Raw genomic sequence first — 46,343 nt, forward strand, 5'->3', positions numbered from 1 at the left:
GGGAGCGCCAGCGGAGCGTGAAACGCCCTGTCCGTCGTCACGGGGGGTTCCAGGGGGTCGTCCCCCTGGGCTATACCGCGCCGAGGGCTTCGGTCGGGGGGAGGCGGGCGGCGCGGATCGCCGGGTAGAGGCCGGCGATGGCGCCGATGAGGAGCGTGGCGAGCACGCCTCCCGCCATCGCCCAGAGCGGGACGACCGTCGGCCAGCCCTGCGCCACCGCGAACACGGCGGTGACCGCGACGCCCAGCGCGACGCCGCCGACCCCGCCGAGCCCCGCGAGCAGCTGCGACTCGGTGAGGAACTGCAGCCGGATCTGGCCGCGGGTCGCGCCGAGCGAGCGGCGCAGCCCGATCTCGGCGCGGCGCTCCAGCACGGAGATCACCATCGTGTTGGCGACGCCGACGCCGCCGACCAGGAGCGCGACGCCGCCGAGGCCGAGCAGCAGCGCGGTGAACGTCGCGTCGGCGGCGTTCTGCGCGGCGAGCGCGTCGGAGGGGCGGCTGACCTCGACCTCGGTCGGCGACTGCGGGTTGGCGGTCGCCGCGAGGAGGCTCTGCGCCTTCTCCACCGCGTCCTTGCGGGCGCGGGCGTAGACGGTGGTGGGGTGGCCGTCGAAGCCGAGGTGCGTCGCGGCGGCGTCCCAGCCGACGAGGGCGGCGCTGTCCAGCTCCGGGGCGAGCTGGTTCGGGTTCAGGATCCCGACGACGGTGAACCACTGCGCGCCGAGCCAGACCTGGACGCCGGGCGTGGACACGCCGAGCGCCTGCGCCGCGTCCGAGCCGATGACGACCGCGGGGTAGCGGGCCGTGCCGGCGTTCAGCCAGGTCCCCGCGGCCATGGTGAGGCCGATGGTGCGGGGCAGGTCCAGCCGGGCGGCGAGCACCGAGATGCCGCCGGTCTGGCCCTGCGGGATGTGGTCGTTGCGGTAGACGTCGGTGTCCTCCAGCTTGCCGGTGGCGGACGCCGACTCGACGTCGGGCATCCGCCCCACCATGCCGGTGGACTCCTCGGGCAGCTCGCTGTTGCCGCCGAACAGGTCCTTGCCGGGCGCCACCGTCAGCAGGTTCGTGCCGAGCCGGTCCAGGGTGGCCTGGAGCTGCGCGCGGCTGGACGTGGAGATGCCGACCACCGCGATCATGGCGGCGATGCCGATCGCGATCCCGAGGGCCGACAGGAACACGCGCAGCGGCCGGGCGCGGAGCCCGGCGGCGCCGACGCGCAGCACGTCGGGCGGGGAGAGGCGGGCCGGGGCGTCGCCGCCCCTGCGGTGCGGTGCGACGGGGGTCATCGGGCGGCCTCCAGTCCGGCGTCGTCGTGGACGATCCGCCCGTCGCGCATCCGCACCTGCCGGGGCAGCGACGCGGCGATGTCGCGGTCGTGGGTGATGACGACGACGGCGGTGCCGCCGCCCGCGAGCTCGCGCAGCAGGCCGAGGACGCCGGCGCCGGACGCCGAGTCCAGCGCGCCGGTCGGCTCGTCGGCGAGCAGGATCGCCGGTTCGCCGACGACGGCGCGGGCGATCGCGACCCGCTGCCGCTCGCCGCCGGACAGCTGGTGCGGCCGGTGGTCGAGGCGGTGCCCGAGGCCGACGCGTTCCAGCGCGAGCCGGGCCCGCCGGCGCCGCTGCGCGAGCGGCACGCCCCCGTACAGCAGGCCGTCGGCGACGTTGTCGAGCGCGGCGACCCCGGCCGCGAGGTGGAAGTGCTGGAAGACGAACCCGATGCGGCCCGCCCGCAGCGCCGACAGGCGGCGGTCGGTCATCGCGGACGCGTCCCGCCCCTCGACGAGCACGGTCCCGCTGCTCGGCCGGTCGAGCGTGCCGAGCAGGTGCAGCATCGTGGACTTCCCGGAGCCGGACGGTCCCGCGATCGCGACGAGCTCGCCCGCCCCCACGGTGACCGACACCCGGTCCAGCGCGGTGACGCCGCCGGGGTAGGTCTTGGTGACCTCGCGCAGTTCGACCACCGGCGTCACGAGGGGACCCCCACCTTCATGCCCTCGGCCAGCCCGGATCCGGAGACCTCGACCTTCCCGCCGGCGAACACGCCGGTCTCGACGGGGACCGTCCGGACCGCGCCGTTCTGGACGACCTGCACCGCGTAGCCGCCGTCGCCCTGCGCGAGGAGCGCGGCGACGGGCACGGCGAGGACGCCGGGGTGCCGGCCGGCGATCAGGTTCACGCTGACGGGCGCCTTGTCGTAGCCGCCGAGCGACTGCCGCCCGGTGACGGCGATGGTGAGGTGGATGGTGGCCGGGTCGTCGCCGTGCCCCTGCTCGGCGACCTTCCCGACGGAGGTGATGGTGCCCTGCGCGGTCCGGTCGTCGGGCAGGACGATCTCGACCTTGGCGCCCGTCTTGGCGAGCCGCTGGTACTGGACGTCGAGGTCGACGCCGACGACGCGGGTCGTGCCGGTGTAGGTGAGGACGGGCCCGCCGAGCTTGTCGCCGACCTGCGCCTTGTGGTCGGCGACGCGGATCCGGCCGGACGCGATCACCACGGACCCCGGGGCGACCTTCCCGGTCTCGTCGACGCCGAGGTCGTCCTGCCAGCGCTTGACGGCGTCCGCGGTGGCGGAGCTGTAGGTCTTGTCGACGGTGAACCCGGTGTAGCCGAGCGCGGCGAGGTTCTGCTCGAACTGCAGGACGTCGGCGCCCTTCGTCCCGTCGGAGAGGGTCCGGTAGAGGGGCAGCTTCCCGTACAGCAGCGGCACGGGCTCGTTGTCGACCTTGTACACCGTCCGCCCGCGCGTGACCACGGCCCCTTCCCCGGCGAGCCAGGTCAGCGTGCCGCGCCCCTGGGCGGACACGGTGCGGGACGAGCCGTAGCCGAGGGTCCCGTCCACCTTCTGGGTCTCCACGAGCGTGGTGCGCTCGACCGCCGCCGTCGCGGGCGGCAGCGCGCCGTGCCGGGCGGACGGGCCGTCGCCGCCGCCCAGCCCGGCGGCGGCCAGCCCGGCGCCGCCGACCACCACGACGCCCGCCGCGCCGAGCGCGGCCGTGCGCCTGCGGCTCATTTCCCGCCCCCGCTGGAGAACCGCGCGCCCTTGCCGCCGCCCGGCTGGTACTTCTTGCACGCGTCGTCGGCGGCCTTGAAGGTCTGGCTCTGCGGGTCGATCCCGGTGCCCGGGCCGGCCTTCAGCTGCATGCCGCCGTCGGGGTTCGGGTCCGGGAACTCGGTGATGCCGTGGTCGCGCATGCACTTGGAGTAGGCGCGCATCTTGGCCAGGTCCGCCGCCGAGGGCTTCTGCGGCTTCCCGCCGTTCGGCATGAGGTGCGCGCACTTCTTCTGCGCCGCCTCGATCTTGGGATCGCCGCGCATCGGCCCGTCCCCGGACGAGGGCCGCGCGCTCGACCTGATCTCGACCCGGCCGTCCTTCGGGTCCTGCATGTCGACGCCGTTGTCGCGCATGCACTGCGCGAACTTGCGCATCTTCGCCTCGTCGCCCGCCTTCGTGGACGCGCCGGTCCCGCCGCCGTTCCCGCCGCCGCAGCCCTGGAGCCCCAGGGCGAGGGCGGGCAGCAGGGCCAGCATCGCGAGCTTGTTCCGTCTCATCGGTCGGTCTCCTCCGGGCCGCCGGGCGGACGCCGGCGGCGACCGCAAGTCCAGCGGCCGGCGGGTAACCCCGCCGTAACCGGAACTCGTTATGCCGGCGTTACGCCCGATGGCGGAGGCTGGGCGCCGGACAGGTCACGGGCTAGGCGGAGGACGGCACGGTGCGCGTATTGGTCGCCGAGGACGAGCGGATGCTCGCCGACTCGATCGCCGAGGGCCTGCGGGCGGAGGCGCTGGCGGTGGACGTGGTGTACGACGGGGACGCGGCGCTGGAGCGGCTCGGCGTCAACGACTACGACGTCCTGGTCCTGGACCGGGACCTGCCGGTGGTGCACGGCGACGACGTGTGCCGCGCGGTGGTGGACTCGGGGGCGCTGGTGCGGGTGCTGATGCTGACGGCCGCCGCGGCGGTCCCGGCGCGCGTCGACGGCCTGCGGATCGGCGCCGACGACTACCTGACGAAGCCGTTCGCGTTCGAGGAGCTCGTCGCGCGGATCCTGGCGCTCGGCCGGCGGGCCCGCCCGGCGGCGCCGCCCGCGCTGGAACGCGCGGGCATCCGGCTGGACCCGTCCCGCCAGGAGGTCGTGCGGGACGGCCGGTACGTGCGGCTGGCGCGCAAGGAGTTCGGCCTGCTCGCCGAGCTGATGCGCGCCGACGGGACGATCGTGTCGGCGGAGCGGCTGCTGGAGAAGGTGTGGGACGAGCACACCGACCCGTTCACCAACACGGTGCGGGTGACGCTGATGAAGCTGCGCCGCAAGCTCGGCGAGCCGCAGGTCATCGAGACCGTGCCGGGAGCGGGGTACCGGATCCCGTGAAGCGTCTCGCCGAACGCGTCCGCCCCACGATCCGGATGCGCCTCACCCTGCTCTACACCGGCCTGTTCCTCGGCGCCGGGATCGTCCTGCTCGGGCTGACGTACCTGCTCGTGCAGAACAACCTGGCGCAGCGGAGCGCCCCGGCGGAGATCAGCGGTACGGGGCCGAGCGGCGCCACCGACCGGGTGTTCACCGAGGGGCCCGCCGGCGCCGCCGGCCCCGACGCGGGCAAGCCGATGACGCCGAACCAGCTCCAGGGGGTGCTGGTGAGGGCGAAGCGCGACTACAAGGACGACACGCTGAACGCGCTGCTGACGCAGGGCGGGATCGCGCTCGGCCTGGTCGGCGCGGCCGGGCTCGGGTTCGGCTGGCTGCTGGCGGACCGGGCGCTGCGGCCCGTCCACCAGATCACCGAGACGGCGGGGCGGGTGGCGCGCAGCCACGACCTGACCGAGCGGATCGGCTACGAGGGCCCCCGCGACGACGTCAAGGAGCTGGCGGACGCGTTCGACACGATGCTCGGCCGCCTCGCCCGCGCGTTCGACGGGCAGCGCCGGTTCGTCGCGAACGCCTCGCACGAGCTGCGCACCCCGCTCGCCATCAACCGGACGCTGGTGGACGTGGCGGTCCGCCGCCCGGACGCCACCGACGACGTCAAGCGGCTCGGCGAGTCGCTCCTGGTCGTCAACACCCGGCACGAACGGCTGATCGACGGGCTGCTCACGCTCGCCGGGACGGAGAACACCGTGGCCGGCACGGACCCGCTGGACCTCGCGGACGTCGCCGGGCACGTGCTGCAGCAGGCGGCGGCCGAGGCCCGCGGGCGCGGCGTCACCGCGGACCGGCGCCTCGGCCCCGCGCCCACGTCCGGCGATCCGGTGCTGGTGGAGCGGCTCGTGCAGAACCTCGTGGAGAACGCGATCCGCCACAACCGGGACGGCGGCGGGCTGTGGGTGTCGACGCGCGGCCGGGACGGCTGGGCGGAGGTGCAGGTCGCCAACACCGGGCCCGCGGTGCCGGGCTACGAGATCGAGACGATCTTCGAGCCGTTCCGCCGGCTGGGCAACGACCGGGTGCGCTCGGACCGCGGGTCGGGGCTCGGGCTGTCGATCGTCCGCGCGATCGCGGGCGCGCACGGCGGGACCGTGACGGCCGAGCCGCGTCCCGGCGGGGGCCTTGTCGTCACCGCGCGGCTGCCGTCGCGCGTCCCGGCGCCGTTGTCCGCGCCCCCCGGCGGCCGGCCGGTCCACGGGGGCGGTCCCGCCCGCGGGGACGAGGCGGTGTCTCACTCGCGGGAGTGAGGCGCGCGGCGGTCCCGGTCCCCGACACTGGCGGCATGCCCGACGCGCGGACCGCCGACCGGGCGGTGGCCGCCGCCGTCACCGCCGCGACCGTGGCGCCGGCGCTGTGGGCGGCGCGGCCGTGGTGGGTGGTGGCGCTGGCGCTGCTGGCGTCCGTCCCGGTGCTGTGGCGGCGCCGTGCCCCGCTGCGCGTCGGCCTGGTCGTGGGCCTCGCGATGACCGCGCTGGTCGTGTGGCAGAAGCCGCTGCTGCTGCCGTGGGGGCCGCTGGTGGCGGTCTACACGATCGCGGCGCTGAGCCGGCCGCTGCTGCGGCTGCTGTCGGTGCCGCTGCTGGCCGCCACCGTGTACGTCTCGATCGTGCTGCCCGGCGAGGACTCCGACGTGTACCCGCTGCTCGGCACCGCCTTCACCGCCGCGTTCGCGCTCGGCATGGCCGAGCAGGCGCGCCGCGCGCAGGCGGCCGAGCACGCCGAGCGGACGCTCCGGCTGGAGCAGGAGCGGGCGGCGGCCGCCGCCGGGGAGCGGGCCCGCATCGCCCGCGACATGCACGACGTCCTCACCCATTCCGTGGGGCTGATGGTGGTGCAGGCCGAGGCGGCGCCGCTCGCCGGCCCGGACCGGGCGGACGAGGCGTTCGGGCGGATCGCCGACACCGGACGCGGCGCGCTCACCCAGCTGCGCGCCATCCTCGACGCGCTGCGCGACGACACCGCGCCCGACGATACGGCGCCCGGCGGCGCGCAGCCGGGCCTCGCGACGCTGCCCGACCTCGTGCGCGGCTGCGGGCTGCCGGCCGCGCTGACCGTGGACGGCGAGCCGCGCCCGGTCGCGCCGGACGCCGCCGTCGCCGCGTACCGGATCGTGCAGGAGGCGCTCACCAACGTCCGCAAGCACGCCGGACCGGTGGCCGCGGTGACCGTGGCGGTGCGCTGGCGGGACGTGCTGGAGATCGAGGTCGCCGACGACGGGCGGGGCGGTGCGCCCGCCGCGTCCGGGCACGGGCTCACCGGGATGCGCGAGCGCGCGGCGGCCTGCGGCGGGACGGTGCGCGCCGGGCCCGGCCCGCGCGGGTTCACGGTCCTGGCGCGGCTTCCGGTTGAATGAGCCCGTGACCGACGACCCGGCCCTGCGCGTCCTCGTCGCCGACGACCAGGACCTCTTCCGCGCCGCGTTCACGATGATCCTGGACGCGCAGCCGGACATGGCGGTCGTCGGGGAGGCGGCGGACGGGGCCGCCGCGGTCCGCGCCGCCGCGGAGCTGCGGCCCGACGTCGTCGTGATGGACGTGCGGATGCCGGTGATGAACGGGATCGAGGCGACGGAGCGGATCTGCGCGACGCTGCCCGCCAAGGTGCTCGTGCTGACGATGTTCGACTCCGACGAGCACGTCTACGACGCGCTGCGGGCGGGCGCGGGCGGGTTCCTGCTGAAGGACATCCGGCGCGACGAGCTGGCGGACGCCGTCCGGGTCGTCGCCGCCGGGGACGCGCTGCTCGCGCCCGCGGTGACGCGGCGGCTGGTCGAGGACCTGGTGCGGCGGCCCGGGCACGGCGTCGTCCCGCGGCTCGCGGCGCGGCTCGCCGGGCTGACCGACCGGGAGGCCGCGACGCTGCGGCAGGTGGCGCGGGGCCGGTCCAACGCGGAGATCGCCGAGGCGATGGTCGTCAGCGAGCACACCGTCAAGACGCACGTCAGCCACGTGCTCGGCAAGCTCGGGCTGCGGGACCGGGTGCAGGCGGTCGTGTTCGCCTACGAGTCCGGGCTGGTCGTCCCGGGCGACCCCGCGGACTGATCCCCGGCGGGAGTGAGGCGCGGTTTCGCTCGTCCCGGCGACGCGGTGGAGGGCCCGCGCGGCCGAGGCTCGGACCCATGACCGTCATCGTCTCGACGCTGCTGTCGTCCGTCCTGCTGCTGCTCGGCACCGGCCTGCATCCCGTGGCCTGGCTCACCTGGCTCGGCCCGCTGCCCGTCCTGTGGCTCGCGCCCAGAGCCGGCGGGCGGGCCGCGTTCGCCGCCGCGTCCCTCGCCTGGCTCGCCGGGCAGAGCCGGATGTGGCCCTACTACCTCGGCACCCTGGAGATGCCGCCGCCCGCGGCGGCCGGGATCATTATCGGCACCGCGCTGGTGTTCGGCCTGCTCGCGCTCGCCTTCCGGCGGCTGCTGCTGCGCGGATTCCCGATGGTCGCGGCGCTGACCGTCCCGGCGGGCTGGGCGGCGCTGGAGTACGCGCTGTCGGTCGCGGCGCCGCACGGCGCTTGGCTGAGCCTGGCCTACACGCAGGCGGACGTCCCGCCGGTCGTGCAGACCGCGTCGCTGACCGGCCCGTGGGGCATCACCTTCCTCGTCATGGGCGTCCCCGCCGCGCTGGCGGCGGCGGCCGCGCCCCGCGCCGCGCGGCGGTGGCGGGTGCTGCTCGCCGGCGCGCTCGTCCTCGCCCTTCCGCTGGCGTACGGCGGCTGGCGGCTCCGGCAGCCCCACGATGCGTCGCGGTCGACCGTCGCGCTGCTCGACACCGACCGTCCGGACGACACGGTCGACGTCGCGACGCCGCAGGGCCGTGACCTGCTGCGCCGCTACGTCGCCGCGATCCGCGCGACGGCGCCCGCCGGCACGCTCGTCCTGCCGGAGAAGACGTTCGCCGCGAACGGGACGACGCTTGCCGCCCTCACCGGGCCGCTGGCGCGGCTGGCCGCCGAACGCCACGAGGACATCGTCGCCGGGCTCGTCCTGACCACCGGCGGGAAGGCGCGCAACGCCGCGCTCGGGATCCGCGCGGACGGCGGCGCGCCCGTCCTCTACTTCAAGCACCACATGATCCCCGGGCTCGAGGACGACCTGACCCCGGGCACCGAGCTCGCGTTCCTCTCCCCCGGCCGCGGCCTCGCCATCTGCAAGGACCTGGACTTCCCGGGCCTCGTCCGCGCCTACCGGGCCCGCGGCGCGACGGTGCTGTACGCGCCCGCCTGGGACTTCACCGGCGACGGCCGGCTGCACGGGCGGATGGCGCTCGTCCGCGGCGTCGAGAGCGGGCTGACGGTCGCGCGGGCGGCCCGCGCGGGGACGCTCGTCGTCAGCGACCCCTACGGCCGGGTGCTCGCCGAACGCGCCACCGGCGGACCCGGGTTCGCGTCCGTCACCGCGGCGCTCCCCGCGCACGGCGTCCGGACCGTCTACTCCCGGTTCGGTGACTGGTTCGCCTGGCTCTGCGTGCTGCTGCTCGTCGCCGGGTCGTCCGGAACGAGCCTCATATATCGCAGGTGCGCGGCGGACGCGGCGACCGCGACCGCCGACCCGATCACGGCGTAACCCGCCAGCACGCCGAGGGCCTGCGCCGTCGCGTGGCCGGAGAAGTAGACGGTGTTGCGCACGGCGGTGGTCCCCGCGCCCGTCGGCAGCCAGTCCCCGATGGCCCGCCAGAACGTCGGCAGCAGGGTCATCGGGTAGGCGCCGCCCGCGCTCGGGTTGCCGAGCACGACGAACACCAGGATCGCCAGCCCGATGCCGATCATTCCGAGCAGGATCTGGAACGCGACGGTCGTCGCGGCGGCGGCCATGACGACCAGCGCGCCGATGCCCCACAGCGCCCAGAAATGCCCGTTCAGGGCGCCGAGGACCGGCCCGGCGATGATCGCGCCGCCGAGCCCGGACACGATCGCGTACAGCGCGAGCGAGCCCAGCCGGATGACGGTGCGGCGCAGGTTCGCCGGGCGCGCGCCACCGGCCACGCCGAGGATCGCCGCCGCCAGGTAGCCGCCCACGATCCAGCCGATGACCAGGTAGAACGACGACAGGCCGCGGCCGTCCCCGGCGGCCGGGGGCCGGATGTCGACGGTCCGGACCTGCCGGTGCCGGGACTGCTCGATCCCGGCCGCGATCTGCTGGGTGGTGCTGGAGACGGCGGGGCCGCTCGCGGACGCCACCAGCAGCGTGTCGGCGCCGCCGGCGTTGACGATGATCGCCGCGTCGACCGTCCGATCGAGGATCAGCTGCCGGGCCCGCTGCTCGCTCGGCGCGGTGCGCGCCTTGAGCGGCGCGTCCTTCAGCGCGTTCAGCTGCGCGGCGACCTGCCCCGCCGCCTGCCCGGGCGCGACGACCGCGACCGGGATGCGGTGCGGGGTCGGCGAGTGGAACGCGCCGATGTAGGACAGAATGAACGCCAGCTGCAGGATCAGCACGCCCGCGACCAGGGTGAAGGAGCGCAGCGTCACCGCGTCGCGCAGTTCCCCGGCGAAGCCGCGGTCGGGCGCGGCTCCACCTCGGCCGGTCGCGGGTGTGCTCATGCCGGAGGGGTACCCGCTGAGCGGGCGCTACTCCCCGGGGAAGCGCGCCACCCAGCGCCGCTGCCAGGGCGTTTCGACCGCTTTGCGGTGATAGTTCTGGCGCGTCCAGGCGACGGCGCGGTCCGCCGGCACCCCGGACAGCACGGCCAGGCAGGCGATCACCGTGCCGGTGCGGCCGACTCCGCCGCCGCAGGCGACCTCGACCCGCTCCCCGGCGGCGGCCCGCGCGTGCAGGTCCCGGATCAGCGCGACGGCGCCCTCCCGGTCGCGGGGCAGCAGGAAGTCCGGCCAGTCGATCCAGGCGTGCGGCCAGGCCAGCGCGGCGTCGTGCCGGGTACGGAGCCGGCCCGAGCCGAGGTACAGGCCGTACTCGGGCGCGGCGCCGCCCGGCGCGGGGCGCCGCAGCCCCCGGCCCCTGACGAGCAGGCCGCCCGGCAGTTCGGTCGCGTCTTCGAGGCGTGTGCTCACCATCGTCCCATCCTGGCGCGTCGACACCGCACCGCGCCCGGCCCTCCGCTTTGAGCGGACGATCTCCGCTTCAAGCGGACGCGCGCGGGGTAGCGTCGGGGAAATGACCAGTGCGGAACTGCTCACCGACGCCTTCGACCGGATCCAGGAGGTCGTCCGGGACGCCGTCGACGGCCTCACCCCGGACCAGCTCGCCCTCCGCCCCGACGCCGAGGCCAACTCCATCGCCTGGCTCGTCTGGCACCTCACCCGCGTCCAGGACGACCACGTCGCCGACGCCGCCGGATCCGAGCAGGTGTGGACCTCCGGCGGCTGGGCGGACCGGTTCGCGCTGCCGCTCGCGACGGCCGAGACCGGCTACGGCCACGACCCCGCGCAGGTCGCGGCCGTCCGCGTCGGCTCCGCGGACCTGCTCACCGGCTACCACGACGCGGTGCACGACCGGACCGTCGAGTACGTCGGCACGCTCACCGACAAGGACCTCGAACGGGTCGTCGACACGGCCTGGGACCCGCCCGTGACGCTCGCGGTGCGGCTGATCAGCGTGATCTCCGACGACCTCCAGCACGCCGGGCAGGCCGCCTACGTCCGCGGCCTGATCGAGCGCGCCTGAGACGCGCGGGCGGCGCCGCCACGAATCCGCCGGCGCCGCCACGATGCGCGGGCGGCACCGAAACGCGCGGGCGGCGCCCCCCTGCCGGGGAGCGCCGCCACGGCGCGTCGTCCGCGGGCCGTCAGCCGGTGGCGACGGTGCGGTCCAGGGCGCTGCCCTTCACCCACTTCTTCCAGGACATCTGGTAGAAGCCCCAGCCGTTGTCCGGCTCCAGCTTGCGGTCGGTGCCGGTGATGATCACCGGGTCGCCGCGGTAGGAGAAGTGGTAGAACCAGCGGGCGGCGGCGGGCGGGGAGTTCACGCAGCCGTGGCTGACGTTCTGGTGGCCCTGCGCCCACACCGTCGAGGCCATCGAGTGGATGTACTCGCCGCTGTTGGAGATCCGCACCGCGAACGGGATGACCTCCTTGTAGCCGCCCGGCTCGTCCGGCTTCACGCCCATCCACTCCGACGTCATGATCGCCGGATTCTCCTTGCCCATGGTCAGGTGGATGCCGCTGGTGGTGGCGTAGGTGTCGACCCCGTTGACCACGCGGCCGCCGCGCCCCGCGCTGATCGGCCAGCTCTTCACCTTCTTGCCGTTCTTGGTGACGGTCAGATGGTGGGTCTTGGTGCTCGCCTTGATGATGTGCGCGTCGCCGATGCTGAACCTGCGGCTGAAGTCGCTCGTCCCGTAGGTCTTCTTGCCCGACTTCACGCCGGCCAGCTTCGCGGTGAAGGTGACCTTCTGGTTCGGCTCCCAGTAGTGGCCGTTCTCCGTGCGGAAGATCACCTGCGTGTCGCCGACCCAGCGCCAGGCGCCGGTGGCGGGCTTGGTGGACTTGACCTCCAGCGCGCGCTCGACGGCCTTCTTGTCGCCGACCGCGCGGTTGAAGGTGACGATGATCGGCATCCCGACGCCGACCTTCTCGCCCTTGGTCGGCGAGACGTCGGAGATGTCCAGCTCGTTGGCCGCCTTCAGCGTCGTGAAGGTGGAGTTGACGGTCGCCGACTTGCCCTTCGGGCTGACGGCGACCGCGGACACCTGGTACTTCGCGCCGGGCACCAGCGTGCGCGACTTCCAGCTCTTCTTGTCGGCCGCCATCGCGCCGTCCACCGGCTTGCCCTTGCGGGTGACGGTGACCTGCTGCAGCGTGCCGCCCGCCGCGGTGACGGTGACGCCGTCCTCGGGCGCGGCCTTCCCGTTGCCGTTGCCCGGGTTGATCGTCACCTGCGGCACGGCGGAGTCGCCCTTCTCCCCGACCGCGACGCCGTGCTCCTTCTCGCCGCCCGAGCAGGCGGTCGTGAGGAGCAGTACGGCCCCCGCCATCCCCGCACCGGCCCGGACACCCGCGGACACCCTCCGCTGCACCTCAAACCTCCAGAACCCCGCCGTCTATCCCAGTGACATTAGCGACAAAATCCGGCGATCACGCCATGACCCGGGGTTTTGGCGGCAGTCCGAGATCAAAGCGTTGCAAGCGGACACGGTCCGTAGCGCGGTCAGCCAAGGGCGCTGCCCTCCTTCCACTTCGCGAACGGCAGCTGCCAGAAGCTCCAGCCGTTGTTCCACTCGACCTCACGGTCGGTGCCCGTGAGGTTCAGCACATCGCCGCGCTGGGCGATGCCGTAGAACCATTGGGCGTCGGACGGGCTGACGTTCAGGCAGCCGTGGCTGACGTTCGCCGACCCCTGCGACCCCACCGACCAGGGCGCCGAGTGGACGTACTCGCCGCTGTCGGAGAAGCGCACCGCGAAGTCGACGACCTGCTGGTAGTAGCCGGGGTCGCCGGGCTGCCGGCCGGGCGAGGTCATCGTGACCGGGTTGCCCTTGTCCATCAGCAGGTGGACGCCGCTGGTGGTGGTGAACTCCCGCGTCTCGCCGTTGCCGGCGCTGAACGGGATCGTCCGCAGCTTCCGGCCGTCCCGCGTCACCGTCATGTGGTGGCCGCCGATGTCGCCGGTGGTGACCTGCGCGGCGCCGATGGTGATCGTCTCGGCGGCGTCGGCGGCCCCGTAGACGCCGCCTCCGGCGTTCACGCCCGCGAGGTCCGCGCGGAACCGGACGGTCTGGTGCGGCTGCCAGTACGTCTTCGTCCGGTAGACGACCTGGTCGGACCCGATCCAGCGCCAGGCGCCCTCGACCGGCTTGTCGGCGCTGACGTGCAGGGCCTTCTCCACCGCGGCCTTGTCGGCGACCGGGCGGTTGAAGTGCAGGATGATCGGCATGCCGACGCCGACCTTCTCCCCGGGCAGGTTCGGCGTGACGTCGCTGATCGACAACGTCTGGGCGGGCGTCAGCACGGTGAACACGCTGGTCACGGTGCGGAGCTTGCCTCCGCTCTTCGCCTGCGCGCTGACGGTGTAGGACGCGCCGGGCGTCATCGTCCGGGTGGAGTGCCAGGTCTTGCGGTTCCCGGCGAGCTCGCCGGTGACGGCCGAGCCCTTGTTCCCCTGCACGGTGACCTTCGCCAGCTTCCCGCCGGACGCCGTCACCTTGATCACCGCGTCCGGCGCGACCCGCTGCGTCCCGCTCGCCGGCGTGATCGTCACCGTGGTGTCGGACTCGCCCGCCGACAGCACCCCCGTGCCGCCGATGCCGCATCCGGCCGCGAGCAGCGCGACCGCGCCCGCTCCCCCGAACGCCGCCACTGCCGGCCGCCCCTTGATCGCCACGAATCTCCCCCAGTCCCAAGACTCACCCGTCTTCGGTGAATGCCTATGCAAAGGGAGATGGCCCGACGGCCGGAAAAGTTCGCGCCTGGATCAGGGAATCGCAGCTCAGAGCATGCCGGAGCGGCCTGGAGCGGGACGGGGCGCCGGTCAGGCCGCGGCGGCGGGCTCGCGGTTCACGTGCCGCAGCAGCCGCTTGAAGCCCAGCACGGAGACGCCGACGCCCAGCGCGCCGAGCCCGGCGACCATGCTGGTGCGCAGCCACAGATACGTGCCGAGCGACTCGTTGAACAGCATCCAGAGGCTGAGCGCGACGTTGACGAACAGCACCATCGACCACAGCAGCGAGATGCGCAGGAAGAACTGGTGCACCTTGTCGTGCCGGAAGAACGCCTCGGGGATCGGCACCATGTCGCGGGCGAGCTTCATCGCCAGCGGCCGCCCGAGCGGGACGGAGGCGAGGAAGGCCATGCTCACCATCAGCGTGCCGAGCGTCGGCTGGAGGAAGTAGACGACGGCGCTGTGCGTGGCCGCCGCGAGGGCCGCCCGCACGGTCACGCCGACCGCGGCCAGCAGCAGCATCCCGGAGACGGGATGCCCGCGCAGGTAGCGGAAGATGATGCCGCCGTACACCCAGGCGACCGCCGCGGCGAGCGCGCCGTTCAGTCCCAGCAGCGCCAGTGCGGCGTAGAACACCGCCACGGGCGCGACCACCCCCTCGGCGAAGCGCGGCAGCGCGTGCAGCAGCAGCGCCCGGATCCGCGGCAGTTCGAAGTGGTGCCCGCCGCCCTCGGCGACCACGGCGACGGCCGTGGCGCCGGAGGGCCCGGCCGCCAGGACGGCCGGCGTTGTCGCTGGTGGTTCCATCGAGTGCTGCGCTCCCCGATCGGTTTGCATGGACTGATGCATGGCCTGGGACGGCGTCACGATTCGCACCACCGTACGTGATGATCCGCGCGCATCTTCCCGTTTTGACGAACCTGAGGGCGTCCGTGTTCCGACCGTCCGCCGGATTGCTGTCTCATCTGCGACTTCCCGCCAGAGCGCGATCTATTGAGCCGTTTTGTCTGTTAGTTCGGATTTATCCGGCTCTTGGTGCGGGCCGTAGACCGAAGCGGCCGGAAGCGGTCACGCCTCCGGGGCGGCGGGCTGGGCCTCGCGGGCGGCCGCGTAGATCGCGCGCAGCGTCACAGCCACCGACGGCCGCCGCACGCTCGCCCGCCGCGTCACCGCGTACACCTCCCTGGCCAGCGTGCACTCGGGGATCCGCCGCACCGCCACGCCCTGGTCGCCGGCGGCCAGCGCGAGCGCGGGCACGGCGGTGATGCCGATCCCCCGCGCCACCAGGCTGAGGATCGTGTGCAGCCCTTCGAACTCCCAGGGGACGGGCCGGGCGCCGCCGACGGTGTCCAGCAGCCGCTCGACCGCCTGCCGGGACGGCTCGCCCGGCGGCGCCGCCATCCACGGCTCCTCCCGCAGCTGCTGCAGGTCCACGGGGCGGTCCGGGTCCGACATCCGGTGCCCGTCCGGGACGACCAGGACGAGCGGGTCGCGGCGCAGGTGGAAGAACTCCAGCACCGCCGGGGACTGGTCGGGGACCTTGCCCGTCCAGTCGTCGATCAGCGCGATGTCGACCTCGCCGTTCTGCACCTGGCGGATGCCGTCGCCCGGGCGGGTCTGCCGCAGCACGAAGGTCAGGCCGGGGTGGGCGCCCAGGCTGTGCGCCAGCGCGGGCGCGAAGGCGACGGCCGCCGTCGGGAAGGCCGTGACGACCACCCGGCCCGTGGGGGTGTCGGCCTGCGCGGACAGCTCCGCCTCCGCGGTCTCCACCAGGCTCAGGATCTCCTCGGCGCGGGCGGCGAGGCGCCGTCCGGCGTCGGTCAGCTCCGCGCTGCGGGCCGTCCGGTCCAGCAGCGGGACGTGCGCCTCCCGTTCGAGCGCGGCCAGCTGCTGCGAGACGGCCGACGGCGTGTAGCCGAGGGCGGCGGCGGTCGCGGCGATGCTGCCGCGGCGGGCGAACTCGGCGAGCAGCCGCAGGCGGCGCACTTCCAGCATCAGTCCAGCTTACGGTCACCATCGCCGAGACTCGCTTGTGATGATGCTGAATGCGGGAAAGCATGAAGCGAGCCCGGCCGGGTCACTCAGGGGGATCCTTCCGCCACCCACCGTTATATCGTCATGCCTTTGGAGCGTCGATGCATGCTCAGAACCCGCCCGCGCACGATCACCCGGCCGGCCGCCCGTCCAGTCCCTCCGATCCCTCCGATCCCTCCGGTCCCTCCTCGGTCGCGTGCGGCCCGGCCCGGCCGGTGTCGTTCGCGCCGCGCGCCGTCCCGCTGTCGCCGACGCTCGCGGTGAACGAGGCGCTCGCCCGCAAGCGCCGCGAGGGCGTGCGGGTCCTGCCGCTCGGCTTCGGCGAGGCCGGGATCCCGATCCATCCCGCGCTGACCCGCGAGCTCGCCGCCGCCGCGGCGCGCGGCGGCTACGGCCCGGTCGCCGGGTCGGCGGCCCTCCGCGCGGCGGCGGCCGGGTACTGGGCGCGGCGGGGGCTGCCCACCGATCCGTCCGGCGTGGTCTGCGGCCCCGGCAGCAAACCGCTGCTGTTCGCGTTGCTGATGGCGATCGGCGGTGACGCGGTGCTGCCCGCGCCGAGCTGGGTGAGCTACGCGGCGCAGGCGCCGCTGGCCGGAGTGCGGCCGATCCGGGTGGCGACCCCGCCGGGCGAGGGCGGGGTGCCGAGCCCGGCGCTGCTCGCCGACGCGGTGGTGCGCGCGCGGGCCGCCGGACGGACCGTCCGGGCCGTGATCGTGACGCTGCCGGACAACCCGACCGGCACGCTCGCCTCCGAGCGGACCGTCCGGCGGCTCTGCGCGGTCGCGCGCGACCTCGACCTCGTGATCGTCTCCGACGAGATCTACCGCGACCTGGTGCACGACCGGGACCGCGCGGTGCCGAGCCCCGCCCGGTTCGCGCCGGAGCGGACCGTCGTGACGACCGCGCTGAGCAAGAGCCTGGCGGCCGGCGGCTGGCGGATCGGGGTGGCACGGCTGCCGGACGGCCCGTTCGGCGCCGCGCTGCGCTCCGCCGTGCTCGGGATCGCCAGCGAGATCTGGTCCAGCGCGTCCGCGCCGGTGCAGCACGCCGCCGCGTTCGCGTTCGCCGAGCCGCCCGAGCTGGTCGAGCACGTCGACCGCAGCCGCCGGCTGCACGCGGCGGTCACCCGGGCGGTCGCGGCCCGGTTCGCCGCCGCGGGCGCGCGGGTGCCGGCCCCGCAGGGCGCCTTCTACGTCTACCCCGACCTCGGCCCGCTCCGGGACGCGCTGCGCTCCGGGCACGGGGTGCGGACGTCCGCGGACCTGTCCGGGCTGCTGCTGGAGCGCTACGGGGTGGGGGTGCTGCCCGGCAGCTCGTTCGGCGAGCCGGACGAGGCGCTGCGCCTGCGGGTCGCGCCGAGCCTGCTGTACGGGGAGACCGACGAGCAGCGGCTCGCCGCGCTCGCCTCCCCCGACCCGGCGTCGCTGCCCTGGATCGCCGCCGGCCTGGACCGCCTCTCCGAGGTGCTCGCCGATCTCCGGGAGAGCGCGCGGGCCGGGCAGGCCGCGCTCGCCTGACACGCTCCGCATCCGCCTCGCGGGAAGGGCGCGGCCGCAAAGGAGAGGGCCGCGCGGGAACACGGCGCGGGAACGCGGCGGCGGGATGGCCAGGCTCGGCCATCCCGCCGCCGCTTTCCCCGTGAATGGCGGAGGGTAAGGGAGTCGAACCCCTTCGAGTTTCACCTCGACGTCAGTTTTCGAAACTGCTGCCTTACCGTTCGGCCAACCCTCCTCGCGCGGGCGGGGGAGCGCCCGGCGGCGGCCGTGCCGCGTGGACCGGCAGGGAGTCGAACCCTGGTCGCTTCCTTGCAAGAGAAGCGTGCTTCCGTTGCACCACAGGCCCATCGAGCGTGCTCAGCAGGGGCGGTAGGAGTCGAACCCACTTTCCGCCGGTTTTGGAGACCGGCCGCCTATCCGGTGGCTCGCCCCTTCGTTTCCGTCCGACATGTTCGATGATGCGCCTTTTCCCATCGGGGCCGCAAAGCATTTATCGGCGAACGGCGGCCGGCGGGCGCGCGCGCACCCGGGCGCGGTAAGTGGCGGCACGGGCACGGAGAGAAACGATCAATATGCGCCCGTACGGCACGTATAAGCGTGGTGTAAGGTCCAACGACGCACGGGGCGAACACCGCGAACCCGCCCGTTGGCACTGGCAGGCACGCCGGACTTCCTGCAGGGCGCACCCGTGGTGAAACCCAGGACAAGCGTGACGTCACGTTATGTGATGAAAGAAGAAGGCGAGGGGGCCCGCCATGAGGCACGCACGGGACGGGGCTGCCGCCGCGATGAGCGCGGCCTCGAGGATTCTCGTCGCCCGGGGGAAGAACGAGCCCCAGGAGATGGAGAACCCCGACGTCGCCTGGGGGCAGCGCGCGCGGGACGGCGTGTGGGTGCCGACCAAGGACGGGCAGCGGATCCACCTCGGCATCGACGTGGCGGCGGCCGACACGGTCGCCCAGGTGCTGCGGCCCAGCCTGCGGGTGTTCGTCGGCGTGGACGTCGACACCGACATCGTGGCGCAGACGACCGACAACGGGGTGCGGCTGCTCACGGTGATCCACGGCCCGGACGCCCCCTCGGAGTTCCGCTTCCCGGTGTCGCTCGCCGACGGCCTGGCCCTGGAGGCGATGCCGTCCGGCGGCTACGACGTCGTCCACCTGCGCTATGGCGCGACCGTGGGGCGGCTCTACAACCCGTGGGCCAGCGACTCGATGTTCCGCCAGGTGAAGGCGGACTACACGCTGGACGGGTCGGCCGTCACCATGCGCGTGCAGCACACGGACGCCTACTACCCCGTCGTGGCGGACCCCCACTACGCCCGCTGATCCAGCCCGGCCCGTGACACCGGTCAGGAGCGGCTGCGGCGGATGACGACGGGGTCCTCGAAGTCGAGCTCGCGGCTGATCTGGCGGAGCGTGCCCGCGCCGATCCTGCCCTTGCGGTAGAGCGCGGTCAGCTTCGCGCGCTGCGCCCGGACCAGCTCGCCGCGCACCTTGCGGCTGTTGGGCGGCGGCGCCTCGGTGCCGGCGTCCTCCTCGTCCAGGAAGTAGCGGACGCGTTCCAGCCGCAGTTCCAGCATCTGCCGGAACGCCTCGGCGGTCTGGTCGTCGACCTGCTCGTCCTCGGTGAGCTCGTCGAGCCGGGCGAGGGCGGCCTGCAGCCCGGCCCGGCGCGCCGTCATCACCTCCAGCCGGCGCTTGTCGGACTCGATCAGCCCGAGGCCGCGCAGCAGCGGCGGCAGCAGCGGCGCCTGCCCGACCAGGGTGATCAGCACCACGAGGGCGGTGAGCAGCACCAGCACGCCCCGGTCGGGGCCGACCGCGGTCGGCAGCGACAGCGCGATCGCGAGCGAGATCGCGCCGCGCATCCCGCCGAGGCCGATCACGAGCCGCTGCCGCCAGCCGAGGCCCTCCTGGCTGCGCCGGCCTCCCGGCACCAGCCCGGCGAGCGGGCCGTTGCCGAGTTCCCAGAGCAGCCGGACGCCGATCACGACGGCCGACACCGCGAGCGTGGTCAGCAGCACGCTGTGCCAGGTGTGCCCGCCCGGCTGCCGGATGATCTCCCGGATCTCCAGGCCGAGCAGCACGAACAGCGTCGACTCGAGCAGGAACGTCAGGATCCGCCAGAAGGTGTCGCCGGCCAGCCGGGACGCGGGCTGCAGCACGCCCTCGCCGTGGGTGCCGATGGAGAAGCCCGCCACGACCGTCGCCAGCACCCCGGACGCGCCGAAGTTCTCCGCCGGGATGAACGCCGCGTACGGGGTGACCAGCGACACGATCACCTGGCTGATGGGGTCCTGGATGCGGCGCCGGATCCGGCGGATCACCACGCCGAGCACCAGCCCGTAGGCGACGCCGCCCAGCACCACCTGGACGAGCCGGACGGCGCCGTGCCCGGGCGCGAACCCGACGCCGATCGCCTCGATGGCGAGCCCGAAGATCGTCAGCGCGACGCCGTCGTTGATCAGGCTCTCGCCCTCCAGGATGGTGACGAGCCGGGCGGGCGCGCCGAGCCGCTGCATCACCGCGGTGGCGGCGACGGCGTCGGTGGGGGCGACCGCGGCGCCGAACGCCAGCGCGGCGGCCCAGCCGAGCCCGGGCAGCAGCGCGTGCACGGTCGCGGCGACGGCCCCGGTCGTGACGGCGGTCAGCCCGAACGCCAGCGTGACGATCGGGACCGCGTCGGCGCGGGCCTCGCGCGGGGCCGTGAAGAACGCGGCGTGGTACACCAGCGGCGGCAGGAAGCCCATCAGCACCAGGTCGGGCGGGGCGACGACGGCGGGCAGCCCCGGCACGAACCCGGCCGCCATCCCGAGCAGCACGAGGAGGATCGCGTCCGGCAGCCGCAGCCGGCCGGCCAGCGCCCGGGCCGCCAGCACCACGACGGCGACGACCAGGAAGACGATGAACAGCCGGTCCCCCTCCACGCCCATGATCCTCTCCGGATCGCGGCGCGGTACGCGCGCGGCGGCGGAGCGCTTCCGCCGCCGGCCCGAATATGGAACGTTCCCGCAGGCAGCGGGGCCGGAACCGGCTGCCCCGTCCCGGCAGGGTCGGCGTGGACGGGGCCGCCGGGCGTCATATGGTGGGGGCCGGGCCGCGTTCCGGCCCCGGCGGCGCTGCCGGGCGCACGACCGTCCTGCCCTCGTCGGGACGGTCGGGGGGTCCGCCCCCCAGGAGCAGTACGACCCCGGTCCCCGAGACTGGAGCCACAGTGATCTTCACCCATGACACCGAGCACGCGCTCGCCGTCGTCGTCGACCTGATCAACACCGGTGCCGCGGCGTCCGGCACCGAGGAGCTCGGCGGGCTGCCCGGGCTGCGCGCGTTCGTCGGGCGCAGCGCGTTCAGCGACGTCGGCGACCTCACCGAGGCCGACCTGGCCCGGGTGCTGGCGCTGCGCGACCGGTTCCACGCGGTGTTCCGGACCGGCGACGTCCCCACCGCGGTCCGGCTGATCAACGAGATCGTCGGCGAGGTCCGCACCACCCCGCACCTCACCGACCACGACGGCTACGACTGGCACGTGCACTTCTTCGCGCCCGGCGCGCCGGTGGGCGAGCACCTCGCCGCCGACTGCGGGATGGCCCTCGCCTACGTGGTGGCGGCCGGCGAACTCGACCGCCTGCGCACCTGCGAGGCCCCCGACTGCTCGCGCGTGCTCGTGGACCTGTCGCGCAACCGCTGCCGCCGCTACTGCGACAGCCGGACCTGCGGCAACCGCATGCACGTCGCCGCCTACCGCGCCCGCCAACGCGAAGCGGCGTTGTAATTCCGCGATCCCGGCCCAAGGGCCTCGCCTGGCGGCTCGGCCCTTGACCGTGCTCGGGCGAGCGCGACCTCGCTTCGCGAGCTTCGCGGTGGGGCTCGCCTTCGGCATCGCCCCACCGCCCAGATAACGCGCTCGCGCGGGGGGCCGGGGGCGTCGCGCTCGCGCCGGGGGCCTGGGCCGTCGCGCTCGCGCGGGGGCCGGGGCGTCGCGCTCGCGCGGGGGCCGGGGGCGTTGCGCTCGTGCCGGGGGCCGGGGCGCTTGTCCTTGCGCGGGGGGCCTTTCGTTCGTTCGGTCGTTTATTCGGGGGCGATGGCGGCGACCGTGTCCAGGGCGCGGCGGGCGGCGGCCACGTCGTGGACGCGGAAGACGCGGGCGCCCAGCAGCGCCGAGACGCCGAGCACGGCCATGGTGCCGACGCCGCGCTTGTCGACCGGCCGGCCGAGGGTCTCCCCGATGAAGTCCTTGTTGGACACCGCGACCAGTACCGGCCAGCCGGTCGCGGTCAGCTCCCCGAGCCGCCGGGTGATCTCCAGCGAGTGCCGGGTGCTCTTGCCGAAGTCGTGCGCGGGGTCGATGAGGATCGCCTCCCGCGCCACCCCGAGCGCGAGCGCCCGCTCGGCCTCCGCGGTGACGTGCCCGACCACGTCCGCGACCACGTCGGCGTACCCGGTCCGGTGCGGCCGGGTACGCGGGTCCAGCCCGCCCGCGTGCGCGCAGACCAGCCCGACACCGTGCGCGGCGGCGACCTCCGCCAGCGCCGGGTCAGGGCCGCCCCAGGTGTCGTTCAGCAGGTCGGCGCCCGCCTCGGCGACGGCCGCGCCGACCTCCGCCCGCCAGGTGTCGACACTGATCACCACGCCGGGGTGCCGGTCCCGGACGGCGGCGACGAGGTCCACCACCCGGCGCAGCTCCTCGGCGACCCCGACGTCCTCGCCGGGGCCGGCCTTCACGCCGCCGATGTCGATGATGTCGGCGCCCTCCGCGACGGCGCGGTCCACCGCGTCCAGGGCGGCGCCGAACCCGTAGGTGGCGCCCTTGTCGAAGAACGAGTCGGGCGTCCGGTTCACCACGGCCATGATCGCGTGGCGGCCGAGAGCGCGCCCGTTCAGCCGCAGCGGCGCGGCGTCCGGAGAGGTCATGATGCCCCACACCGTGGCACATGCGGGGCCCCGGACGCCACGCGGCACGGCGCCCCGCCGGGCCGCCGCGGACGGCCGGCCGGGGCCGCCGCGGCGAACCTGAAGCAAATTCGGTTCAAACGGCGCCCTCCCTCGTCAGCATCCCCGCGGGGTCGCTAACCTCATATTTCACGCTCGCCCGGGTTCGCCCCGCGGTGGGCCCCGCGTCGCACCGACCAGCCCATGGAGGATCCGCTGTCCAGGCGAGCACTCATCACCGGCATCACCGGACAGGACGGCTCGTACCTGGCCGAGCATCTGCTTGAGCTGGGATACGAGGTGTGGGGCCTGGTCCGGGGGCAGGCGAATCCGCACGTGTCGCGGCTGCGCAAGCATATCGGCGACGTCCAGATCACCACCGGCGACCTGCTGGACCAGGGCAGCCTGATCTCCGCGGTCGAGCGGGTCCAGCCCGACGAGGTCTACAACCTCGGCGCGATCTCCTACGTCCCGATGTCGTGGCAGCAGGCGGAGCTCACCGCCGAGGTGACCGGCATGGGCGTGCTGCGGATGCTGGAGGCCATCCGGGTCGTGTCGGGCATCAGCCCGTCCCGCACGCCGGGGCGCGAGCAGATCCGCTTCTACCAGGCGTCGTCCTCGGAGATGTTCGGGATGGTCCGGGAGACGCCGCAGAACGAGCGGACGCCGTTCCACCCGCGCAGCCCGTACGGCGTCGCCAAGAGCTACGGGCACTACATCACCCAGAACTACCGCGAGTCGTACGGGATGTTCGCGGTCAGCGGCATCCTGTTCAACCACGAGTCTCCGCGCCGCGGCGCCGAGTTCGTCACGCGGAAGGTGTCGCTCGGCGCGGCCCGGATCAAGCTGGGCCTCGCGACGGAGCTGCGGCTCGGGAACCTGGACGCCCGCCGCGACTGGGGCTACGCCGGCGACTACGCCCGCGCGATGCGGATGATGCTCGCCCAGGACGCCCCCGAGGACTACGTGATCGGGACGGGCCAGACCCAGTCGGTGCGCGAGCTGGTCGAGTTCGCGTTCCGCACGGCGGGGCTGAACTGGGAGGACCACGTCGTCCTGGATGAGCGGTACACCCGCCCGGCGGAGGTCGACCTGCTGTGCGCCGACCCGAAGCGGGCCCGCGAGCAGCTCGGCTGGGAGCCCGAGGTGACCTTCGAGGGCCTGGTCACGATGATGGTCGAGTCGGACCTGCGGCTGCTCGCCGAGTCCGCCCGCCCCGAGGACGAGCCGTTCAGCCCCGACCACTGGTGATCCCTTGACGGCGGGCGTGGCACGATGCCCGTATGGCCACTTGTGAGCACGTGCAGTCCGTCCCGGTGGAGGACCCGGCGCCGAACACGCCGCAGGGCTGCCAGGAATGCCTGGAACAGGGCACCCGGTGGGTGCACCTGCGGCTCTGCCTGAGCTGCGGGCACGTCGGCTGCTGCGACTCCTCCCCCATGCGGCACGCCACCGCGCACTACCAGAAGGAGGGGCACCCGATCGTCCGGTCGTTCGAGCCGGGCGAGGACTGGCGCTGGTGCTTCGCCGACGAACTGATCGTCTGATGGCGGCGGCGCCGGGCGAGGGGGCGCCCTCCGGCGGGAGGCGCTGATGCCGGACGTCCGGTTGGGCACGGGGCCGGGACGCTGGATCCTGCTGGCGACCGTCCTCGGGTCGAGCGTGGCGATGCTCGACTCCACCGTGGTGAACGTGGCGCTGCCGCGGCTCGCCCGGGACCTGCACGCCGACATGGCGGGGCTGCAGTGGACGGTCAACGCCTACACCCTCACGCTCGCCGGGTTCATCCTGCTCGGCGGGTCGCTGGGCGACCGGTACGGCCGCCGCCGGATCTTCCTGATCGGCGTGGTGTGGTTCGCGGTGGCGTCGGTGCTGTGCGGGATGGCGCTGAACGTCGAGATGCTGGTGCTGTCGCGGGCGCTGCAGGGGATGGGCGGCGCGCTGCTCACCCCCGGCTCGCTGGCGATCATCCAGGCGTCGTTCGCGGCCGACGACCGGCCGCGTGCGGTCGGCGCCTGGTCGGGGCTCGGCGGCGTCGCCGGGGCGGTCGGCCCGTTCGCGGGCGGCTGGCTGGTGGAGGCGGCGGGCTGGCGGTGGGTGTTCCTGCTCAACGTGCCGCTCGCGGCGGTCGTGGTGCTCGTCGCCGTCCGGCACGTCCCGGAGAGCGTCGACCCGGACGCCCGCGGCCGGTTCGACGTGCCCGGCGCCGCGCTGGCCGCGCTGGCGCTGGCCGGGACGACGTACGCGCTGACCGAGGCGCCCGGCGGCCGCACCCCGGCCGTGGTGATCGCGGCGGCGGCCGTGGCGGGCGTCGCGGCGGCGGCCGGGTTCGTCCTGCTGGAGCGGGCGCGCGGGCGGGGCCGGCGGCTGTTCGGCGGGCGCGCCGGGCGCGGGCGCGAGGTGCCGCAGCCGATGCTGCCGCTGGACGTGTTCGCCTCCCGGCAGTTCTCCGCCGTCAACGTCGTCACGTTCATCATGTACGGCGCGATGGGCGTGCTGTTCTTCCTGTTCGTGCTGAACCTCCAGGTCGTCGACGGGTTCTCGCCGATCGCGGCCGGCACCGCGCTGCTGCCCGTCACGGCGCTGATGCTGCTGCTGTCGGCGCGGGCGGGCGCGTTCGCGCAGAAGGTCGGCCCGCGGCTGCCGATGACGGTCGGGCTGGTGGTCGCCGCGGTGGGCATGCTCCTCGTCAGCCGGATCGGCAAGGACTCCTCCTACGTCCGGGACGTGCTGCCCGCCGTCGTGGTGTTCGGGCTCGGGCTGTCCGCGGTCGTCGCGCCGCTGACCGCCACGGTGCTGGCGACGGCGGACGTGCGGCACGCGGGCGTGGCCAGCGGCGTCAACAACGCGGTCGCGCGGGCCGCCGGGCTCCTCGCGGTCGCGGCGATCCCGCCGCTGGCCGGGCTGACCGGCGACGCCTACAACGACCCCGCCCTCTTCTCGCACGGCTTCCGCATCGCCATGACGGCCTGCGCGGCGCTGCTGGCCGCGGGCGCCGTCCTGACGTTCTTCACCGTGTCCCGCGACGCGCTGCGCGCGCCGACCGGCGAGCCGGTGGAGCCGGAGTGCCGGCGGCACTGCTCCGTCGGCGCCCCGCAGCTGCAGCCCGAACCGGAGACCGTCCCCGCCGGTCCCCCCGCGCCGGGCGGCCGGAAGGCGGCCCCGCCGCGGTCGTGACCGCCCGGCCGGTCTCGGTCCGATTCCGGCTATGTCCAGGACCGGAACGGTTCGTTGTCATACGGTCGTGGCATGAATCTGCGGCAGCTGCGCTATGTCGTGGCGACCGCCGACCACGGCACGATGACGTCGGCGGCCCAGGCTCTCTATGTCGCGCAGCCCGCGCTGTCGCGCGCCGTCCGCGAGCTGGAGCGCGAGCTCGGCGTGGAGCTGTTCGCCCGCTCCGGCCGCGGCGTGGTCCTCACCCCCGTCGGCGAGCGGGTGGTCCGGGAGGCGCGGGCGGCGCTGGACGCCGTGGACGCGATCGAGGGGATGTCGGCGGCCCGCTCCGACGGGCGCGGCGCGGAGCTGCGCGTCGCCACCACCCCATCGCTGGAGCCGGAGCTGACCGGGCGGCTGCTCCCCCGGTTCGCCCGCGAGCAGCCGGCGGTGCGGGTCCGGGTGGTGCGCAGCGCGGGCCGCGAGGAGGTCGCCGCGCTGCTGCGGGCCGGGCGCGCCGACCTCGCGCTCACCGACCTGCCCGTTCCCGGCGACCTGACCGCGCACCCGTTCGAGCAGCGCGAGATGGTGCTGGTCTCGCCGCCCGCGCTGCAGGTCCGCGAGCCGGTGCCGCCCGCGGCGCTGGACGGCATGCGGCTGGTGCTCCCGGCCCGGGGCGGCGCCCGCCGCGCGGAGGTCGACGCCGTGCTGCGGCGGGCCGGCGCGAGGCCGGTACCGGTCGCGGAGTCCGACGAGCGGGGCGCCTGGCTGGGCTGGGTGCGCGCCGGGCTCGGCTCGCTGCTGTGGTACCGCAACCAGCTGGAGGACACCGACGGCCTGGCCGTCCGGTCGTTCATGCCGCCGATCACCCGGCTGGTCGGGTTGGTGCACGCGCACCGGCGGCTCCCGCCGTCCGCCCGCGACTTCCTGGCGTTCGCGAAGGACGACGGGCGCGAGCCCCGCTGAGCCTCCCTCGGGCGGCGGTCCGCCGGGTTCGGGGGCGCCGGCCGGCCGTGCCATGATCTGCGCGTGGAGACGACGCACGCACTCTGGCTGCTGGCCGTGCCGGTCGGCGCGCTGATGGTGGCCGCGGCCGCGCGCCGCGCCGGGACCCCCGCGCCGCTGGTCCTGGTGATCGCGGGACTGCTGTTCTCGTTCGTTCCGGGCGTGCCGGAGTTCGAGCTGAACCCGGAGTTCGTCCTCTACGTCTTCCTGCCGCCGCTGCTGTTCTCCGCCGCGTGGCAGAGCTCGTACGCCGGGCTGCGGGAGAACGCCTGGTCGATCGGGCTGCTGTCGGTCGGGCTGGTGCTGTTCAGCACGTTCGCGGTCGGGTACGCGGCGCACCTGCTCGTCCCGGGCCTGCCGCTCGCCGCCGCGTTCGTGCTCGGCGCGATCGTCGCGCCGCCGGACGCGGTCGCGGCGGTCAGCGTGGCGCAGCGGCTCGGGCTGCCGCGCCGCATGGTGACGGTGCTGGTCGGGGAGAGCCTGTTCAACGACGCGACGGCGCTGACCGCGTTCCGGGTCGCGGTGATCGCGGCGACGGGCGCCGGGTTCACGCTGGCGGACGGGGTGTGGCGGTTCCTGTTCGCGGCGGCGGCCGGCGCGGCGGTCGGGCTGCTGCTCGGGCCGCCGCTGCACTGGCTGCGGACCCGCATGAACGACCCGCTGGTGGAGAACGGGGTGGCGGTGCTCGCGCCGTTCGCCGCGTACCTGATCGCGGAGAGCGTGCACGCCTCCGGCGTGATCGCGGTGGTGGTCAGCGGGATCTACCTCGGCCACCGGTTCACCGAGTCGGCGCCGGTCACCCGGCTGATCGGGCACTCGTTCTGGAAGGTCGTCGTCTTCGTCCTGGAGTCGGTGGTGTTCCTGCTGATCGGGCTGCAGCTGCCGCCGGTGGTGAACGGGCTGTCCGGGCACGGCTGGCCGGAGCTGACCTGGTGGGCCGTGGCGATCTTCGGGGTGACGGTCGCGGCCCGGTTCGTCTGGGTGTTCCCCGCGTCGCGGCTGCCGCGGCTGCTGTCGCGCCGGCAGCGCGCCCGCGAGAACGTCGGGTGGCGCGGCGCGACCGTCGTCTCGTGGGCGGGCATGCGCGGGGTGGTGTCGCTCGCGGCGGCGTTCGCGATCCCGTTCGAGGCGTCCGGCGCCCCGTTCCCCGGCCGCGACCTGATCATCTTCTTCACGTTCACGACCGTGCTCGGGACGCTGCTGGTGCAGGGGCTGACGTTCCCGGCGCTGATCCGGGTGCTCGGCGTCGGCAGCGAGCGGGAGCGCTACACCGACCGGGTGGCGGAGGCGGGCGCGCAGCACGCGGCGGCGAACGCGGCGCTGGAGCGGCTGGAGGAGCTGAACGCCGCCGAGGAGCTGGACGAGGCGGTCGTGCAGCGGCTGCGGCAGCTGGCCGAGCACCGGCAGCTGCGGGCGTGGGAGCGGCTCGGCGGCGGGACGGGCCCGGAGGGCGAGGAGGTCCCGACGGCCACCTACCGGCGGCTGCGGAGGGAGATGCTGTCGGCGGAGCGGCGGGTGTTCGTGCGGATGCGCGACGAGCGCCGGATCGACGACGAGGTGCTGAACCGGGTCCTGCACGAGCTGGACCTGGAGGAGGTCGCGCTCAGCCGCGACTGAAGCGGCCCGCGGAGCCGCACGGCCCGCCGGCGGCGGTGCGGCGGTGCCGCCGGGGCGCCGGAGGACGGCGCCCGCGGCGGCTCTCCTTCACGCCCCGTTCAGGGGCCGCTCGGGGAGTTCGACGGCGTAGGACTCCTTCACCACGTCCAGGTGGTGCCAGGACTCCCGTACCGTCACGCCCGGCACGCACCGGATCGCGTCCAGGACGGCGACCAGCTCCGCGCGGGAGGCGGCCTCGGCCTGGCCGACGATGTCGTAGCGGCCGAACCCGGTCGCCAGGTAGCGGACGCCGTCCTGCGCGGCGACCGCCTCGGCGACCTTGCGGAGCCCGCCGGTCACCACGAGCCCGAACCCGCCGAGCTCGGCGGCGCCGAGGGCGAGGGGGTCGGCGAGCCCGGTGACCTGGATGACCCCGGTGCGCATCAGCCGCACGACGCGGGCCCGGGTGGCGGCCTGCGACAGCCCGATGATGTGGGCGAGCCGGGTGTAGGGGGCGCGCCCGTCGCGCTGCAGCTCCTGGAGCAGCCGCCAGTCGATGTCGTCGAGGGTGACCTCGCCGAGCTCCCGCACCACCGCGTGGGTGTCGCGGACGGTGGAGACCGAGCGGAAGACCTCCGCCGAGCGCACGCCGGGGACGGACCGCAGCTGGTCCACCTCGGCCGCGAGCGCGGCGTCGTCGCGGGTGCGGACCTGCGCGACCAGGTCGTGCGGGCCCGCGGTCAGCGCGGCGAAGCTGACCGCCGGGCGGCCGGCGACGGCGTCCGCGACCTCTCGGGCCGAGCCCTCGACGGTGACCGAGACGTGCCCGATCGCCTCCGCGCCGACGACGGCGGCGTGCACGATGCCGACGACGCGCACGACGCCGGTCTCGAGAAGGTTCTGCACCCGTGCCCGCACGGCCGTGCGGGAAAGCCCGACGCGGTCGGCGAGCGCCTGGAACGTCGCCCTGCCATCCCGCTGGAGCTCGCGGACGAGCACGGCGTCGACCGCATCCAGCACGGCTGTCCTCCTCGACATGTGATGAATCGTTCTGCTGGCAACTGCAAGATCATTCCATTTCAGGACGGTATGACGTCAAATATTGATCTTGCTCGTGTTCGCCCCGCCCGATGACCGTGGAAGCGTCGGCGCCGGGTCGCGGGCGGCGCCGTTTCCGACGCCGCGCCGACCGGTCCGGGAGCGCAACGCGGCCGGGGCCGGCCCGCGCGCGGGCCCGTCCGGGGACGGGGCGGCGGGCGCGCGGGGTGGCGATGGTCACTCCCGGGGGGACGGTGCGGGCGCGGCGGCCCGCGGCGCGGACGGGTGCGGCAGACCGGGCTCGAGTGCGTGACCTGCATTGCGCCTTCTCCCGGTGTTCTGATGTGCGCGCCCCTACGGCGGGTCGGCCGTCCGCGTGACGCACATGTAAGAAAAGTGCATCGGTGGCGCAGTTACGTCAAGAGGTAACTTTACAGAGAGCCAAGCCTCACGTTGCACGCTTTTCAGCCTCGTCCGCGAAGACACTTCCGTTGCGCCTGGAAGGGCGCGGACACAGCGCGGGAGATCACCCGGACGATCCCCGGGGACACACGACCATCACCCCCGGTCACGGGCCTGCGGCGGCCGGGGGCGGCCCCGGGCGAGCGCTTGGCCGGAGCACCCGCGGGTATGGATCACAATGTACGGTGGCCCAGCCACTCTGATCCGCGATTGGTGTGTAGTACAGCCGTGCACCTGCTGAACGGTGAGCGTTCCGCTCACGATCTCACCTACAACGACGTCTTCATGGTCCCGCGCCGCTCCGCGGTCGGGTCCCGCCTGGAGGTGGACCTCTCCACGGTCGACGGCAGCGGGACCACCGTGCCGCTGGTCGTGGCGAACATGACGGCGGTGTCCGGCCGCCGGATGGCCGAGACCGTCGCCCGGCGCGGCGGCGTCGCAGTGATCCCGCAGGACATCCCGGTCGAGGTCGTCTCGGAGGTCATCGGCTGGGTGAAGGGCCGCGACCTGGTGGTGGACACCGCCATCCGGCTGGACCCGGGCAGCACCGCGGGCGAGGCGCTGGCGCTGCTGCCCAAGCGCGCGCACGGCGCCGTGATCGTGGTCGAGGACGACCGGCCGGTCGGCGTGGTGACCGAGGCCGACTGCCAGAGCGTCGACCGGTTCGCCCAGCTGCGCGACATCATGTCGCGGGACCTGGTGACGCTGCCGCACGGCGTCGACCCGCGCGAGGCGTTCAACCGGCTGCACGAGCGCGGGCACCGGCTCGCGCCCGTGGTGGACGCGGACGGCCGCCTCACCGGCGTCCTCACCCGGACGGGCGCGCTGCGCGCCACGCTCTACAAGCCCGCCGTGGACGCGGCGGGGCGGCTGCGCGTCGCCGCGGCGGTCGGCGTGAACGGGGACGTCGCGGGCAAGGCGAAGGCTCTGCTGGAGGCGGGCGCCGACCTGCTCGTGGTGGACACCGCGCACGGCCACCAGGAGAAGATGATCAGCGCGCTGGCCGCGGTGCGGGGCCTGGACCCGTCCGTGCCGGTGGTGGCCGGCAACGTGGTGACCGCCGAGGGCACCCGCGACCTGATCGAGGCGGGCGCCGACATCGTCAAGGTCGGCGTCGGCCCGGGCGCGATGTGCACCACCCGGATGATGACCGGGGTCGGGCGGCCGCAGTTCTCCGCCGTGCTGGAGTGCGCCGCCGAGGCCCGCCGGCTCGGCCGGCACGTGTGGGCGGACGGCGGCGTCCGGCACCCGCGCGACGTGGCGCTGGCGCTCGCGGCGGGGGCGGCGAACGTGATGGTGGGCTCCTGGTTCGCCGGCACCTTCGAGTCGCCGGGCGACCTGCAGCACGCCGCCGACGGCCGGATGTACAAGGAGAGCTTCGGCATGGCGTCGGCGCGGGCCGTCCGGCTGCGCACCGCCGAGGACTCGCCGTTCGACCGGGCCCGCAAGGCGCTGTTCGAGGAGGGCATCTCCACCTCGCGGATGTTCCTGGACCCGCAGCGCCCCGGCGTCGAGGACCTGATCGACTCGATCGTGGCGGGGCTGCGCAGCTCCTGCACCTACGCGGGCGCGCGCACGCTTGAGGAGTTCCACGAGCGGGCCACGGTCGGGATCCAGAGCTCCTCGGGCTACGCCGAGGGGATGCCGCTGTCCACCAGCTGGTGACCCGCCGCTGACCGGCACGCGGCGCCGGATTTACGCGACACGGCCCCGGATCGGCCTCCCGATCACCCCGGTGACCTGCACGCTCTTGGTGCGGGGCGGGGATGCGGGGTCCGCCGCCCCGAAGGGGGCGACAGCATGGTCGAGGGGTTTGCGGCCGGCGCGGGCGGCGCGTCCGGCGGGCGGGCCGGGAGCGAGCGGGCCGGCGGCGGGCGCGCGTGGGCGCCCCTGCGGCTGGCGGAGGCGCTGCTCGTCGCGGCCGTGTCGCCGCTGGTGCCGGGGATCGCGCACCTGCGGGCCGGGCGGGTCGGGCTCGGCGGGACGCTGCTCGGCGTCCACGCCGCGGCGCTGACCGCCGTGGCGCTCGCCGCCGGGCGGTACCGGGAGCTGTTCCTGGAGCTGTCGGCGCGGCCGTCATGGCTGCTGGCGCTGGTGGCGGCCTGCGTCACGCTGGCGGCGCTGTGGGCGCTGCTGATCGCCCACTCGTACGCGGTGCTGGCGCCGGACGGCCTCGCCCCGCTGTGGCGGCTGGCCGGGGGCACCACCGTCGCGGTGCTGTGCCTGCTGGTGATCGTGCCGCCGCTGAGCCTGGCCCAGTACGGCTACGTGCAGCGGCACCTGATCCGCACGATCTTCGTCGACGGGCCGGTGCCGCCCCCCGCCGTCCAGCTCGCCGCCAAGCGGGGGGACGCGGCGCGGTGGCCGGCCGCGCCGCGTCTCAACGTGCTGCTCATCGGCGCCGACCCGGACGCGCCGCGCGACCCCGACCCGGCGCGGAACCAGGACCGCGTCGGCGACGTCACCCTGGCCGCGATCGACACCCGGTCCGGCGACACGACCCTGCTGGCCCTGCCGGCCGGGCTGCGCCGCGTCCCGGTGTGGTCGGGCGCGGAGCCGGTCCCGTTCCCGCCGGGGCGGCCGCTCGCCGACGTCTACCCCGAGGGCGCCGCGCACCCGGAGCTGCTCGCGGGCGGCCCCGTCCGGGACCCGGGCGCGGAGCTGCTGAAGCGGACGGTCGCCCACATGCTCGGCCAGGACGTCCCCTACTACGTGAAGGTGGACGCGCGGGGGTCCGGGAACTCTCCGCAACGGCCGCCTCCACCGCACCTGCCAAGAAAGGCTGCCCTTTTTGGGCAAATGTTCGGGAAACCGAGCCATTGGCGCTCCTGAAGCGATACCAGCGACTCGCCCGGGTTCTCATCAATTCGGTAAACACCGACGTGCCGCGCCGGCTGCTCCCGGCGCTCGCCGGACCGGCCGCCAAGATCGGGAAAGCCGAGATCACGAGCCTGCGACCAGCGGCGGGCGGGGCGCCGCCGGCGCGCGCCGACCACCCCGCGCTGCGCGCCCTGGCCGCCCTGGACCCCGGCGACCCGGTCCCGGCCGCCCGCCCCGTGATCGGATTGCCTATCCTGAGCGTGAGCTGCAACTGATCGACGTCGCGCTCGCATGCGGTCGACTCCCACGCAACCTTTGTCCGGTTCTGCGCGTCCATAATGTGAGCCAGGGGCTTAATTCACCATGGGTGGGGGACGGAGCGTTACATGTCGAGTCCATCGCCGGGCCGGCGCGCCCCGGAAGAGGACGTGGACCGTTCCCCGGACGCCGCGGGGGGCCTGCCCCGCGCGCTCGCGCTGACCCTCGCGTCGGCGTTCGTCTGGGGGGTCGCGCACCTGGCCGCCGGCCGGCGGGTGGCCGGCGGGCTCCTGCTCGGCCTGTGGCTCGTGGTCGCGGCGACCGTCGCGGTCACCGTCACCGTCTACCGCTCCAGCCTCGTCCACCTCGCCGTCCGGCCGGACGAGCTGCAGAGCCTCGCCGGCGGCATCGTCGTCCTCGGGGTCGTGTGGATCGCCGTGGTGATCCGCTCCTACATGGTGGTGAGCCCCGCCCGGCCGTCGATCAGCGCCCGGGCGCTCGGCGCCGCCGCCGTGGCGGTGATGTGCTTCGCCGTCGCGGTGCCCGTGGCGTGGGGCGCGCACAGCACCTACGTCTACCGGGACGCGCTGACCAGCATCTTCCGCACCGGCAGCCAGAACGGCCGGCAGATCGACACCTCCGACCCGTGGGACGGGGAGCCCCGGGTGAACATCCTGCTGCTCGGCGGCGACTCGGCCGCCGACCGGACCGGCGTCCGGACCGACAGCATGACGCTCGCGAGCGTCGACACCAAGACCGGCGACACGGTGCTGCTGAGCCTGCCGCGCAACCTGGAGAAGTTCCAGATGCCGCCCGGCCCGGCCCGCGACCGGTTCCCGTACGGCTTCACCGGCGACGGCCCGGAGAACCCGGGGCTGCTGAACGAGGTGTACGAGTACGCCGAGAACCACCCGGACGTGGTGCCGGGCGTGCCGAAGAACCGCCGCGGCCCCGAGCTGCTGAAGGCCACCATCGCCGGCATCCTCGGGCAGCGCGTCGACTACTACATCCTGGTCGACATGTTCGGCTTCGCCGACATCGTGGACGCGATGGGCGGCGTCAAGATCAGGGTCACCGAGCCCATCCCGTACGGCCTGCGCGGCCAGGTGCTGCAGCCCGGCTACCGGACGCTGAAGGGCAAGGAGGCGCTCTGGTACGGGCGGTCCCGCACCGACAGCGACGACTACGTGCGGATGGGCCGGCAGAAGTGCCTGATGCGGGCGATCGCCCAGCAGGCCGACCCGCAGACCGTGCTGACCAGCTTCGACAAGCTCGCCGCGGCGGCCAAGCGGACGCTGTCCACCGACATCCCGCAGGAGCTGCTGCCCGCGCTGATCAAGCTGTCCGGCAAGGTCAAGGACGGCGCGCAGATCAACAGCCTGCAGTTCGTGCCGCCGCTGATCAACTCCGGGAACCCGGACTTCGCGCTGATCCGCCGGCTGGCCGCCAAGGCCGTCAGCCCGGAGCAGGCGCACGCGAGCACCTCGGCGAGCCCGTCGCCGACCGGCTCGTCCAACCTCGCGGCGAACGGCTCGCCGGGCGCGACGCCGAGCGCGGGCGCGTCGGGCGGCGCGTCGCCGAGCGCGTCTCCGAGCCCGTCGGGGTCGCCGGCGCCGGAGAGCAAGCCGACGTCCCTCGCGGCGACCTGCCCGTCCTGACCATCCTGACCGTCCTGACCGTCCGCCGCGTGGCGCCGCGTGGCGCCGCCCATCGCGGCCATGTAGGCGGGTCGCACGGCGGAGGTGGCGGCGCCACACTGGCGGGGTGAAGCCCGCGTACCGTGTCCGCTCGATCGTCAACGTGGTCAACCTGTCGACGCCGCTGGGCCTGCTGCTGGCGGTGGCGGCGACGCGCCGGACCGGCGGCGGCCCGCGGTTGCGGAGCGCCGGAGACGGCCTGCTGGTGGCGGGCGGCTACCGGGCGCCGGTGCCGGTCGCGACGGCGTTCACGGTCGGCAACGTGATCCTTTTTCGTGGCGACGCGTCCGGCCTGCTGTCCGACCCGCGGCTGCTGCGCCACGAGGCCCGGCATTCCACCCAGTACGCGTGGTGCCTCGGCGTCGTCATGATCCCCCTCTATCTCGCGTGCGCGGGCGTGTCGATGGCGCTGTGCGGCGACTGGGCGTCCTTCAACCCGTTCGAACGGCTCGCGGGACTGGCCGACGGCGGCTACGAGCGGCGCCCGCTGCGCCCGTTCCTGCGCGGGCGCCGCTGATCCGTCGCCCGGCCGGTGTTCAGGCAGGTCCCGGGAGGGGGGATCATTGAAGGGAGAACACTTCCGACCACGAGAGGGCGGATGCGGGTGCCCCGGATCCTTGGCTGCGACGCCTTCCGCGTCGCGATGCCGCGCGGGCGGCGGCCGGAGAGCATTCTCGTCCGGCTCTCCGGCGGGGACGGCGCGGCGGGCTGGGGCGAGATGGCCGTCCCGACCGGGACGGCGAACCCCGGGCCCGGCTGGGCCGACATCGAGACGCGGATGGCGCCGGCGCTGATCGGGCTGGACTGGGACCGTCCCGAGGACGTGTCCGCCGCGGCCGACCTCGGCGCGAACGAGGCCGCCGCGGCGATCGACGTCGCCTGCTGGGACCTGTGGTGCCGGGAGCGGGGCCTGCCGCTCGCGCACGCGCTCGGCGGGACGCGGACGTCCATCGTCACCGGCGCCCGGCTCGGACCCGAGCCGCTGCTGGACACGGTCGCGCCGCGCGCCAACAAGGCGGTGGGCGCGGGCCACACGCGGGTGACCCTCCCGATCCGGCCGGGCTGGGACATCGAGCCCGTCCGGGCGCTGCGGGAGGCCTACCCGGCGCTGGCGCTCGTCGCGGACGCCGGCCACGCCTACACCGAGTCCGCCGAGCACATGGCGGTGCTGGAGGCGCTGGACGCCTACGGGCCGGTGGCGATCGAGCGGCCGTTCGCCGCGGACGACCTCGCCGCGCACGCCCGGCTCCAGCTGCGGGTCGGCGCCGCGGTCGCCCCGGCCGTCGGCGACCTGGAGACCCTGGACGCGGCGATCACGCTGGAGGCGGGCCGGGCCCTGCACCTGCGGCTGGACCGGCTCGGCGGGCTGACGGCGGCGCGCAGCGCGCACGACCTGGCGTACGCGGCGGGCTGGGACGTGTGGTGCAGCGGGTGCGGCGCGTTCGGCATCGGGCAGGCGGCGGCGGTGGCGCTGGCGGCGCTGCCGGGCTGCACGCTGCCGAGCGACGTGTCGGACCCGGCGGGCGGCCCGGTGTTCGTGACGCCGCCGGTCCGCTCGTCCGGCGGGGTCGTCGGGGTGCCGCTGACCCAGCCGGGCCTCGGCCACGAGATCGACGAGGCGCGCATCGAGCGGCTCGCGACCCGCCGGATGCGGCTGCCGGCCTGATGCCCGCGGCCGTCTGGATCGTGGCGGGCCCGCCCGGCGGCGGCAAGTCGACCGTGTGCGATCTGCTGCTGGCGCGGCTGCGCCCGGTCCCGGCGCTGCTCGACAAGGACACGCTGTTCGGCTCGTTCGTCGCGGCGACGCTCGCCGCGCACGGCCGCGACCCGGGCGAGCGCGAGGGCCCCTGGTACGACGAGCACGTCAAGCGGCACGAGTACGCGGGCCTCACCGCGGCGGCGCGGGAGGTCCGCGGGCACGGCTGCCCGGTGCTGCTGAGCGCGCCGTTCACCGGGCAGATCCGCTCCCCCGCCCGCTGGGCGGAGTGGGTGGAGGCGCTCGGCGGCCCGGACGTGCGGCTGCTGTGGATCCGCACGGACGCCGCCACGCTCCGGCACCGCCTGGAGCGGCGCGGGCTGCCCCGCGACGCGGGGAAGCTGGCCGGGTTCGACGCCTTCGTCGCGCGGATGCGCCCGGAGGAGCCGCCTCCCGTCCCGCACATGGCCGTCGACAACCGGCTCGCGGCGCCGCGGTCGCTGGAGTCCCAGCTGGACGCGCTGCTCGGCTGACGGGCGCACGGTTCCTGACGGGAGCAGGGGCCCCGCAGCGGCGCCGTGCCGGCCGCGCCCGGGACGGACGGGCGCGGCGGGCACGGCGGACGTCAGCCGTTGATGTTGATGTTGACGTTCGTGTTGTCGTTGTCGCCGCAGCAGTGGTGGCAGCCGCCGGCGATGGCCGCGGGCGCGGCGGCGGACGCGGTGGACGCCGACGCGGCCGTGGAGAGGCCGAAGAAGCCGGCGAGCAGCGCGGCGACGGTCAGGACCAGGGCAGAGAGAAACTTCCGCATGATCATCCCTTTCGTTCGTTATGCGGCGGTCGCCCCGCGATGGTCCCCGTATCGGCACTCTGTGTAACGCTCGCATCGCCATAAGTAGGCAAAGGCGCACGGACCCGGACGTTCACCCGGAGTTCCGTGCGCCTTCGCGTAGCGCGGCGCGGCGTCAGTACGACTTGGGCAGCCCCAGCGAGTGCTGCGCGACGAAGTTGAGGATCATCTCGCGGCTGACCGGCGCGATCCGCATCAGCCGGACGACGCCCGCCAGCATCCCGACGCCGTACTCGGTGGTGAGGCCGTTGCCGCCGTGGGTCTGGATGGCCTGGTCGACGCAGTGGATCGCGGCCTCGGCGGTCGCGTACTTCGCCATGTTCGCGGCCTCGCCGGCGCCCATGTCGTCGCCCTCGTCGTACAGCCAGGCGGCCTTCTGCCCCATCAGCCGGGCCAGCTCCAGCTCGATCTTCGCGGCGGCGAGCGGGTGCGCGAGGCCCTGGTGCGCGCCGATCGGCGTCTTGAACACCTGCCGGTCCCGGGCGTAGGAGATCGCCTTGCCGAGCGCGAGCCGGCCGATCCCGGCGCCCATCGCCGCCGCCATGATCCGCTCGGGGTTGAGGCCGGCGAACAGCTGCAGCAGGCCGCCGTCCTCGTCGCCGACGAGCGCGTCGTAGGGCAGCCGGACGTCGTCGAGGTGGCAGATGAACTGCTTCTCCGGCGACACGATCTCCATGTCGATCGGCGTGTAGGTGAACCCGTCGGTGCCGGTCGGGACGATGAACAGCGAGGGGCGCAGGTTGCCCTTCTGGTCCTCGGTGCGGCTGACGAACAGGACCGCGTCGGCCTCGTCCACGCCGGAGATGAACGTCTTCTGGCCGTTGAGGAGCCAGCCGTCGCCGTCGCGGCGCGCGGTGGTGGTGATGCGGTGCGCGTTGGACCCGGCGTCCGGCTCGGTGATCGCGAACGCCATCTTCACCGACCCGTCGGCGAACCTCGGCAGCCAGTGCTTCTTCTGCGCCTCGGTGCCGGACCGGGCGATGATCGTCGCGCAGATCGCCGGGGAGACGACCATCAGCAGCAGCGGGCAGCCGGCCGCGGCGAGCTCCTCGCAGACGGCGGCGAGGTCGCCGATGCCGCCGCCTCCGCCGCCGTACTCCTCCGGCACGTTGACGCCGAGGTAGCCGAGCCGCCCGGCCTCGGCCCACAGCTCGTCGGTCTTCTCGCCCGCGCGCGCCTTCTCGACGTAGTACGCCGAGCCGTACTTCGCGCCCAGCTCGGCGACGGCGGCGCGCAGCGCCTGCCGTTCCTCGGTCTCGACGAAGCTCATTCGGGGGTTCCTTCCACGGAGATGACGGCGAGGACGGCGCCGGACTCGACCTGCCGTCCGGCCTCGACGTTGAGTTCGGCGACGGTCCCGGCGGCGGGGGCGGCGATGCGGTGCTCCATCTTCATCGCCTCCAGGACGACGAGGGTCTGCCCCTCAACGACGGCGGCGCCGGGCTCGGTCTCGACCCGGACGACCGTCCCGGGCATGGGAGCGAGCAGGGAGCCGGGCGCGACCTGCGCGCTCGGGTCGGTGAAGCGCGGCACGGCCCGCAGCGCGACGGGCCCGAGCCGGGAGTCGACGAACACCGCGTCTCCGGCGCTGGTCACCGTGAACGTCTCGCGCAGCCCGTCCCTGTCGAGGACGACGCGGTCCGGCTCCGCGCTCACCAGCGCGGTGCCCGGACACAGCTCGCTGACCAGGCCGTCGCGGCCGAGGTGGTAGTCGACGTCGATCGTGCCGTGCGGGCCGTCGAACGTCCGGCGCTGCGGCTGCGACCGGACGTTGCGCCACCCGGACGGCAGTCCGCCGAGCACGGCGGCGGACGCGCGTTCCCGCGCCGCGCCCGCGAGGGCGGCGGCCAGCGCGGACACCGCGACGGTCTCCTCGGCGGCGAGCGGCGCGGCGAGGACGTCCAGGCCGATCCGGTCGAGGTAGCCGGTGTCGGTGTCGCCGGCCAGGAACGCCGGTTCTTCCAGGATCCGCACGAGCAGGTCGCGGTTGGTGGTCAGGCCGTGGACGCGGGCGCCGCGCAGCGCGGCCGCCAGCCGGCGAGCAGCCGCCGCGCGGGTCGGCGCCCACGCGATCACCTTGGCGAGCATCGGGTCGTAGTGGACGCCGACCTCGCTCCCGCTCTCCACGCCGCTGTCGAGCCGCAGCCCGAAGGACGGCGGGACGGCGAACTCCGCGTCGACGCCCGGCACCTCGAAGGTGTGCAGGGTGCCGCTCGCGGGACGCCAGTCGTGCGCGGGGTCCTCGGCGTACAGGCGGACCTCGATGGCATGCCCGCGCGGTTCCACATCGTCGTCCGGGAGCGCGCCGCCCTCGGCGCACTCGATCTGCAGGCGGACGAGGTCGACCCCGTAGACGCATTCGGTGACCGGGTGCTCGACCTGCAGGCGGGTGTTGACCTCCAGGAAGAAGAAACGGCCGTCCGGCGCGAGCATGAACTCGACCGTCCCCGCGCCGACGTACTCGATGGCGCGGGCGGCGTTCTCCGCGGCCGCGCAGAGCGCGTCGCGCAGCGCGTCGTCGACGGCCGGCGACGGCGCCTCCTCGATGATCTTCTGGTGGCGGCGCTGGATGGAGCACTCCCGCTCGCCGAGGGCGACCACGGTGCCGTGCGCGTCCGCGATGATCTGCACCTCGATGTGGCGGGCGTTCTCCAGCAGCGGCTCGCAGAACACGGTCGGGTCCCCGAAGGCGGACTCGGCCTCGCGGCGGGCGCCGGCGACGGCGTCCGCCAGCTCGTCCAGGGTCCGGACGATCCGCATGCCGCGCCCGCCGCCGCCCGCGGACGCCTTCACCAGCAGCGGCAGGTCGGCGGCGGTGACCTGCGCGGGGTCCAGCTCCGGCAGCACCGGGACCCCGGCCGCCGCCATCAGCTTCTTCGCCTCGATCTTCGAGCCCATCGCGGCGATAGCGGCGGGCGGCGGGCCGATCCAGGTCAGGCCCGCGTCGATGACGGCCTGCGCGAACGCGGCGTTCTCCGACAGGAACCCGTAGCCGGGGTGGACGGCGTCGGCGCCCGCGCGGCGCGCCGCGTCCACCACCTTCGCCGCCGCGAGGTAGGTCTCGGCGGGGGACGCGCCGGGCAGCCGCACCGCCGCGTCCGCCTCCCGGACGTAGGGCGCGCCGGTGTCGGGGTCGGAGTGGACGGCGACGGTCCCGATGCCGAGGTCCCGGCAGGCCCGGAAGACCCGGCGGGCGATCTCGCCGCGGTTGGCGACCAGCACAGTCTTGATCATCAGCTCACATCCGGAAGACGCCGAAGCCGTCGGCTCCGCGCACGGGCGCGTTGTGGACAACGGACAGGCAGAGGCCGAGGACGGTGCGGGTGTCGCGCGGGTCGATCACCCCGTCGTCGTACAGCCGGCCGGACAGGAAGAACGGCAGCGACTCCGCCTCGATCTGCGTCTCGACGAGCTCGCGCATCGCGCGGTCCTGGTCCTCGTCGTAGGCCTGGCCGCGCGCCTCGGCGGCCTGCCGCGCCACGATCGACAGCACGCCCGCGAGCTGCTGCGGCCCCATCACCGCCGACTTCGCGCTCGGCCAGGTGAACAGGAACCTCGGGTCGTACGCCCGGCCGCACATGCCGTAGTTGCCGGCCCCGTACGACGCCCCCATCACGATGGTGATGTGCGGGACCTTGCTGTTCGCCACCGCGTTGATCATCAGGGCGCCGTGCTTGATGATCCCGGCCTGCTCGTACTCCTTGCCGACCATGTAGCCGGTGGTGTTGTGCAGGAACAGCAGCGGCGTGTCCGCCTGGTTCGCGAGCTGGATGAACTGCGCGGCCTTCTGCGCCTCGGCGCCGAACAGCACGCCCTGCGCGTTGGCGAGGATCCCGATGGGGTAGCCGTGGATCCGCGTCCAGCCGGTGACGAGGCTGGTCCCGTACAGCGGCTTGAACTCGTCGAACTCGGAGCCGTCCGCGATCCGGGCGATCACCTCGCGCGGGTCGAACGGGATCTTCAGGTCCTCGGGGACGATCCCCGCCAGCTCCTCCGCGTCGTACCGCGGCTCCTCGACGGGGCCGGGCGCCGGGCCGAGCTTGCGGTGGTTGAGGTTCTTGACGATCTGCCGGCCGATGCGCAGGGCGTCCGCCTCGTCCGCGGCCATGTAGTCGGCGAGGCCGGACGCGCGGGCGTGCATCTCGGCGCCGCCGAGCTCCTCGTCGTCGGCCTCCTCACCGGTCGCCATCTTCACCAGCGGCGGCCCGCCGAGGAACACCTTCGCGCGCTCCTTGACCATGACGACGTGGTCGCACATGCCGGGGATGTACGCGCCGCCGGCGGTGGAGTTGCCGAACACCAGCGCGATCGTCGGGATGCCGGCGGCCGACAGCCGGGTCAGGTCGCGGAACATCCGGCCGCCCGGGATGAAGATCTCCTTCTGCGTCGGCAGGTCCGCGCCGCCCGACTCGACCAAGTTGATGACGGGGAGCCGGTTCTCGAGGGCGATGTCGGACGCGCGGAAGCTCTTCTTCACCGTCCACGGGTTGCTGGACCCGCCCCGGACCGTCGGGTCGTTCGCCACGATCATGCATTCCACGCCCTCGACGACGCCGATGCCGGTGACGACGCTCGCGCCGACGGGGAAGTCGCTGCCCCACGCGGCGAGCGGGCTCAGCTCCAGGAACGGCGAGTCGGGGTCGAGGAGCAGCTCGATGCGCTCCCTGGCCAGCAGCTTCCCGCGCTTGCGGTGCCGCGCGACGTACTTCTCGCCGCCTCCTTCGAGCGCCTTGGCGTGCTCGGCGTCCAGCGCCGCCAGCTTCTCCAGCATGGCGGCGCGCCGCTCCCGGTACTCCGGGCCGCCGGTGTCGAGCGTGCTCTTGAGGGTCAACGGACTCCCTCCGGGTTCGGGGTGTTCTCCGCCGCCGGGCCCTCGGCCTGGGACGGCGGGCCGAGCAGGGACTCGGGCACGTCGGCGAGGCGGGACCGCAGCCACTCCCCCAGCGCCTTGCCCTGCGGGTCGAACCGGGTCGATGCCGACACGCCCTCCTGCAGCAGGCCCTCGACGACAAAGTTGACGGCGCGCAGGTTCGGCAGGACGTACCGCCGGACGCGGTGGTCGCGGGTCTCGGGCATCAGCTCGTGCAGCCGCTCGACGGTGAGGAAGGGCTCCAGCCACCGCCACTGCGCGTCCGTCCGGGCCCAAACGCCGATGTTGGCGTCCCCGCCCTTGTCGCCGCTACGGGCGCCCGCGACCCGCCCCAACGGCACCCGCACGGTCTTCCCGGTTCCTCCGCTTTCCCCGGGTTCCGCGGTTTCCCCGGCGAGCGGTGAGGCCGGGTTGTCCACAGAACGGGGTTCCACTTCCGTGCCCCGACCTGGGGGTTGGACACTGGAAGTGGGGTCGCCCCCCTGGGCGGGCGGGGGTTGGCTCCCATGCGTTTCAGCTGCGGGAATCGCCACCCTCCTGCCGTCCGGGAGGACGGCGACGTGCTCGACCTCCCCGTTGGGCACGAACGCCGGCTTGTACACCCCGTACGGGCTCCCCTTGCCGGGCGGCGACGTCATCGTGAACCCGGGGTATCCGGCCAGCGCCAGCTCCACCACCGCGCCGCTGAACCTGCGCCCCACCTTCTCCGGGTCCGGGTCGAGGACGGCGCACCGCAGCAGCGAGGTCGCCTCGCCCTGCGTCGCGGGATCGGGCGCGGCGCCGCCGATGAGCGTCCACTCGACGCGGGCGGGCGGCGCGTCGCCGAACGCGGCCTCGAGCTGGGCCCGCGCGAACGCCGCCTTGGCCTCGATGCCGAGCCCGGTGAGGACGAACGTCATCTCGTTGCGGTGACCGCCGAGGTGGTTCAGGCACACCTTCGTCGTGGCGGGCGGCGGCGCCCCCTCGGCTCCGGTGATCCGGACCCGGTCGGGCCCGTCCTCCGCCAGCCGGACGGTGTCGAAGCGCGCGGTCACGTCCGGGCCGGCGTAGGCGGGCGCGCCGATCTCGTACAGCAGCTGCGCCGTGACGGTCTCGACGGTCACGGCGCCGCCGGTACCCGGATGCTTGGTGATCACGCTGGAGCCGTCGGCGTGCACTTCGGCAAGCGGAAAGCCCAGCGGCTTTACATTGTAGATTTCTTCGAAGAAGGCGTAGTTGCCGCCCGTCGCCTGCGCACCGCATTCCAGCACGTGCCCGGCGACCGTCGCCCCGGCCAGCGCGTCCCAGTCGTCGCGCGCCCACCCGAAATGCGCGGCGGCCGGGCCCACGACCAGCGACGCGTCCGTCACCCGTCCGGTGACCACCACGTCCGCGCCGGCCCGCAGGCACTCGGCGATGCCCCACGCCCCGAGGTAGGCGTTGGCGGTGAGCGGATCGCCGTACCGCGCGTCGGCCAGCCCCAGCTCACCGGCGCGCGGCAGCAGGTCGTCGCCCTCGACGTGCGCGATCCGCACGTCCACGCCGAGCCGCCCGGCCAGCTCGCGCAGCCGCTCCGCGAGCCCGCGCGGGTTCAGCCCGCCGGCATTGGTGACGATCTTGACGCCGCGCTCGGCGGCCAGCCCGAGGGACTCCTCCATCTGCCGCAGGAAGGTGGACGCGTACCCGCCGCCCGGGTCCTTCATCCGGCTCCGGCCCAGGATCAGCATCGTCAGCTCGGCCAGGTAGTCGCCGGTGAGGACGTCCAGGGGACCGCCCTCCAGCATCTCCCGCACCGCGCTGAAACGGTCGCCGTAGAAACCCGAGGCGTTGCCGATCCGCAACGGTCGACTCATGGCCAGCACCCTGCCAGCCCGGATCGAAAAAATCAATCGCGCTTGATTGTTTTCTGCGGGCGCGGTTTGGTTGACTGGAGGGCCACCCGAGCCGAGGAAGAGATGACCACGCAGGCGATCCCCCGCGAACCGCAGCAGGACCGCAGCCGCGCGACCCGGCGGCGCCTCCTGGAGGCGGCCGTCGACTGCCTCGCGTCCATGGGCTGGGCCGGCACCACGGTCGCCACCGTCGCCGAACGCGCCGGGGTGTCGCGCGGCGCCGCCCAGCACCACTTCCGCACCCGGGAGGAGCTGGTCACCGCGGCGGTCGAGTACGGCTCCGAGGTGCGGATGGCGCAGATGCGCGAGCACCTGGACGCGCTCGCCGACCGGCGGCCGTCCACCCTCGACGTCGTCACCCTGCTCGGCGAGATGTACACGACGCCGCTGTTCCGCGCCGCGCTCCAGCTGTGGGTCGCCGCCAGCTCCGACGAGCAGCTCCGCGCGCAGGTCCTGCCGCTCGAGGCCCGGGTCGGGCGCGAGGCGCACCGCCTCACCGTCGAGGCCCTCGGCGCGGACGAGTCGGTCCCCGGCGTCCGCGAGACCGTGCAGGCCACCCTCGACCTCGTCCGCGGGCTCGGCCTCGCCGACCTGCTCACCGACGACTCGGCCCGCCGCACCCGGCTGCTGCGCCAGTGGGCGGCGACCCTCGACCTGGCCCTGTCCGCGCGCTGAGAGACTGGACCGCCACGCCGGACGATCATCGAAAGGGCGGCAATGCTGCACGTGCTGAGGCTGGAGTACACCGAGTCGGAGGAGGCCGCCGAACCCCACGTCAAGGACCACGTGGCGTTCCTCGACCGGCATCACGCCGACGGCACCTTCCTCCTCTCCGGGCAGACGGTCCCGTCCGAGCAGGGCGGCCTCATCATCGCCGCGGGCGTCGACCGCGCCACCGCCGAGAAAATCGCCGGCGCCGACCCGTTCGTGCGCGCCAGAGTCGGCCGCTACACCATCACCACGATCGTCCCCGGACGCGCCCACCCCGACCTCGCCGGACTCCTGGCGGCGTTCCGTCCATGACCGGCGAGGCCCTCCATGACTTCCGGGCCGGCGACGTCCTCCGGATCTCCTGCCCGTTCACCGACGCGACCGTCAGCGCCGTCCATGCCTACAGCGTCTCCGTCCGCTGGCCGTGGTGGCAGGTGGACCCCGACAGCGACTTCATCCACTGGAACGGCGACGTCGCGCTTTCCCGCGCCTCCTCCATGGACAGGGAACGCGAGTTCTTCACGACGATCCCGGACACCGACGCGCTCGCCGCCGGCGACCGCTGCAAGGTCGGGATACCGCCGACGATCGTCCATGTCATGTCCGTCGAGCGCTTCGACCCGCCTCTGGAGACGGGCCGCCTCCCCCGCCCGCACCGGCACGTCGTCATCCTCCACCACGGCGAATCCGAGGACCCGGACGCGGAGTTCCAGGGCTACTCCATCGACCCCGACGACGATCAGCCGATCGCCCTGGACCTCGTCTTCCGCCCGTACGCCTTCCTGTGCGCCGACGACGAACTGGCCGACGCAGCCGGACGCGCCTGGCGCTTCATCGCTCCCTGGGACTGGCACCCCTTCGACGGAGGCACCGGCACCCCCGTCTGGCCGCTGACCCTCCTCTACCGCGACGGCGCCGAACCGACATCCACGTCGCTCAACGCCGTCGCCGAGGCCACCTCGACCGGCTCGCACGCGCAACAACTCGCGCAATGGCAGCGCTTGACGGGCGCACGCCCACCCGAACGCATCCACCCCGCCTCCGCGTGAAGGACGACGGGCCTGGCCGTGCTCATCTCGTGTGCGCCTCCAAGGCGTCGATGATCACGGGCCAGAGCTCACGCGGACGGTCATGCCCCATGTCGGGGATCAGCAGGAGCTCCGCGCCGGGCACGAGCTCCGCGGTGCGCCGGCCACCGCTGGGATCGATGAGCGTGTCGTCCAGGCCATGCATCACGAGGGTCGGCACCTGGACCTCCCGGAGGGCATCGGCACGCGAGCCGCTCAGGATCATCGCTCCGAGCTGACGCCCGACGCCGGCGGGGTAATAGGCCCGGTCATAGGACGCGGCAGCCAGCTCCCGCAGGACGGACGCGTCGCCATAGCGCTTGGAGGCCCACACCAGCTCCCGTTCCGCCGCCGCGATATATCCGTCCCGGTCCTGAGGCTTCGGAGCGAAGAGCACCGCCCTAGCCTCGGGACTGGAGCTGCCGTACTCGCTCTCCCCCGTCGACGACATCATGGACGTCAGGGTCAGCACCCGCTCCGGCTCGCTGATGGCCATCGTCTGCGCGATCATCCCGCCCATCGAGGCTCCCACCACATGGGCTCGCTCGACACCGAGCACGGTCAGCAAGCCGAAACCGTCGTCGGCCATGTCCTGCAGCCGGTAGGGAACCATCGCGATCGCGGACGCGAGGTCTCCCGAACTCACAGCGTCGATGAACCCGCCCATGTCGACCGGATGATCGTCGAATCTGGTCGACAGCCCGCAATCCCGGTTGTCGAACCGGATCACGTAGCGGCCACGATCCGCCAGCGCCCGGCAGAAGTCCTCATGCCAGGCGATCATCTGGGCACCGAAACCCATGACGAGCAGAACGGGAGAATCAGCGGGATCACCGAAACTCTCGTAGGCGATGGACACCCCGGACGACACATCGGCGATCGGCATACCCGCAGCCTGCCAGGGCCGGCCACTGGACCGCATCCAAATATTCGCCGGCCGACCACGCCCGCAGAAATGCGGAAGGCCCCGCCGTTTCCGGCGGGGCCTTCCTAATATGATTAAGGCGGGGTCCGACGATCCCACACGGTCACCCACTC

The 46,343-nt window shown here is 74.1% G+C and carries 42 protein-coding genes and 3 tRNA genes; 24 read left to right on the forward strand and 21 right to left on the reverse strand.

The features are described 5' to 3' along the window. Positions 1 to 70: 70 nt before the first annotated feature. From AB0C78_RS42180 to AB0C78_RS42195, 4 genes are read right to left on the reverse strand one after another with little or no spacing between them, the layout of a single operon-like run. Positions 71 to 1,288, reverse strand: a complete 1,218-nt coding sequence (locus AB0C78_RS42180; protein ID WP_360759451.1) for an ABC transporter permease — start codon at positions 1,286 to 1,288, stop codon at positions 71 to 73. Beyond that, complete coding sequence (locus AB0C78_RS42185) at positions 1,285 to 1,974, reverse strand: ABC transporter ATP-binding protein (RefSeq protein WP_360759454.1); 690 nt, start codon at positions 1,972 to 1,974, stop codon at positions 1,285 to 1,287. Before AB0C78_RS42185 ends, AB0C78_RS42180 begins: the two co-directional genes overlap by 4 nt. Next, on the reverse strand, positions 1,971 to 3,014 hold the full coding sequence (locus AB0C78_RS42190) for a peptidoglycan-binding protein (RefSeq protein WP_360759457.1): 1,044 nt from the start codon (positions 3,012 to 3,014) through the stop codon (positions 1,971 to 1,973). The genes AB0C78_RS42185 and AB0C78_RS42190 overlap by 4 nt, the downstream gene beginning before the upstream one ends. Then, complete coding sequence (locus AB0C78_RS42195) at positions 3,011 to 3,553, reverse strand: hypothetical protein (RefSeq protein ID WP_360759460.1); 543 nt, start codon at positions 3,551 to 3,553, stop codon at positions 3,011 to 3,013. The genes AB0C78_RS42190 and AB0C78_RS42195 overlap by 4 nt, the downstream gene beginning before the upstream one ends. A 161-nt stretch (positions 3,554 to 3,714) precedes the next feature. Between AB0C78_RS42195 and AB0C78_RS42200 the strand changes: the two genes are divergently transcribed. From AB0C78_RS42200 to AB0C78_RS42220, 5 genes are all read left to right on the forward strand, one after another. After that, the gene (locus AB0C78_RS42200) at positions 3,715 to 4,371 is read left to right on the forward strand and encodes a response regulator transcription factor (RefSeq protein ID WP_151544884.1); all 657 of its coding nucleotides are present in this window, start codon (positions 3,715 to 3,717) and stop codon (positions 4,369 to 4,371) included. Then, the gene (locus AB0C78_RS42205) at positions 4,368 to 5,672 is read left to right on the forward strand and encodes a HAMP domain-containing sensor histidine kinase (protein ID WP_360759464.1); all 1,305 of its coding nucleotides are present in this window, start codon (positions 4,368 to 4,370) and stop codon (positions 5,670 to 5,672) included. The genes AB0C78_RS42200 and AB0C78_RS42205 overlap by 4 nt, the downstream gene beginning before the upstream one ends. Positions 5,673 to 5,707: 35 nt before the next feature. Beyond that, on the forward strand, positions 5,708 to 6,778 hold the full coding sequence (locus AB0C78_RS42210) for a histidine kinase (protein WP_360759466.1): 1,071 nt from the start codon (positions 5,708 to 5,710) through the stop codon (positions 6,776 to 6,778). 4 nt (positions 6,779 to 6,782) lie between these two features. Continuing rightward, complete coding sequence (locus tag AB0C78_RS42215; RefSeq protein WP_360759469.1) at positions 6,783 to 7,466, forward strand: response regulator transcription factor; 684 nt, start codon at positions 6,783 to 6,785, stop codon at positions 7,464 to 7,466. 77 nt (positions 7,467 to 7,543) lie between these two features. Next, positions 7,544 to 8,980 carry a nitrilase-related carbon-nitrogen hydrolase gene (locus tag AB0C78_RS42220; RefSeq protein WP_360759472.1) on the forward strand — a complete coding sequence of 479 codons (1,437 nt, stop codon included), beginning with the start codon at positions 7,544 to 7,546 and terminating at the stop codon, positions 8,978 to 8,980. Positions 8,981 to 9,981: 1,001 nt separating this feature from the next. Here AB0C78_RS42220 and AB0C78_RS42225 read toward each other — a convergent pair. Continuing rightward, positions 9,982 to 10,425, reverse strand: coding sequence for a protein-tyrosine phosphatase family protein (locus tag AB0C78_RS42225; protein ID WP_360759475.1), 444 nt, complete (start codon positions 10,423 to 10,425; stop codon positions 9,982 to 9,984). 100 nt (positions 10,426 to 10,525) lie between these two features. On the opposite strand from AB0C78_RS42225, the gene AB0C78_RS42230 reads away from it, so the two are divergent. Then, on the forward strand, positions 10,526 to 11,035 hold the full coding sequence (locus AB0C78_RS42230) for a DUF664 domain-containing protein (RefSeq protein WP_360759478.1): 510 nt from the start codon (positions 10,526 to 10,528) through the stop codon (positions 11,033 to 11,035). A gap of 121 nt (positions 11,036 to 11,156) precedes the next feature. Here AB0C78_RS42230 and AB0C78_RS42235 read toward each other — a convergent pair whose 3' ends face one another. The 4 genes from AB0C78_RS42235 to AB0C78_RS42250 all read right to left on the reverse strand — a co-directional run bounded on the left by AB0C78_RS42235 (position 11,157) and on the right by AB0C78_RS42250 (position 15,742). Next, positions 11,157 to 12,344, reverse strand: a complete 1,188-nt coding sequence (locus AB0C78_RS42235) for an Ig-like domain-containing protein (RefSeq protein ID WP_360759481.1) — start codon at positions 12,342 to 12,344, stop codon at positions 11,157 to 11,159. Between the two features lie 173 nt (positions 12,345 to 12,517). Continuing rightward, entirely contained in the window at positions 12,518 to 13,690 is a 1,173-nt protein-coding gene (locus AB0C78_RS42240; protein ID WP_360759484.1) for an Ig-like domain-containing protein, read from the reverse strand. A gap of 147 nt (positions 13,691 to 13,837) precedes the next feature. Beyond that, positions 13,838 to 14,554 carry a VC0807 family protein gene (locus AB0C78_RS42245; RefSeq protein WP_360759487.1) on the reverse strand — a complete coding sequence of 239 codons (717 nt, stop codon included), beginning with the start codon at positions 14,552 to 14,554 and terminating at the stop codon, positions 13,838 to 13,840. A 261-nt stretch (positions 14,555 to 14,815) separates the two neighbouring features. After that, positions 14,816 to 15,742, reverse strand: coding sequence for a LysR family transcriptional regulator (locus AB0C78_RS42250; protein WP_151544892.1), 927 nt, complete (start codon positions 15,740 to 15,742; stop codon positions 14,816 to 14,818). Between the two features lie 281 nt (positions 15,743 to 16,023). On the opposite strand from AB0C78_RS42250, the gene AB0C78_RS42255 reads away from it, so the two are divergent. Continuing rightward, positions 16,024 to 17,298 carry a pyridoxal phosphate-dependent aminotransferase gene (locus AB0C78_RS42255; protein ID WP_360759548.1) on the forward strand — a complete coding sequence of 425 codons (1,275 nt, stop codon included), beginning with the start codon at positions 16,024 to 16,026 and terminating at the stop codon, positions 17,296 to 17,298. 126 nt (positions 17,299 to 17,424) lie between these two features. Here the strand turns inward: AB0C78_RS42255 and AB0C78_RS42260 are convergent. The 3 genes from AB0C78_RS42260 to AB0C78_RS42270 form a co-directional block, all read right to left on the reverse strand. Continuing rightward, positions 17,425 to 17,512, reverse strand: a tRNA-Ser gene (locus AB0C78_RS42260). A 40-nt stretch (positions 17,513 to 17,552) separates the two neighbouring features. Further along, positions 17,553 to 17,623, reverse strand: a tRNA-Ala gene (locus AB0C78_RS42265). A 15-nt stretch (positions 17,624 to 17,638) separates the two neighbouring features. Further along, a tRNA-Trp gene (locus AB0C78_RS42270) sits at positions 17,639 to 17,710 on the reverse strand. A gap of 322 nt (positions 17,711 to 18,032) precedes the next feature. Between AB0C78_RS42270 and AB0C78_RS42275 the strand changes: the two genes are divergently transcribed. Further along, entirely contained in the window at positions 18,033 to 18,605 is a 573-nt protein-coding gene (locus tag AB0C78_RS42275) for a hypothetical protein (protein WP_151546761.1), read from the forward strand. Between the two features lie 23 nt (positions 18,606 to 18,628). Here AB0C78_RS42275 and AB0C78_RS42280 read toward each other — a convergent pair whose 3' ends face one another. After that, positions 18,629 to 20,212 (reverse strand): Na+/H+ antiporter, encoded by a 1,584-nt coding sequence (locus tag AB0C78_RS42280; protein ID WP_360759491.1) that lies wholly within the window; start codon positions 20,210 to 20,212, stop codon positions 18,629 to 18,631. A gap of 281 nt (positions 20,213 to 20,493) precedes the next feature. On the opposite strand from AB0C78_RS42280, the gene AB0C78_RS42285 reads away from it, so the two are divergent. After that, entirely contained in the window at positions 20,494 to 21,051 is a 558-nt protein-coding gene (locus AB0C78_RS42285) for a CGNR zinc finger domain-containing protein (protein ID WP_360759494.1), read from the forward strand. Between the two features lie 296 nt (positions 21,052 to 21,347). Here the strand turns inward: AB0C78_RS42285 and folP are convergent, their stop codons facing one another. Continuing rightward, complete coding sequence (gene folP / locus AB0C78_RS42290; protein ID WP_360759497.1) at positions 21,348 to 22,190, reverse strand: dihydropteroate synthase; 843 nt, start codon at positions 22,188 to 22,190, stop codon at positions 21,348 to 21,350. A gap of 234 nt (positions 22,191 to 22,424) precedes the next feature. On the opposite strand from folP, the gene AB0C78_RS42295 reads away from it, so the two are divergent. From AB0C78_RS42295 to AB0C78_RS42315, 5 genes are all read left to right on the forward strand, one after another. Next, the gene (locus tag AB0C78_RS42295; protein WP_151546763.1) at positions 22,425 to 23,459 is read left to right on the forward strand and encodes a GDP-mannose 4,6-dehydratase; all 1,035 of its coding nucleotides are present in this window, start codon (positions 22,425 to 22,427) and stop codon (positions 23,457 to 23,459) included. A gap of 32 nt (positions 23,460 to 23,491) precedes the next feature. Further along, a complete protein-coding gene (locus AB0C78_RS42300) occupies positions 23,492 to 23,755 on the forward strand; it encodes a UBP-type zinc finger domain-containing protein (protein ID WP_151546757.1) in 264 nt (87 codons plus the stop codon). Between the two features lie 46 nt (positions 23,756 to 23,801). Continuing rightward, positions 23,802 to 25,385 (forward strand): MFS transporter, encoded by a 1,584-nt coding sequence (locus tag AB0C78_RS42305; RefSeq protein WP_360759501.1) that lies wholly within the window; start codon positions 23,802 to 23,804, stop codon positions 25,383 to 25,385. Positions 25,386 to 25,457: 72 nt separating this feature from the next. Further along, positions 25,458 to 26,330 carry a LysR family transcriptional regulator gene (locus AB0C78_RS42310; RefSeq protein ID WP_151546986.1) on the forward strand — a complete coding sequence of 291 codons (873 nt, stop codon included), beginning with the start codon at positions 25,458 to 25,460 and terminating at the stop codon, positions 26,328 to 26,330. 63 nt (positions 26,331 to 26,393) lie between these two features. Further along, positions 26,394 to 27,986 carry a Na+/H+ antiporter gene (locus tag AB0C78_RS42315; protein WP_360759504.1) on the forward strand — a complete coding sequence of 531 codons (1,593 nt, stop codon included), beginning with the start codon at positions 26,394 to 26,396 and terminating at the stop codon, positions 27,984 to 27,986. Between the two features lie 87 nt (positions 27,987 to 28,073). Here AB0C78_RS42315 and AB0C78_RS42320 read toward each other — a convergent pair whose 3' ends face one another. After that, positions 28,074 to 28,985 (reverse strand): Lrp/AsnC family transcriptional regulator, encoded by a 912-nt coding sequence (locus AB0C78_RS42320; RefSeq protein ID WP_151546985.1) that lies wholly within the window; start codon positions 28,983 to 28,985, stop codon positions 28,074 to 28,076. Between the two features lie 708 nt (positions 28,986 to 29,693). Between AB0C78_RS42320 and AB0C78_RS42325 the strand changes: the two genes are divergently transcribed. The 7 genes from AB0C78_RS42325 (at position 29,694) to AB0C78_RS42355 (ending at position 36,469) form a co-directional block, all read left to right on the forward strand. Next, positions 29,694 to 31,130, forward strand: coding sequence for a GuaB1 family IMP dehydrogenase-related protein (locus tag AB0C78_RS42325; RefSeq protein WP_360759508.1), 1,437 nt, complete (start codon positions 29,694 to 29,696; stop codon positions 31,128 to 31,130). 135 nt (positions 31,131 to 31,265) lie between these two features. Beyond that, entirely contained in the window at positions 31,266 to 32,297 is a 1,032-nt protein-coding gene (locus AB0C78_RS42330; RefSeq protein WP_360759511.1) for a hypothetical protein, read from the forward strand. Further along, the gene (locus AB0C78_RS42335) at positions 32,285 to 32,560 is read left to right on the forward strand and encodes a hypothetical protein (RefSeq protein WP_360759514.1); all 276 of its coding nucleotides are present in this window, start codon (positions 32,285 to 32,287) and stop codon (positions 32,558 to 32,560) included. Before AB0C78_RS42330 ends, AB0C78_RS42335 begins: the two co-directional genes overlap by 13 nt. Positions 32,561 to 32,671: 111 nt before the next feature. Then, the gene (locus tag AB0C78_RS42340) at positions 32,672 to 34,201 is read left to right on the forward strand and encodes an LCP family protein (RefSeq protein WP_360759517.1); all 1,530 of its coding nucleotides are present in this window, start codon (positions 32,672 to 32,674) and stop codon (positions 34,199 to 34,201) included. Between the two features lie 106 nt (positions 34,202 to 34,307). Further along, entirely contained in the window at positions 34,308 to 34,757 is a 450-nt protein-coding gene (locus AB0C78_RS42345; protein ID WP_360759520.1) for a hypothetical protein, read from the forward strand. Between the two features lie 81 nt (positions 34,758 to 34,838). Then, positions 34,839 to 35,906 carry an enolase C-terminal domain-like protein gene (locus AB0C78_RS42350; protein WP_360759523.1) on the forward strand — a complete coding sequence of 356 codons (1,068 nt, stop codon included), beginning with the start codon at positions 34,839 to 34,841 and terminating at the stop codon, positions 35,904 to 35,906. Continuing rightward, positions 35,906 to 36,469, forward strand: a complete 564-nt coding sequence (locus AB0C78_RS42355; RefSeq protein ID WP_360759526.1) for an AAA family ATPase — start codon at positions 35,906 to 35,908, stop codon at positions 36,467 to 36,469. Before AB0C78_RS42350 ends, AB0C78_RS42355 begins: the two co-directional genes overlap by 1 nt. 92 nt (positions 36,470 to 36,561) lie before the next feature. Here AB0C78_RS42355 and AB0C78_RS42360 read toward each other — a convergent pair whose 3' ends face one another. The 5 genes from AB0C78_RS42360 to AB0C78_RS42380 form a co-directional block, all read right to left on the reverse strand. Next, complete coding sequence (locus AB0C78_RS42360; RefSeq protein ID WP_151545703.1) at positions 36,562 to 36,747, reverse strand: hypothetical protein; 186 nt, start codon at positions 36,745 to 36,747, stop codon at positions 36,562 to 36,564. Positions 36,748 to 36,901: 154 nt separating this feature from the next. After that, positions 36,902 to 38,056, reverse strand: a complete 1,155-nt coding sequence (locus AB0C78_RS42365) for an acyl-CoA dehydrogenase (RefSeq protein ID WP_360759529.1) — start codon at positions 38,054 to 38,056, stop codon at positions 36,902 to 36,904. Then, positions 38,053 to 40,020 (reverse strand): biotin carboxylase N-terminal domain-containing protein, encoded by a 1,968-nt coding sequence (locus AB0C78_RS42370; RefSeq protein WP_360759532.1) that lies wholly within the window; start codon positions 40,018 to 40,020, stop codon positions 38,053 to 38,055. Before AB0C78_RS42370 ends, AB0C78_RS42365 begins: the two co-directional genes overlap by 4 nt. 4 nt (positions 40,021 to 40,024) lie before the next feature. Further along, positions 40,025 to 41,557 (reverse strand): carboxyl transferase domain-containing protein, encoded by a 1,533-nt coding sequence (locus tag AB0C78_RS42375; protein ID WP_360759551.1) that lies wholly within the window; start codon positions 41,555 to 41,557, stop codon positions 40,025 to 40,027. A gap of 56 nt (positions 41,558 to 41,613) precedes the next feature. Then, complete coding sequence (locus tag AB0C78_RS42380) at positions 41,614 to 43,488, reverse strand: acyclic terpene utilization AtuA family protein (RefSeq protein WP_360759535.1); 1,875 nt, start codon at positions 43,486 to 43,488, stop codon at positions 41,614 to 41,616. 102 nt (positions 43,489 to 43,590) lie between these two features. On the opposite strand from AB0C78_RS42380, the gene AB0C78_RS42385 reads away from it, so the two are divergent. Genes AB0C78_RS42385 through AB0C78_RS42395 form a run of 3 tightly spaced genes read left to right on the forward strand, consistent with a single transcriptional unit; the run spans position 43,591 to position 45,287 of the window. Next, complete coding sequence (locus AB0C78_RS42385) at positions 43,591 to 44,202, forward strand: TetR/AcrR family transcriptional regulator (protein ID WP_360759537.1); 612 nt, start codon at positions 43,591 to 43,593, stop codon at positions 44,200 to 44,202. 42 nt (positions 44,203 to 44,244) lie between these two features. After that, positions 44,245 to 44,550 carry a YciI family protein gene (locus AB0C78_RS42390; protein ID WP_360759540.1) on the forward strand — a complete coding sequence of 102 codons (306 nt, stop codon included), beginning with the start codon at positions 44,245 to 44,247 and terminating at the stop codon, positions 44,548 to 44,550. Continuing rightward, entirely contained in the window at positions 44,547 to 45,287 is a 741-nt protein-coding gene (locus AB0C78_RS42395) for a hypothetical protein (RefSeq protein WP_360759543.1), read from the forward strand. The genes AB0C78_RS42390 and AB0C78_RS42395 overlap by 4 nt, the downstream gene beginning before the upstream one ends. Positions 45,288 to 45,309: 22 nt before the next feature. Here the strand turns inward: AB0C78_RS42395 and AB0C78_RS42400 are convergent, their stop codons facing one another. After that, positions 45,310 to 46,191: an alpha/beta hydrolase gene (locus tag AB0C78_RS42400; protein WP_360759545.1), complete on the reverse strand. Its 882-nt coding sequence runs from the start codon at positions 46,189 to 46,191 to the stop codon at positions 45,310 to 45,312. Positions 46,192 to 46,343: the final 152 nt, after the last annotated feature.

This window comes from Actinomadura sp. NPDC048394 (assembly GCF_040651755.1).
In the GTDB taxonomy this organism is placed as follows: Bacteria; Actinomycetota; Actinomycetes; order Streptosporangiales; family Streptosporangiaceae; genus Spirillospora; species Spirillospora montaniterrae.

Excerpts from the sequence above, each read along its gene's own strand:
- folP (WP_360759497.1), bottom strand. The coding sequence starts at position 22,190 with ATGACCTCTCCGGACGCCGCGCCGCTGCGGCTGAACGGGCGCGCTCTC.
- AB0C78_RS42280 (WP_360759491.1), bottom strand. The coding sequence starts at position 20,212 with ATGGGCGTGGAGGGGGACCGGCTGTTCATCGTCTTCCTGGTCGTCGCC.
- AB0C78_RS42355 (WP_360759526.1), top strand. The coding sequence starts at position 35,906 with ATGCCCGCGGCCGTCTGGATCGTGGCGGGCCCGCCCGGCGGCGGCAAG.
- AB0C78_RS42180 (WP_360759451.1), bottom strand. The coding sequence starts at position 1,288 with ATGACCCCCGTCGCACCGCACCGCAGGGGCGGCGACGCCCCGGCCCGC.
- AB0C78_RS42370 (WP_360759532.1), bottom strand. The coding sequence starts at position 40,020 with ATGATCAAGACTGTGCTGGTCGCCAACCGCGGCGAGATCGCCCGCCGG.
- AB0C78_RS42400 (WP_360759545.1), bottom strand. The coding sequence starts at position 46,191 with ATGCCGATCGCCGATGTGTCGTCCGGGGTGTCCATCGCCTACGAGAGT.
- AB0C78_RS42385 (WP_360759537.1), top strand. The coding sequence starts at position 43,591 with ATGACCACGCAGGCGATCCCCCGCGAACCGCAGCAGGACCGCAGCCGC.
- AB0C78_RS42340 (WP_360759517.1), top strand. The coding sequence starts at position 32,672 with ATGTCGAGTCCATCGCCGGGCCGGCGCGCCCCGGAAGAGGACGTGGAC.
- AB0C78_RS42235 (WP_360759481.1), bottom strand. The coding sequence starts at position 12,344 with ATGGCGGGGGCCGTACTGCTCCTCACGACCGCCTGCTCGGGCGGCGAG.
- AB0C78_RS42225 (WP_360759475.1), bottom strand. The coding sequence starts at position 10,425 with ATGGTGAGCACACGCCTCGAAGACGCGACCGAACTGCCGGGCGGCCTG.
- AB0C78_RS42390 (WP_360759540.1), top strand. The coding sequence starts at position 44,245 with ATGCTGCACGTGCTGAGGCTGGAGTACACCGAGTCGGAGGAGGCCGCC.
- AB0C78_RS42245 (WP_360759487.1), bottom strand. The coding sequence starts at position 14,554 with ATGGAACCACCAGCGACAACGCCGGCCGTCCTGGCGGCCGGGCCCTCC.
- AB0C78_RS42275 (WP_151546761.1), top strand. The coding sequence starts at position 18,033 with ATGAGGCACGCACGGGACGGGGCTGCCGCCGCGATGAGCGCGGCCTCG.
- AB0C78_RS42350 (WP_360759523.1), top strand. The coding sequence starts at position 34,839 with ATGCGGGTGCCCCGGATCCTTGGCTGCGACGCCTTCCGCGTCGCGATG.
- AB0C78_RS42305 (WP_360759501.1), top strand. The coding sequence starts at position 23,802 with ATGCCGGACGTCCGGTTGGGCACGGGGCCGGGACGCTGGATCCTGCTG.
- AB0C78_RS42230 (WP_360759478.1), top strand. The coding sequence starts at position 10,526 with ATGACCAGTGCGGAACTGCTCACCGACGCCTTCGACCGGATCCAGGAG.
- AB0C78_RS42395 (WP_360759543.1), top strand. The coding sequence starts at position 44,547 with ATGACCGGCGAGGCCCTCCATGACTTCCGGGCCGGCGACGTCCTCCGG.
- AB0C78_RS42195 (WP_360759460.1), bottom strand. The coding sequence starts at position 3,553 with ATGAGACGGAACAAGCTCGCGATGCTGGCCCTGCTGCCCGCCCTCGCC.
- AB0C78_RS42220 (WP_360759472.1), top strand. The coding sequence starts at position 7,544 with ATGACCGTCATCGTCTCGACGCTGCTGTCGTCCGTCCTGCTGCTGCTC.
- AB0C78_RS42380 (WP_360759535.1), bottom strand. The coding sequence starts at position 43,488 with ATGAGTCGACCGTTGCGGATCGGCAACGCCTCGGGTTTCTACGGCGAC.
- AB0C78_RS42250 (WP_151544892.1), bottom strand. The coding sequence starts at position 15,742 with ATGCTGGAAGTGCGCCGCCTGCGGCTGCTCGCCGAGTTCGCCCGCCGC.
- AB0C78_RS42330 (WP_360759511.1), top strand. The coding sequence starts at position 31,266 with ATGGTCGAGGGGTTTGCGGCCGGCGCGGGCGGCGCGTCCGGCGGGCGG.
- AB0C78_RS42210 (WP_360759466.1), top strand. The coding sequence starts at position 5,708 with ATGCCCGACGCGCGGACCGCCGACCGGGCGGTGGCCGCCGCCGTCACC.
- AB0C78_RS42365 (WP_360759529.1), bottom strand. The coding sequence starts at position 38,056 with ATGAGCTTCGTCGAGACCGAGGAACGGCAGGCGCTGCGCGCCGCCGTC.
- AB0C78_RS42360 (WP_151545703.1), bottom strand. The coding sequence starts at position 36,747 with ATGCGGAAGTTTCTCTCTGCCCTGGTCCTGACCGTCGCCGCGCTGCTC.
- AB0C78_RS42310 (WP_151546986.1), top strand. The coding sequence starts at position 25,458 with ATGAATCTGCGGCAGCTGCGCTATGTCGTGGCGACCGCCGACCACGGC.
- AB0C78_RS42375 (WP_360759551.1), bottom strand. The coding sequence starts at position 41,557 with ATGCTGGAGAAGCTGGCGGCGCTGGACGCCGAGCACGCCAAGGCGCTC.
- AB0C78_RS42190 (WP_360759457.1), bottom strand. The coding sequence starts at position 3,014 with ATGAGCCGCAGGCGCACGGCCGCGCTCGGCGCGGCGGGCGTCGTGGTG.
- AB0C78_RS42300 (WP_151546757.1), top strand. The coding sequence starts at position 23,492 with ATGGCCACTTGTGAGCACGTGCAGTCCGTCCCGGTGGAGGACCCGGCG.